The sequence below is a fragment of the Pseudomonas sp. SBT1-2 genome (assembly GCF_028640875.1).
GTDB classification, from domain to species: Bacteria; Pseudomonadota; Gammaproteobacteria; order Pseudomonadales; family Pseudomonadaceae; genus Aquipseudomonas; species Aquipseudomonas chlororaphis_I.
Genome location: NZ_JAQZAA010000057.1, coordinates 1 through 48,848, shown reverse-complemented (window position 1 = coordinate 48,848; position 48,848 = coordinate 1). Strand labels below are relative to the sequence as shown.

General features: G+C 65.3%; 38 protein-coding genes and 3 pseudogenes. 22 read left to right on the top strand and 19 right to left on the bottom strand.

The window, feature by feature from the left end:
• Positions 1-431: 431 nt before the first annotated feature.
• The 4 genes from acnB (at position 432) to PVZ78_RS07500 (ending at position 6,028) form a co-directional block, all read left to right on the top strand.
• Positions 432-3,032 carry a bifunctional aconitate hydratase 2/2-methylisocitrate dehydratase gene (acnB, locus tag PVZ78_RS07515; RefSeq protein ID WP_009048519.1) on the top strand — a complete coding sequence of 867 codons (2,601 nt, stop codon included), beginning with the start codon at positions 432-434 and terminating at the stop codon, positions 3,030-3,032.
• 358 nt (positions 3,033-3,390) lie between these two features.
• Positions 3,391-4,272, top strand: a complete 882-nt coding sequence (locus tag PVZ78_RS07510; protein ID WP_053268811.1) for an alpha/beta fold hydrolase — start codon at positions 3,391-3,393, stop codon at positions 4,270-4,272.
• Positions 4,273-4,612: 340 nt separating this feature from the next.
• Positions 4,613-5,338 carry an autoinducer binding domain-containing protein gene (locus PVZ78_RS07505; RefSeq protein WP_016701827.1) on the top strand — a complete coding sequence of 242 codons (726 nt, stop codon included), beginning with the start codon at positions 4,613-4,615 and terminating at the stop codon, positions 5,336-5,338.
• Positions 5,339-5,368: 30 nt separating this feature from the next.
• Positions 5,369-6,028, top strand: coding sequence for an acyl-homoserine-lactone synthase (locus PVZ78_RS07500; RefSeq protein ID WP_273828513.1), 660 nt, complete (start codon positions 5,369-5,371; stop codon positions 6,026-6,028).
• On the opposite strand, the gene PVZ78_RS07495 is transcribed toward PVZ78_RS07500, so the two are convergent.
• From PVZ78_RS07495 to PVZ78_RS07475, 5 genes are all read right to left on the bottom strand, one after another.
• The gene (locus PVZ78_RS07495) at positions 6,010-7,290 is read right to left on the bottom strand and encodes a serine/threonine transporter (RefSeq protein WP_009048515.1); all 1,281 of its coding nucleotides are present in this window, start codon (positions 7,288-7,290) and stop codon (positions 6,010-6,012) included. The two genes, PVZ78_RS07500 and PVZ78_RS07495, sit on opposite strands and share 19 nt — an antisense overlap.
• Positions 7,291-7,619: 329 nt before the next feature.
• Complete coding sequence (locus PVZ78_RS07490; protein WP_023968999.1) at positions 7,620-7,847, bottom strand: formate dehydrogenase subunit delta; 228 nt, start codon at positions 7,845-7,847, stop codon at positions 7,620-7,622.
• Positions 7,844-10,720 carry a formate dehydrogenase subunit alpha gene (fdhF, locus tag PVZ78_RS07485; protein ID WP_038579749.1) on the bottom strand — a complete coding sequence of 959 codons (2,877 nt, stop codon included), beginning with the start codon at positions 10,718-10,720 and terminating at the stop codon, positions 7,844-7,846. The genes PVZ78_RS07490 and fdhF overlap by 4 nt, the downstream gene beginning before the upstream one ends.
• On the bottom strand, positions 10,717-12,276 hold the full coding sequence (locus PVZ78_RS07480; RefSeq protein ID WP_124313331.1) for a formate dehydrogenase beta subunit: 1,560 nt from the start codon (positions 12,274-12,276) through the stop codon (positions 10,717-10,719). Before PVZ78_RS07480 ends, fdhF begins: the two co-directional genes overlap by 4 nt.
• Positions 12,270-12,752, bottom strand: coding sequence for a formate dehydrogenase subunit gamma (locus PVZ78_RS07475; RefSeq protein ID WP_009048511.1), 483 nt, complete (start codon positions 12,750-12,752; stop codon positions 12,270-12,272). Before PVZ78_RS07475 ends, PVZ78_RS07480 begins: the two co-directional genes overlap by 7 nt.
• A gap of 622 nt (positions 12,753-13,374) precedes the next feature.
• Here PVZ78_RS07475 and PVZ78_RS07470 point away from each other — a divergent pair.
• The 6 genes and pseudogenes from PVZ78_RS07470 to PVZ78_RS07445 all read left to right on the top strand — a co-directional run.
• On the top strand, positions 13,375-13,914 hold the full coding sequence (locus PVZ78_RS07470; RefSeq protein ID WP_273828512.1) for a cysteine hydrolase family protein: 540 nt from the start codon (positions 13,375-13,377) through the stop codon (positions 13,912-13,914).
• 328 nt (positions 13,915-14,242) lie between these two features.
• Positions 14,243-15,193 (top strand): 2-hydroxyacid dehydrogenase, encoded by a 951-nt coding sequence (locus PVZ78_RS07465; RefSeq protein WP_124344969.1) that lies wholly within the window; start codon positions 14,243-14,245, stop codon positions 15,191-15,193.
• Positions 15,194-15,464: 271 nt separating this feature from the next.
• Positions 15,465-16,532, top strand: a complete 1,068-nt coding sequence (locus tag PVZ78_RS07460; RefSeq protein WP_273828511.1) for a phosphotransferase family protein — start codon at positions 15,465-15,467, stop codon at positions 16,530-16,532.
• A 35-nt stretch (positions 16,533-16,567) separates the two neighbouring features.
• Positions 16,568-17,335 carry an SDR family oxidoreductase gene (locus PVZ78_RS07455; protein ID WP_009048507.1) on the top strand — a complete coding sequence of 256 codons (768 nt, stop codon included), beginning with the start codon at positions 16,568-16,570 and terminating at the stop codon, positions 17,333-17,335.
• 501 nt (positions 17,336-17,836) lie between these two features.
• A complete protein-coding gene (locus PVZ78_RS07450) occupies positions 17,837-21,568 on the top strand; it encodes an autotransporter domain-containing protein (protein ID WP_273828510.1) in 3,732 nt (1,243 codons plus the stop codon).
• A 310-nt stretch (positions 21,569-21,878) separates the two neighbouring features.
• Positions 21,879-22,040: pseudogene (locus tag PVZ78_RS07445) on the top strand (hypothetical protein); the annotation flags it as partial.
• 10 nt (positions 22,041-22,050) lie between these two features.
• Here the strand turns inward: PVZ78_RS07445 and PVZ78_RS07440 are convergent.
• The gene (locus tag PVZ78_RS07440; RefSeq protein WP_273828509.1) at positions 22,051-22,812 is read right to left on the bottom strand and encodes an alpha/beta hydrolase; all 762 of its coding nucleotides are present in this window, start codon (positions 22,810-22,812) and stop codon (positions 22,051-22,053) included.
• Between the two features lie 412 nt (positions 22,813-23,224).
• Here PVZ78_RS07440 and PVZ78_RS07435 point away from each other — a divergent pair, with 412 nt between their 5' ends.
• The 3 genes and pseudogenes from PVZ78_RS07435 to PVZ78_RS07430 all read left to right on the top strand — a co-directional run bounded on the left by PVZ78_RS07435 (position 23,225) and on the right by PVZ78_RS07430 (position 26,235).
• Complete coding sequence (locus PVZ78_RS07435; protein ID WP_273828508.1) at positions 23,225-24,820, top strand: serine/threonine-protein kinase; 1,596 nt, start codon at positions 23,225-23,227, stop codon at positions 24,818-24,820.
• A gap of 110 nt (positions 24,821-24,930) precedes the next feature.
• Positions 24,931-25,029, top strand: a pseudogene (locus PVZ78_RS31755) (IS1595 family transposase); the annotation flags it as partial.
• A gap of 90 nt (positions 25,030-25,119) precedes the next feature.
• On the top strand, positions 25,120-26,235 hold the full coding sequence (locus PVZ78_RS07430) for a Gfo/Idh/MocA family protein (RefSeq protein WP_110175146.1): 1,116 nt from the start codon (positions 25,120-25,122) through the stop codon (positions 26,233-26,235).
• A 109-nt stretch (positions 26,236-26,344) separates the two neighbouring features.
• On the opposite strand, the gene PVZ78_RS07425 is transcribed toward PVZ78_RS07430, so the two are convergent.
• From PVZ78_RS07425 to PVZ78_RS07375, 11 genes are all read right to left on the bottom strand, one after another.
• Positions 26,345-27,778: an FAD/NAD(P)-binding protein gene (locus PVZ78_RS07425; protein WP_273828507.1), complete on the bottom strand. Its 1,434-nt coding sequence runs from the start codon at positions 27,776-27,778 to the stop codon at positions 26,345-26,347.
• 14 nt (positions 27,779-27,792) lie between these two features.
• Positions 27,793-28,560: an ABC transporter ATP-binding protein gene (locus PVZ78_RS07420; RefSeq protein ID WP_009048500.1), complete on the bottom strand. Its 768-nt coding sequence runs from the start codon at positions 28,558-28,560 to the stop codon at positions 27,793-27,795.
• 3 nt (positions 28,561-28,563) lie between these two features.
• On the bottom strand, positions 28,564-29,904 hold the full coding sequence (locus tag PVZ78_RS07415) for an ABC transporter substrate-binding protein (protein WP_273828506.1): 1,341 nt from the start codon (positions 29,902-29,904) through the stop codon (positions 28,564-28,566).
• Positions 29,905-29,930: 26 nt separating this feature from the next.
• Positions 29,931-30,980: a branched-chain amino acid ABC transporter permease gene (locus PVZ78_RS07410; protein WP_053268799.1), complete on the bottom strand. Its 1,050-nt coding sequence runs from the start codon at positions 30,978-30,980 to the stop codon at positions 29,931-29,933.
• A gap of 4 nt (positions 30,981-30,984) precedes the next feature.
• On the bottom strand, positions 30,985-31,866 hold the full coding sequence (locus PVZ78_RS07405; protein ID WP_028682686.1) for a branched-chain amino acid ABC transporter permease: 882 nt from the start codon (positions 31,864-31,866) through the stop codon (positions 30,985-30,987).
• Positions 31,866-32,642, bottom strand: a complete 777-nt coding sequence (locus tag PVZ78_RS07400; RefSeq protein WP_016701808.1) for an ABC transporter ATP-binding protein — start codon at positions 32,640-32,642, stop codon at positions 31,866-31,868. Before PVZ78_RS07400 ends, PVZ78_RS07405 begins: the two co-directional genes overlap by 1 nt.
• The gene (locus PVZ78_RS07395; RefSeq protein ID WP_016701807.1) at positions 32,639-33,628 is read right to left on the bottom strand and encodes an AMP-binding protein; all 990 of its coding nucleotides are present in this window, start codon (positions 33,626-33,628) and stop codon (positions 32,639-32,641) included. The genes PVZ78_RS07400 and PVZ78_RS07395 overlap by 4 nt, the downstream gene beginning before the upstream one ends.
• A 167-nt stretch (positions 33,629-33,795) precedes the next feature.
• Positions 33,796-35,214: an LLM class flavin-dependent oxidoreductase gene (locus tag PVZ78_RS07390; protein ID WP_273828505.1), complete on the bottom strand. Its 1,419-nt coding sequence runs from the start codon at positions 35,212-35,214 to the stop codon at positions 33,796-33,798.
• Positions 35,214-35,690, bottom strand: a complete 477-nt coding sequence (locus tag PVZ78_RS07385; protein ID WP_028682683.1) for an acyl-CoA dehydrogenase — start codon at positions 35,688-35,690, stop codon at positions 35,214-35,216. Before PVZ78_RS07385 ends, PVZ78_RS07390 begins: the two co-directional genes overlap by 1 nt.
• A gap of 10 nt (positions 35,691-35,700) precedes the next feature.
• On the bottom strand, positions 35,701-36,903 hold the full coding sequence (locus tag PVZ78_RS07380) for an SfnB family sulfur acquisition oxidoreductase (protein ID WP_273828504.1): 1,203 nt from the start codon (positions 36,901-36,903) through the stop codon (positions 35,701-35,703).
• A 172-nt stretch (positions 36,904-37,075) separates the two neighbouring features.
• Positions 37,076-37,639, bottom strand: a complete 564-nt coding sequence (locus PVZ78_RS07375) for a helix-turn-helix domain-containing protein (protein WP_009048491.1) — start codon at positions 37,637-37,639, stop codon at positions 37,076-37,078.
• Between the two features lie 15 nt (positions 37,640-37,654).
• Here PVZ78_RS07375 and PVZ78_RS07370 point away from each other — a divergent pair.
• Positions 37,655-38,672, top strand: a pseudogene (locus PVZ78_RS07370) (DMT family transporter).
• 1 nt (position 38,673) lies between these two features.
• On the opposite strand, the gene PVZ78_RS07365 reads toward PVZ78_RS07370, so the two are convergent.
• On the bottom strand, positions 38,674-39,117 hold the full coding sequence (locus PVZ78_RS07365; protein WP_103331374.1) for a hypothetical protein: 444 nt from the start codon (positions 39,115-39,117) through the stop codon (positions 38,674-38,676).
• A 245-nt stretch (positions 39,118-39,362) separates the two neighbouring features.
• On the opposite strand from PVZ78_RS07365, the gene PVZ78_RS07360 reads away from it, so the two are divergent.
• Genes PVZ78_RS07360 through PVZ78_RS07335 form a run of 6 tightly spaced genes read left to right on the top strand, consistent with a single transcriptional unit; the run spans position 39,363 to position 45,432 of the window.
• Positions 39,363-42,281: a monovalent cation/H+ antiporter subunit A gene (locus tag PVZ78_RS07360; protein ID WP_124299140.1), complete on the top strand. Its 2,919-nt coding sequence runs from the start codon at positions 39,363-39,365 to the stop codon at positions 42,279-42,281.
• Complete coding sequence (locus PVZ78_RS07355) at positions 42,281-42,625, top strand: Na+/H+ antiporter subunit C (protein ID WP_003202835.1); 345 nt, start codon at positions 42,281-42,283, stop codon at positions 42,623-42,625. The genes PVZ78_RS07360 and PVZ78_RS07355 overlap by 1 nt, the downstream gene beginning before the upstream one ends.
• Positions 42,622-44,307 carry a monovalent cation/H+ antiporter subunit D gene (locus tag PVZ78_RS07350; RefSeq protein WP_038631795.1) on the top strand — a complete coding sequence of 562 codons (1,686 nt, stop codon included), beginning with the start codon at positions 42,622-42,624 and terminating at the stop codon, positions 44,305-44,307. Before PVZ78_RS07355 ends, PVZ78_RS07350 begins: the two co-directional genes overlap by 4 nt.
• A complete protein-coding gene (locus tag PVZ78_RS07345; protein WP_273828503.1) occupies positions 44,304-44,792 on the top strand; it encodes a Na+/H+ antiporter subunit E in 489 nt (162 codons plus the stop codon). Before PVZ78_RS07350 ends, PVZ78_RS07345 begins: the two co-directional genes overlap by 4 nt.
• Positions 44,789-45,067: a K+/H+ antiporter subunit F gene (locus PVZ78_RS07340; RefSeq protein WP_009048485.1), complete on the top strand. Its 279-nt coding sequence runs from the start codon at positions 44,789-44,791 to the stop codon at positions 45,065-45,067. The genes PVZ78_RS07345 and PVZ78_RS07340 overlap by 4 nt, the downstream gene beginning before the upstream one ends.
• Positions 45,064-45,432: a Na+/H+ antiporter subunit G gene (locus PVZ78_RS07335; RefSeq protein WP_273828502.1), complete on the top strand. Its 369-nt coding sequence runs from the start codon at positions 45,064-45,066 to the stop codon at positions 45,430-45,432. The genes PVZ78_RS07340 and PVZ78_RS07335 overlap by 4 nt, the downstream gene beginning before the upstream one ends.
• 136 nt (positions 45,433-45,568) lie before the next feature.
• Here PVZ78_RS07335 and PVZ78_RS07330 read toward each other — a convergent pair whose 3' ends face one another.
• Positions 45,569-46,006 carry a DUF3995 domain-containing protein gene (locus PVZ78_RS07330; protein ID WP_009048483.1) on the bottom strand — a complete coding sequence of 146 codons (438 nt, stop codon included), beginning with the start codon at positions 46,004-46,006 and terminating at the stop codon, positions 45,569-45,571.
• Between the two features lie 97 nt (positions 46,007-46,103).
• Between PVZ78_RS07330 and PVZ78_RS07325 the strand changes: the two genes are divergently transcribed.
• Positions 46,104-46,493, top strand: coding sequence for a DUF2946 domain-containing protein (locus PVZ78_RS07325; protein WP_028682677.1), 390 nt, complete (start codon positions 46,104-46,106; stop codon positions 46,491-46,493).
• 201 nt (positions 46,494-46,694) lie between these two features.
• Positions 46,695-48,830: a TonB-dependent receptor gene (locus tag PVZ78_RS07320; protein ID WP_273828501.1), complete on the top strand. Its 2,136-nt coding sequence runs from the start codon at positions 46,695-46,697 to the stop codon at positions 48,828-48,830.
• The last annotated feature ends 18 nt before the right edge of the window (positions 48,831-48,848 follow it).

Genomic DNA, 48,848 nt, shown 5'->3' with positions numbered 1-48,848 from the left:
AGGCTGCGTTGCAGGATTTGCCAAGGGAACAACCATTGGCGGCATCCCGCGCCTTGCCTCGCGCACGTTGGCCCAGCAACGCGACTCGCCACCAAAGTCCAATAGACCCTGTCTTACCTTTAAATTTTTTTTGCCGTAGAATCAGCCAGCCTTTTTAGGCGCCAATGTCCGTTAGAAGCTGTTTTCAAAGCGTCACGAGCACAGTCGTTCCTTCAGAGCGGTGTTGGCGATGGGTCTTTCCAGCGGGGAAAGCCCAGCGCCAACCCTCATCAGCTCCCGTTCTGCAGGCGTAAAACTTTGAAAGCAGCTTCTGTAAGGAATTGTCGGTAATTCTGGCTAAGCGACCCAAAACGTCACGCAGCGCATGAGTACGGCAATTTCGGGATGAGCGTCCCGGACACCCATTTGGGACCACTGATGAGGGTAATACTGTGCTTGAAGCCTACCGCAAACATATCGAAGAGCGTGCAGCCCTGGGTATCGTTCCCCAGCCGCTAAACGCCGAACAAACTGCAGGCCTGGTCGAGCTGCTGAAGAATCCCCCCGCTGGCGAAGAAGCCTTCCTCGTTGACCTGATCACCAATCGCGTTCCGCCAGGAGTCGACGAAGCCGCCTATGTAAAGGCCGGTTTCCTCTCCGCGCTGGCCAAAGGCGAAGCCAAATCCCCTCTGCTGGACAAGAAGCGCGCCGTTGAACTGCTGGGTACCATGCAGGGCGGCTACAACATCGTGACCCTGGTCGAGCTGCTGGACGACGCCGAGCTGGCGCCGGTCGCGGCCGCACAGCTCAAGCACACCCTGCTGATGTTCGATGCCTTCCACGACGTCGCGGAAAAAGCCAAGAACGGCAACGTTCACGCCCAAGCCGTACTGCAATCCTGGGCCGACGGCGAGTGGTTCAAGAACCGCCCGGTACTGGCCGACAAGATCAGCCTGCGCGTGTTCAAGGTGACTGGCGAAACCAACACCGACGACCTGTCCCCTGCCCCGGACGCCTGGTCCCGTCCTGACATCCCGCTGCACGCCCTGGCCATGCTGAAAATGGCCCGTGACGGCATCGTTCCGGACCAGCAAGGCGCCATCGGCCCGATGAAACAGATCGAGCAGATGCGCAACGACGGCTTCCCGATCGCCTACGTCGGCGACGTGGTCGGTACCGGTTCGTCCCGTAAATCGGCAACCAACTCCGTACTGTGGTTCTTCGGCGACGACGTTCCTTACGTGCCGAACAAGCGCGCGGGCGGCTTCTGCTTCGGCAGCAAGATCGCACCGATCTTCTACAACACCATGGAAGACGCCGGCGCCCTGCCGATCGAATTCGATGTGTCGAAGATGAACATGGGCGACGTGATCGACCTGTACCCGCACGCCGGTAAAGTCACCAAGCACAACAGCGACGAAGTCCTGGCCACCTTCGAAATGAAGACCCCGGTCCTGCTCGACGAAGTCCGTGCCGGCGGTCGTATCCCGCTGATCATCGGCCGTGGCCTTACCGAGAAGGCGCGCACCGAACTGGGCCTGCCACCTTCGGACCTGTTCAAGAAGCCGGAAGCTCCGGCCGAAAGCACCAAGGGCTTCACCCTGGCGCAGAAAATGGTCGGCAAGGCGTGCGGCGTCAAAGGCGTGCGTCCAGGCACCTACTGCGAACCGAAGATGACCACCGTCGGCTCCCAGGACACCACTGGCCCGATGACCCGTGACGAACTGAAGGACCTGGCTTGCCTGGGCTTCTCCACCGACCTGGTGATGCAGTCGTTCTGCCACACCGCGGCTTATCCGAAGCCGATCGACGTCACCACCCACCACACCCTGCCTGACTTCATCATGACCCGTGGCGGCGTGTCCCTGCGTCCGGGCGACGGCATCATCCACAGCTGGCTGAACCGCATGCTGCTGCCGGACACCGTCGGCACCGGTGGCGACTCCCACACCCGTTTCCCGATCGGCATCTCGTTCCCGGCCGGTTCCGGCCTGGTGGCCTTCGCCGCCGCCACTGGCGTCATGCCGCTGGACATGCCGGAATCGATCCTGGTCCGCTTCAAGGGCAAGCTGCAGCCTGGCGTCACCCTGCGTGACCTGGTCCACGCCATCCCTTACTACGCGATCCAGAAAGGCCTGCTGACCGTCGAGAAGAAAGGCAAGAAGAACGCCTTCTCCGGCCGCATCCTGGAGATCGAAGGTCTGGAAACCCTGACCGTCGAGCAAGCCTTCGAACTGTCCGACGCCTCGGCCGAACGTTCGGCTGCCGGTTGCACCATCAAGCTGTCCAAAGAGTCGATCGCCGAATACCTGCAGTCGAACATCACCCTGCTGCGCTGGATGATCGGCGAAGGCTACGGCGATGCCCGTACCCTGGAGCGTCGCGCTCAAGCCATGGAAGCCTGGCTGGCCAACCCTGAGCTGCTGGAAGCCGACAAGGACGCCGAATACGCCGAAGTCATCGAGATCGACCTGGCCGACGTCAAGGAGCCTGTGCTCTGCGCGCCGAACGACCCGGACGACGCTCGCCTGCTCTCCAGCGTGGCTGGCGAGAAGATCGACGAAGTGTTCATCGGTTCCTGCATGACCAACATCGGTCACTTCCGCGCTGCCGGCAAACTTCTGGATCAGGTCAAGGGCCAGCTGCCAACCCGCCTGTGGCTGTCGCCGCCGACCAAGATGGACGCTCACCAGCTGACCGAGGAAGGCTACTACGGCATCTACGGCAAGGCTGGCGCGCGCATGGAAATGCCGGGCTGCTCGCTGTGCATGGGTAACCAGGCACGTGTAGAGCCGAACTCCACCGTGGTTTCGACTTCGACCCGTAACTTCCCGAACCGTCTGGGTGACGGCGCGAACGTCTACCTGGCTTCGGCCGAGCTGGCGTCCGTTGCGTCCATCCTGGGTCGCCTGCCGACCGTCGAGGAATACATGGAATACGCCGGCAAGATCGACAGCATGGCAGCGGACGTGTACCGCTACCTGAGCTTCGACCAGATCGCCGAGTTCCGTGAGGCTGCTGCGAACGCCAAGATTCCGGTGGTTCAAGCCTAAGGCTGCAAGGCAATGAAGAACGCCGCGTATCCCACGACGATACGCGGCGTTTTTTTTATCCCGGCGATCGCCTCGCTAGTCGCTCTGGCAGCAGAACGCCAGGCGTCTTTGCCTACCAGATCTGGTAGTTGTTAGCCCTCCCCGCCCTTGCTAAAAATCACGCCACTGCCAACGGCACCCGACGCTCGCCCGAACGTCGAACGCTGCCCGCTTGCCACGGCCTTGGGATGACAGCTGTCAACCCGCGCCGATCGCTCAAAGCGCTCACACGACTATAAAAACATCCCGCGCACGACAGCTGGATCTCAGCTGCCGCGGACTCTTTCGCCCCGTCAAAAGCAACAAATGGAGGTGTGCTATGTGGCGTAACCATTGTGTGATCGAGAAAGCGTTCAACGACTACTGTGTGCATGTCGAACAATTGGGCAACGACCCGCAGCGCAAGACGGTGTTGCTGGTCAACGGCGCCATGGCCACCACCACCGCCTTCGCCCGCACCAGCCGCTGCCTGGCCGAGCATTTCAATGTGGTGATGTTCGACCTGCCATTCTCCGGCAACTCGCGGCCACATAACCCGGACCAGCGCCTGGTGACCAAGGACGACGAAGTGGCGATCCTGCTGGCGCTGATCGAGCGTTTCAAGGTCAACCATGTGGTGTCCACCTCCTGGGGCGGCCTGTCGACCCTGCTGGCCCTGACCCACAACCCGGGCACCGTGGAAAGCTCGGTGGTGATGTCCTTCACCCCCCTCCTCAACCCGCCGATGCTCGATTACATAAGCGGCGCCCAGGCCTTGCTGGAACGGCAGGACAGCGGCGGGATCGGCCACCTGCTCAACGACACCCTGGGCAAGCACCTGCCACCGCGCCTGAAGGCCGCCAACCAGCTGCACATGGCCACCCTGGTGGACGCCGAGCGGCACCAGGTGCGCTTTCATATCGAACAGGCGCTCAGGCTCAACCAGGGCACCTTCGTCCAGCGCCTGGCAGCGATCGACAGCCATGTGCACTTCATCAATGGCGCGTGGGACGAATACACCCCGGCGCAGGACGCCCGGCAGTTCCGCCGTTATGTGCGCGATTGCAGCTTTGCGGTGGTCGAGGGCAGCGGGCACTTTCTCGACCTGGAATCGAGAACCGCCGCCGACGGCGTACATCGCGCCCTGCTCGCCCAGTTGCTGCCGAGCGCCCGCGAGCCGGCCACCGCTGTGGAACCCATCACCCGCCTGCGCTCTGCCTGAAACTGCCCCATCCCCCTGGCCGGAGACAGCCAGAACACTCAAGGAAAAGAGTTATGTGCATGATCGCCAGCGGTTTTGCCGGGGACGTCTTTTGCCCTTATCGGCCTGGCCAGCGCCTTTACGGCACGCGGCCACAGCGCGACATATTGACGCAGGCCAGCCTTGGCCATGAGCCCCCTTGCAGAGTGCCACCGTCCGAATTGCCGGCCCCGCGCCCGGGCGGCCCGATGAAGGACGCCGGATCAGGGCAGTTGCGGGGTTTTCTATGAACTTCATGAATATTGACAGCGTATTGCCCTGGACTAGATTCCCTGACGTGCAAGGAATCAAGGCAAACGCCATGGAGAAACGACAGGATTTCATGCACTGGTGGAACGACCTGCGCATGGAGATGCTCAAGCAACAGGAGAGCGCACAGGTATTCGCGCTGCTGGAACGGGAAGTCCGGTCCCTGGGGTTTGATTTCTACGCTTACGGAGTCAGGCATTCGATCCCCTTCACCCGCCCGAAAATCGATATCTATGGCTCCTATCCGCAAGCCTGGATAGAGCGTTACCAGCAACAGAACTACGCCGCGATCGACCCGACGATCCTCAACGGCCTGCGCTCCACGGAAATGGTGGTCTGGAGCGACGCCTTGTTCGGCAAAGGCTCGGTACTGTGGGGCGAGGCCCGGGAATGGGGTTTGCGGGTGGGCGCCACCTTGCCCATCCACACGCCCGACAGCGCCCTGAGCGTGTTGTCGGTGGCCCGCGAATGCACGGCGATCAGCGCCGTGGAACTGGGCGAAATCCGCCTGCGCCTGCGCTGCATCATCGAACTGGCGACCACGCGCCTCGGCGAACTCGGGCACCCCAGCAGCCAGGTCGAACAGCTGGAGCTGAGCGCGCGCGAGCGGGAAATCCTGCAATGGACGGCCGACGGCAAGAGTTCCGGGGAGATTGCCCTGATCCTGGGCATCTCGGTGAATACCGTGAACTTCCACCTCAAGGTCATCCAGAAGAAATTCGGCGCAGCCAACAAGACCCTGGCCGCCGCCTATGCCGCCGTCCTGGGGCTGATCTGATGCTTCATTCGACGATAAGGATATCGACCCATGATCACTGTGGTTTCACGGCATGAAAGCCAGCTTTCACCGACACTGCGCGACGACCTCGGCCGCTATCGCCATGCGGTCTTCATCAAGCAATTGGGTTGGCGACTACCCGCCTGCACCCGCGAGTGCGGGCACGAGGTCGATCAGTTCGACCATGCCGACACCCGCTACACCCTGGCGCTGGACAGCGAGGAAAAGATCCACGGCTGCGCCCGCTTGCTGCCGACCACCCAGCCCTATCTGCTGGCGGACGTGTTCGGTTTTCTCTGCGACCGGCCCTTGCCGCGGCAGCACGACACCTGGGAAATCTCGCGTTTCGCCGCCTCGGCCCTGGAAAACGGCAAGCTGCCGATGCGGGTGTTCTGGCACACCCTGCACACCGCCTGGACCCTGGGCGCGAACTCGGTGGTGGCGGTCACCACGCCGGCGCTGGAGCGTTACTTCCTGCGCCATGGCGTGGTGCTGAGCCGGCTCGGCCAGCCGCAACGGGTCAACCGCGACCACTTGCTGGCCCTGGACTTTGCGGCCTACCAGAAAAACGGCCGCGCCGCGCTTTACACGCAGTCAGCGGCCCTGGCTTCGCTGAATCAGGCATTTCTGCGCGGCAACCCACCGCCAACGCGCGGTGGGCCGCCGGCGGGTCAGGCGCTCAGGGAGTAGACCAGCGCGGTGATTGCCACCAGGCCGACCAGGGTGACGAACACGTTGGAGGCCTGGCCGCGGTAGCGGGCCATGGCCGGCACCTTGCGGATGGCGTACATCGGCATCAGGAACAGGATGGCCGCGATGATCGGGCCGCCCAGGGTCTCGATCATCCCGAGGATGCTCGGGTTGAGCGTGGCGACTATCCAGCACACCACCAGCATGAAGGCCGCGGTCATGCGGTCCAGGGCCTTGGCGCCCGGGCGGCGGCCGCTTTTCACGATCAGCCCCTTGAGGCCTTCGCTGGCGCCGATGTAATGGCCCAGGAACGACTTGGCGATGGCCACGAACGCGATCAGCGGCGCGGCGAAAGCGATGGTCGGGTTGCTGAAGTGGTTGGCCAGGTACGACAGGATCGACAGGTTCTGCGCCTTGGCTTCGGCCAGTTGGGCCGGCGACAGGGTCAGCACGCAACTGAAGACGAAGAATAGCACCATCGCCACCATCAGCAGGTGCGCGCGGGAGAGGATCTGCGAGCTGCGCTCTTCGGCGTGTGCGCCATAACGACGCTTCTGGTCCACGGCAAAGGCCGAGATGATCGGCGAATGGTTGAACGAGAACACCATGACCGGGATCGCCAGCCACAGGGTGTGCAGGAACGCCGAAGGTTCAGGCAGGGTGCTGGCGGTGCTGAGGATGCCGCCGTTCCAGTGCGGAACCAGGAACACCGCGAGGAACAGCAAGGCGACGATGAACGGGTAGACCATCAGGCTCATGGCCTTGACGATCACCTGCTCGCCGCAGCGCACCACGGCCAGCAGGCCGAGGATCAGCACCAGCGACAGCACGGCGCGCGGCGGCGGCATGATGTGCAGCTGGTGCTCCATGAAACTGCCCACGGTGTTGGTCAGGGCCACGCTGTAGATCAGCAGGATCGGGAAGATGGCGAAGAAGTACAGCAAGGTGATCAGGGCGCCGGCCTTGATCCCGAAATGCTCTTCCACCACTTCGGTGATGTCCGCGCCGTCACGCCCGGAGAGCACGAAGCGGGTCAGGCCACGGTGGGCGAAGAAGGTCATCGGGAACGCCAGCAGCGCCAGGATCAGCAGCGGCCAGAAGCCGCCCAGGCCGGCGTTGATCGGTAAGAACAGGGTCCCTGCGCCGATGGCGGTGCCGAACAGGCCCAGCATCCAGGTAGTGTCTTGGCGATTCCAGCTCGCGAGGGTCGCTGGGGCTGCCGCTTCAAAGCGTTGATCAACGCTGTTGGCCTGATCATTCATCCGGTGGGATCTCCACATTCCGGTCATTTGCCACTCGGCCAGGACGCGTCGGAATACCCGACAGACAGAGCCCTCGCCGAAACAGGGGCGCGATTGTCCGGGATTACTCGGCAGAAGCAAAGACTTAGCTGAGGAACGGTTTGCCGGTGCAGATGTCTGGAGCGCGGTTTTGCGGGGTCAGGCGCAGCCTTTCATTGATCGGCGGCAAGCGCTGGATTCAGGTCCAGGCCTGGCCTTCGTACTGAACGCAGAAGCCAGGGCAAGGCCCTGGCTTCTGGTTGGTTGCAACAAGGCGGTCCGGTTCAAGGTTTGCCCGCCATAGGCAGACGCTAGGTCTGCCCTTGCGTTTCCTCTTCCTTCAACGCCGCCTGCACCAGGGGGTGCAGCGCCGCGCCGGGGTGTGTCACCTCCCAGGCGGCCAACTCTCTGCGCATGGCCGGCGTCCAGAAGCTTTTCAGGTGCTGGCGCACGCTGCGCACTGCCTGGGCCTTGTCCGGTTCGCTGGCGAAGAACTGGGCAATCTGGTTGGCCATCTTGATCAGGCTTTCGCTGCTCATCGGCGTACCTCGGCTTTCTCGGCATGACGACGTTCCCGCAGCAGGCGCCCCTGTTCATCGCTGAACGCCTGATAACGCTTCTGCCATTCGGAAGGCTGGTTGACCCGCACCACCTCCACCGCCGTCACCTTGTATTCCGGGCAGTTGGTGGCCCAGTCGGAGTTGTCGGTGGTGATCACGTTGGCGCCCGATTCCGGGAAGTGGAAGGTGGTGTAGACCACCCCCGGCGCCACCCGCTCGCTGACCTTGGCGCGCAGCACCGTCTGCCCGGCGCGGCTGCCGATGCCGACCCAGTCGCCATCGACGATGCCGCGGTTCTCGGCGTCGGTCGGGTGGATTTCCAGGCGGTCCTCCTCGTGCCAGGCCACGTTGTCGGTGCGCCGGGTCTGGGCGCCGACGTTGTACTGGCTGAGGATGCGCCCGGTGGTCAGCAGCAACGGGTAGCGACTGTTGACCTTCTCCTCGGTGGGCACGTAGCCGGTGAGCATGAAGCGGCCCTTGCCGCGCACGAACTCATCGATGTGCATGGTCGGCGTGCCGTCCGGCGCGGCATCGTTGCACGGCCATTGCAGGCTGCCGTGACGGTCCAGCTCGGCGTAGCTGACACGGTGGAAAGTCGGGGTCAGGCGTGCGATCTCATCCATGATCTCCGATGGATGGCTGTACTGCATCTTGTAGCCCAGGGCGTCGGCCAGGGCGATGGTGGCCTCCCAGTCGGCCTTGCCGGCCAGCGGTTCCATGACCTTGCGCACCCGCGAGATGCGGCGCTCGGCGTTGGTGAAGGTGCCGTCCTTCTCGAGGAAGGAGCTGCCCGGCAGGAACACATGGGCGAACTTGGCCGTCTCGTTGAGGAAGATGTCCTGCACCACCACGCACTCCATGGCCGTCAGGGCGGCGGTCACGTGCTGGGTGTTGGGGTCGCTCTGGGCGATGTCCTCGCCCTGGCAGTAGAGCGCCTTGAAGGTGCCGTCCAGGGCCGCCTCGAACATGTTGGGGATGCGCAGGCCCGGGTCGGGTTGCAGGGTCACGTTCCAGGCCTGTTCGAACTCGGCGCGCACCGCCTCGTTGGAAATATGCCGATAGCCAGGCAGCTCATGGGGGAAGGAACCCATGTCGCAGGAGCCCTGGACGTTGTTCTGCCCGCGCAGCGGGTTGACCCCGACACCCTCGCGGCCGATGTTGCCGGTGACCATCGCCAGGTTGGCGATGCCCATCACCGAGGTGCTGCCCTGGCTGTGCTCGGTGACGCCCAGGCCGTAGTAGATGGCCGCGTTGCCACCGGTGGCGTACAGCCGCGCGGCCTCGCGGATCTGTTTGGCCGGCACCCCGCAAATCGGCCCCAGGACCTCGGGGGAATTCTCCGCCAGGCTGACGAAATCGCGCCAGCGGGCGAAGTCCGCCGCTTCGCAGCGCTGATCGACGAAAGGCTGGTTGACCAGGCCCTCGGTGACGATCACATGGGCCAATGCATTGAGCATGGCCACGTTGGTGCCCGGACGCAGCTGCAAATGCAGGTCGGCACGGGCATGGGGCGAATCCACCAGGTCGATGCGCCGCGGGTCGATGACGATCAGCCGCGCGCCCTGGCGCAGGCGGCGCTTGAGCTGGGAGCCGAATACCGGGTGCGCGTCGGTAGGGTTGGCGCCCATCACCAGGATGACGTCGGCCTGCATCACCGAGTCGAAACTCTGGGTGCCGGCGGACTCGCCCAGCGTCTGCTTGAGGCCGTAGCCGGTGGGCGAATGGCAGACCCGGGCGCAGGTGTCGACGTTGTTGTTGCCGAAGGCGGTGCGCACCAGCTTCTGCACCAGGTACGTCTCTTCGTTGGTGCAACGGCTGGAGGTGATGCCGCCGATGGAGTCGCGTCCGTATTTCAGCTGGATGCGGCGCAACTCGCTGGCCGCGTAGGTGACCGCCTCTTCCCAGCTGACCTCTTGCCACGGATCGCTGATGTGCTTGCGGATCATCGGCTTGGTGATGCGGTCCGGGTGGGTGGCGTAGCCCCAGGCAAAGCGCCCTTTGACGCAGGAATGGCCGTGGTTGGCCTGGCCGTTCTTGTCCGGGACCATGCGCACCAGTTGCTCGCCTTTCATTTCGGCGCGGAAGGAGCAGCCCACGCCGCAGTAGGCGCAGGTGGTGATGACGCTGCGCTCGGGCTGGCCGATTTCCACCACGCTCTTTTCCATCAGGGTCGCGGTCGGGCAGGCCTGCACGCAGGCGCCGCAGGACACGCACTCGGAGTCGAGGAAGTTGTCGCCGCCGGCCGCCGCCACCCGCGAATCGAAGCCGCGCCCGCTGATCGTCAGGGCGAAGGTGCCCTGGGTTTCCTCGCAGGCGCGCACGCAACGGTTGCAGACGATGCACTTGCTCGGGTCGTAGTCGAAATAGGGGTTGGAGACGTCCTTCTGTTCGTCCAGGTGGTTGGCGCCCTCGTAGCCGTAGCGCACTTCCCGCAGGCCCACCTGCCCCGCCACCGTCTGCAACTCGCAGTTGCCGTTGGCCGAGCACGTCAGGCAGTCCAGCGGGTGGTCGGAGATGTACAGCTCCATCACGTTGCGCCGCAGGCTGGCGAGTTTGGAGGTCTGGGTGTGGACGACCATGCCCTCGGTCACCGGCGTGGTGCAGGAGGCCGGATAGCCGCGCATGCCCTCGATCTCCACCAGGCACATGCGGCAGGAGCCGAAGGCTTCCAGGCTGTCGGTGGCGCAGAGTTTGGGGATGGTGGTGCCGAGCAGTGCCGCGGCGCGCATCACCGAAGTGCCGGAAGCCACGCTGATCTCGCGGCCGTCGATGGTCAGGCTGACCTGCACCGCGCTTTCGCGGGCCGGGGTGCCGAGGTCGATATCGCTGGTTGGGTCGAAGATATTGATCATTGGTCGGCCTCCGTGGTCGCCAGACCGAAGTCGGCGGGAAAGTGCTTGAGGGCGCTGGCGACAGGGTAGGAAGTCATCCCGCCCAGGGCACAGAGCGAGCCGTATTGCAGGGTGTCGCAGAGGTCTTGCAGCAGCAGCGCCTGTTCCTCGCGGGCCGCGGCGTCGGTGCTGGCGATCAAGCGGTCCACCACCTCCACCCCGCGGGTCGAGCCGATCCGGCACGGCGTGCACTTGCCGCAGGATTCCTCGGCGCAGAACTGCAAGGCGAAACGGGCCATCTGGGCCATGTCCAGGCTGTCGTCGGCGACCACTACGCCACCGTGGCCGAGCATCGCGCCCATGGCGGTGAACGCCTCATAGTCCAGCGGTGTATCGAACTGCGCGGGGGGCACCCAGGCCCCCAGCGGCCCACCCACTTGCGCCGCCTTCAATGGCCGGCCGCTGGCGGTACCGCCGCCATAACCTTCCACCAGCTCGCGCAGGCTCAGGCCGAAGGCGCGTTCGACCAGGCCCGCCTGGCGGACGTTGCCGGCCAGTTGGAACGGCATGGTGCCCAGGGAACGTCCCATGCCGAAGTCGCGATAGAACTGCGCGCCCTTCTCCAGGATGATCGGGACCGAGGCCAGGGTCAGCACGTTGTGCACCAGCGTTGGCAAGCCGAACAGGCCTTGCAGGGCCGGCAGCGGCGGTTTGGCGCGAACCGTGCCGCGCTTGCCTTCGAGGGACTCCAGCAGCGCCGTTTCCTCACCGCAGATGTAGGCGCCGGCCCCCACCCGCACGTCCAGCTCGAAGGGGCGGCCACTACCGCCCACGTTCGCCCCCAGGTAACCGGCCTCGCGGGCGATGCGCAGGGCCTCGTTCAGGGTGCCGATGGCGTCCGGGTATTCCGAGCGCACGTAGATATAGCCCTGGCTGGCGCCCACGGCGATGCCGGCGATGATCATGCCTTCGATCAGCAGGAAGGGGTCGCCCTCCATCAACATGCGGTCGGCGAAGGTGCCGGAGTCGCCTTCATCGGCGTTACAGACCACATATTTCTGGGCACCCACGGCTTCGCGCACGGTGCGCCACTTGATACCCGCCGGAAAGGCCGCGCCACCCCGGCCGCGCAGGCCGGAGTCGAGTACGCTGGCGACCACCTCAGCGCCCGCCATCTGGATGGCCCGGGCCAGGCCGCGGAAACCGCCCTGGGCGCGGTAATCGTCCAGGGACAGCGGCTGGGTGATGCCGGCCCGAGCGAACAGCAGGCGCTGCTGGCTCTTCAGATAGGGGATCTCTTCCACCGGCCCCAGGGCCAAGGGATGGCTGACAGGATCTGCCGCCAGGGCGTCGAGCAGGCTCGGTACGTCCTCCGCGGTCAGGGGGCCGAAACCCAGGCGGCCGTCGGCGCTGTCCACTTCCAGCAGCGGCTCCAGCCAATAGAGGCCACGGGAGCTGGTGCGGCACAGCTCCAAGGGCAGTTGTCGACGTTCGGCCTCACGCACCAGCGCCACGGCCACCTTGTCCGCGCCCACGGCACGGGCCACCGAATCACGGGGGATATAGAGCTTCAGCATGCGCCATCCTCCAGGCAGCCACTGACCAGCTGGCGCAGGCGCTCGGGGGTGATCCGGGCGTGCAGCTCGCCGTCCAGTTCCAGGGCCGGCGAACAGGCGCAGGCCCCCAGGCAATAGACGGGACGCAGGTTGATACTGCCGTCGGCGGTGGTGCCATGGTCGTCCAGCAACAGTTGTTCGCGCAGCTGCGCAGCCAGGTGTTCGGCGCCCCGGCTCTGGCAGGACTCGGCCCGGCACAGGCGCAGGGTATGGCGCGCGGGCGGTGTGGTACGGAAATCGTGGTAGAAGCTGATCACGCCGTGCACTTCAGCCAGGCTGAGGTTGAGGGCATGGGCGATCTCGGGGATGGCGGTGTCGGGGATGTACCCACAACCGTCCTGGATGGCGTGGAGAATGGGCAGCAAGGCACCGGGAGTGTCCTTTTCGCGCTCCAATACGCTGTGAATCAAAGGCAGGTGAAGCGTGTCATCAGACATAAACGTACCTCGGCATCTCGAACGCCACCGCCGCATAGCGGCAGCCGTCCGGAGTCTTCGGCTGCAGCGCCCGACCACGTCACGGAGGCGTGGATCCTCGGTCGCCATTCTTGCTCTCCGGCCAAGTGTCTTGGCGCACCGGGTCCGGGGCATCCTGGAAGCTTGCCCATCACCATAGCCCGGCGATTGCACCCAGGCGACCCATCGTGTCCTGAAAGCGACCTGCTGGTCAGGAGCACTGACCCGCATCCGCTCAAGACACTCAAGCAAGCTCAGCGTAGCCCACGGAGCCCTTCGATTACCCGCCCGCCCGGCTCGCTGATGCAGCGCTGCAAAACGCGACAACAAGCTTTCGGCGCCTTCGCCCGACGGCTGAAAACCGCCAATGTCCGGACACTCAAACCAGCATCCCCTCGGATTGACAGTGCGCGAACCCTGGCCCCATGATCGGCGCCATGAATCCTTTCCCGCGCCGCCTCACCCGCACTACCACCACGACCGCTTCCGGCGGGTCGTGTGGTCGCTGCATGAGCTGACAACAGCGCAGTCGAACCCAAGGCCCCGCCAGCAATGGACGGGGCCTTTTGTTTCTCCGTCCAGCTGGCTCACAAGGAGAAACACCATGCCGTCACCCCAGGCCCAGCGCCCCGCCCTGCTGATCGTCGACATGCAGGTCGGCCTGTTTCACGGGCCAGAGCAGCCCTTCAAGGGGCAGCGCGTGCTCGACAACATCAACCAGTTGATCCACCGCGCCCGGCAGGCCGGCGCGCCGGTGATCGCCGTGCGCCATACCGGCCCGCAAGGTTCGCCCATCGCCGCCGGCAGCGCGCCGTGGCAACTGCTGCCGCAATTGCAGCTCGAAGCCAGCGACCTGCGGCTGGACAAAACCCGCCCCAATTGTTTTGTCGGCACCGGGCTGGCCGAACAGCTGCGGGCCGAGCAGATCGATGAACTGGTGATCGTCGGCATGAAAACCCAGTACTGCATCGACGCCACCTGCCGCGCCGCCCTGGACCTAGGGTTCGCCGCCGTGCTGGTGGAGGATGCCCACACCTGCATGGACACCCCGGCGCTGTCGGCCCGGGCGATCATCGAGCACCACAACGCGACCCTGGACGGCGCCTTTGTCCGGCGAGTGAAAACTGCTGATATTCGCTTCTGAGCATTCACCCTGAAGGAGTGGTGCCCTCCAGTCCGTTATCGCGGGCAAGCCTCGCTCCTACAGAAGCCATGTCAGGCGCGAGACCGTGATCGCCGCTGCTTCTGTAGGAGCCAAGCTTGCTGGCGATAAGGCACTCGAGAGCGGCGACATTCTCCAGGCCGCAGACGCGGGAAAAACCCGCGACGGCACCTTGCCAAAGCGCCCTGTAATCCGCAATCTTGAGCCTTTGAGTGGTTTATCACGGTACAGCAGCTCCAGGAGCTGTACGCCGGTTGTCGTCGATGTGCCGTACGCCGTCCGTCCCTCTTCAGTCCTTCAGGAGACACGCATGCCCGCCACCGTTCTGGTCCTCGTCGAAACCATCAATGACTACCTGTGGATCCTGGAAAACCAGGGCTTCCACCTGATCCTCGCGCCGACGCCCAGCGAACGGGCGGCCGCCATCAAGGCCCATGCCGGGCAGATCAACGCCGTGCTCACCCGTGGCCCGCTGGGCCTGACCGCCGAAGAAATCGCCGCCCTGCCGCACCTGGAAATCATCTGTGTGATCGGCGCTGGCTACGAGCAGGTCGACCTGCAAGCGGCGAGCAACCACGGGATCGCGGTGAGCAACGGCGCCGGGGTCAACGCCTCGTCGGTGGCCGACCACGCCATGGCCCTGCTGCTGTCCCTGGTGCGTGACATTCCCCGCGCCGATGCCGCCGTGCGACGCGGCGAATGGCCGAAAGTCATGCGCCCTTCCCTGGCCGGCAAGCGCCTGGGTGTCCTCGGCCTTGGCGCCGTCGGCCTGGCCATCGCCAAGCGCTGCGCCAATGGCTTCGACATGAGCGTCAGCTACCACAACCGGCAGATCCGCAGCGACGTGCCCTACAGTTTCTGCCCGACCCCGACCGAACTGGCGCGGCATTCGGACTTCCTGATAGTCGCCACGCCCGGCGGCCTGGGCACTCGCCAGCTGATCGACAAAGCCGTGCTGCAGGCCCTGGGCCCGGAGGGGTTCCTGGTGAACATCGCCCGCGCCAGCGTGGTCAATACCGCCGACCTGCTGCAGGCCCTGGAGCAACGCAGCATCGCCGGCGCGGCCCTGGACGTGTTCGACGACGAGCCGCGGGTGCCGGATGCCTTGAAGACCCTGAACAATGTGGTGCTGACGCCGCACGTCGCCGGGCTGTCGCCGGAAGCGACCCAGGCCACGGTGGAGCTGGTGGGTAAGAACCTCGTCGCCCATTTCAGCGGCCAGCCGCTGTTGACGCCTATCGCCCTGCCTGCGCCGAACTGAACCAGGCGCTACGAAAAACGCCCGCCGCGCTGTGCAGGTCTTGCCGCAGCGCAGCAACCGGCTGTCGATGCGCGAGCCCGGTCGGAATGCTCATTCAGGCCCCGCGATCTGGACTAGAGTGAAGCCGGGCACATTCAAACGCTTGTATCAAAAGCAATGATTGTCCGGCAACACGCTCACCTATAAAGCCCTTCGGCGATTGTGGCGCTCAGGTGGGCGCATTAGATTAGTCAATAATCTCTGGCCTCCAGAATAAGCAGAAGGGATAAGCATGGCGCTTACTGACCAGTCCACCCGTACTCGCTCCGGCGAGGAACTCGATGCCAACCTGATCGATCCGTACCTCAAGGCACATATTCCGGGCCTGACCGGCACCCCGCAGATCAGCCAGTTTCCGGGCGGCGCTTCGAACCTGACCTACCTGCTGGAATACCCGGAGCAGGAATTCGTCCTGCGCCGCCCGCCCTTTGGCCACAAGGCCAAGTCGGCCCACGACATGGGCCGCGAATACCGCATCCTCAACCAGCTCAAGGACGGCTTTCCGTATTGCCCGAAAGCCTATGTGCACTGCACCGACGAATCGGTGATCGGCGCCGAGTTCTATGTGATGGAGCGGGTCAAGGGCATCATCCTGCGCTCCGACCTGCCGCCGGAGCTGGGTTTCGACGCGGCCAGGACCGAAACCCTGTGCAAGAGCTTCATCGACAAGTTCGTCGATCTGCACCGCGTCGACTACAAGGCCTGCGGCCTGAGCGACCTGGGCAAGCCCGAAGGTTATGTGCAACGCCAGATCAAGGGCTGGAGCGACCGCTACGAGAAAGCCCTGACCCCCGACGCGCCCAAGTGGGAAGCGGTCAAGGCCTGGCTCAACGACAAGATGCCGGCCGATCACCCGACCTCCAGCATCGTGCACAACGACTACCGCTTCGACAACGTGATCCTCGACCCGGCCAACCCGATGCAGATCATCGGCGTGCTGGACTGGGAGCTGACCACCCTGGGCGACCCGCTGATGGACCTGGGCAACACCCTGGCCTACTGGATCGAAGCCAGCGACCCGGCGCCGGTGCAACTGATGCGCCGCCAGCCGAGCAACGCCCCGGGCATGCTGACCCGCCAGCAGTTCGTCGACTATTACGCCGAGCGCGCCGGCATCCAGATCGGCAATTTCGACTTCTACTACACCTACGGCCTGTTCCGCCTGGCCGGCATCGTGCAGCAGATCTACTACCGCTTCTTCCATGGCCAGACCCAGGACAAACGCTTCGCGCAGTTCATCCACATGAACAAGCTGCTGGAGCAGATGAGCCTGCAGGTCATCCAAAAATCCAGCCTCTGATCGTCCCGGCGCCAGGCACACAATAAGGAAAAACCATGTCCAAGACTCAGTTGTTCGACCTCGACGGCAAGATCGCTTTCGTCTCCGGCGCCAGCCGCGGCATCGGTGAAGCCATCGCCAAGCTGCTGGCCCAGCAAGGCGCCCATGTGATCGTCTCGAGCCGCAAGCTCGAAGGCTGCCAGCATGTGGCCGACGCCATCATCGCCGCCGGCGGCAAGGCCACCGCCATCGCCTGCCATATCGGCGAGATGGAGCAGATCAGCCAGGTGTTCGCCGGCATCCGCGAACAGTTCGGGCGCCTGGACATCCTGGTCAACAACGCCGCCACCAACCCGCAGTTCTGCAACGTGCTGGACACCGACCTCGGCGCCTTCCAGAAGACCGTCGACGTCAACATCCGCGGCTACTTCTTCATGTCGGTGGAAGCCGGCAAGCTGATGCGCGACAACGGCGGCGGCAGCATCATCAACGTGGCCTCGATCAACGGCGTGTCCCCCGGCATCTTCCAGGGCATCTACTCGGTGACCAAGGCGGCGGTGATCAACATGACCAAGGTCTTCGCCAAGGAATGCGCGCAGTTCGGCATCCGCTGCAATGCCCTGCTGCCGGGCCTGACCGACACCAAGTTCGCCTCGGCGCTGGTGAAGAACGACGCCATCCTCAAGACCGCCCTGGCGCAGATCCCCCTCAAGCGCGTGGCCGACCCGAGCGAAATGGCCGGCGCCGTGCTCTACCTGGCCAGCGACGCCTCGAGCTACACCACGGGCGTATCGCTGAACGTGGACGGCGGTTTCCTGTCCTGAGCGATCCTCGCCGTACAACAAAGGCAGCCTGCGGGCTGCCTTTTTAGTGCCCGGCACCCACACCTCGCCCCAACCTTTCTCAAACAGAAAACCAAACCTGTCACAGTTCTGGTATCAAGTTCGTAGCACTCTATAAATATTTTGTTACAAGCTCATTTGTCATGCTATAACCCTCTCGCAGTTAGTTTTCTGCAACACCACTCATGTGAAGAACCATTGTTTGAAAACAGCGGAGGCCGATGTGCGCCTTAAAGAAAAACAACTTGAGGATCAACAACTGACAACTCGTTGATTGTCGACTTTCTAATATGTACCACCTAGTGAGTATCAAGCGAACAGTAACGATAACCGGGACTGAATTCCCTATTGCTCAATAAAAACAATAAGCACACCAGGCGCTTCTAAACAGCACCTTTGTTTCGGCCCATCATTTAAACCCTGCCTATTACAAGAGATCGAAACATCAGTTTCGACCAAGGACATATCTCAAGGAAAAGGAACATGGACGTAGCAGGTATCGATTCAGGCAAACGCAGCAACCGTTTAAAACCGGCTTCCCTGAGCCCTGTCGCAATGGCCATCGCCTTGTGGCTGGGTCAGGGCCAGATGGCTCTGGCAGATAATCCGCCCACCGGCTCGCCCTATACACCCCAGGTATTGGAGGCTGCGTTCAGGAACGCCGCTGCGTCATTCGCGCCGGGCAGCGCCGTGTATACCAACTTGCGTTTTGGTGTAGGCAATACCCTGGACCAGGCAGCCAAAGAGTTTGCCGCGCAATCGACAAAGTTCGACTCGTTGCTCCAGCAGAACTACGAGTTGCAGGCGGAAAACCTGTCGATCAGTGCAATGCTCGGCGATACGAGCAAGCCACTTGATTACAACAACAATCTGGATCGCTATAAAAGCCGCCTGTTCAGCAACTCTGGCCGTTATACCCAGAACATATTCGACTTCGCCCAAGCGATTATTGCCAACCTGCCGGCGGCCCAACCTTATACCTATATAGAGCCGGGTGTGGCCACGAACCTGCATAAACAACTCAATACCGGACAGTCATGGTCCGCCGCGACCGGCAACTGGAGCAATAACGCGCAAACCTGGAAGACTCCGGAAGCCCAGGTCAACTCCGGCCTGGACCGGACCAACGCCTATTACGCCTATGCCCTGGGTATCACCGGGAAAGGGGTAAACGTCGGCGTGCTGGACTCGGGCATCCTCAGTGAACATTCGGAATTCCAGGGCAAGAACGCCGCAGGCGAAAATCGTGTGCAGGCGGTCACCTCGACCGGCGAATACTACGCAACCCATCCGCGCTATCGGCTGGAGGTGCCGGCCGGCGAGTTCCACAAAGGTGAGCACTTCAGTATTCCGGGTGAGTACGACCCGAGCTTCAACGACGGCCACGGCACGGAAATGTCCGGAGTACTGGCGGCCAGTCGCAATGGTACCGGCATGCACGGTATCGCCTTCGACGCCAATCTGTTCGTGGCCAACACCGGCGGCAGCGATAACGACCGTTATCAAGGCTCCAACGACCTCGACTACAACGCCTTCATGGCCAGCTACGACGCGCTGGCGGCGAAAAAAGTGTCGATCGTCAACCAGAGCTGGGGGCAGAACTCGCGTAATGACGTAGAGAACCACTTCGGCACGGTCGGCGACAGCCCGCAGGCTATCCTCAGGGACATGACCGCCGCCTACCGGCCGTTCTGGGACAAGGCCCACGCGGGCCAGAAGACCTGGATGGATGCCATGGCCGACGCCGGCCGGCAGTACTCGTTCATCCAGATCATCTCTGCCGGCAACGACAGCCATGGCGCCAACCCGGACACCAACGCCAACCTCCCCTATTTCAAGCCGGACCTGGAATCCAAGTGGCTGTCCATCACCGGTTATGACGAGAGCGGCGCCCAGGTCTACAACCGCTGCGGCACCTCCAAGTGGTGGTGCGTCATGGGGGTTTCCGGCATTCCGTCCGCAGGACCGGAAGGCGAGATCATCCCCAACGCCAACGGCACCTCGGCGGCCGCCCCCAGCGTTTCCGGCGCCCTGGCCCTGGTGATCCAGCGCTTTCCCTACATGACCGCGAGCCAGGCCCGCGATGTCTTGCTGACCACCTCCACCCTGCAAACCCCGGACGGCCCGGACACCCCGGTCGGCGACCGGACGGGCGGACGCACCTACGACAACCTGCAACCGGTGCACGACGCCGCTCCCGGCACCCCGCAGGTGCCAGGCGTGGTCAACGGCTGGGGCCTGCCCAACCTGAAAAAGGCCATGCAGGGCCCGGGACAGTTCGTCGGCGCACTGGCCGTGGCGCTGCCCGCCGGCACCCGCGATATCTGGGCCAACGACATCTCCGACGAAGCGATCCGTGTCCGACGCAGTGAAGACGCTGCCGAACAGGCCACCTGGAGCGCTATCAAGCAGCAAAAAGGTTGGGTCAACGGTCTGCCGGCCGGGGCCTCGGCGGACGATCAATTCCAGTACGAGATCGGCATGGCCCGGGAACGGGCAACGCTGACCCGCGGCCTGGACCCGCTGACCGGCCAGACCTATGTCGGCAGCCTGACAAAGTCCGGGGATGGGGAACTGGTACTCGACGGTCAGAGCCGCTATTCGGGCAGTACCTGGGTCCGTGGCGGCAAGCTCTCGGTGGACGGCAGCTTGACCTCCAGCGTGACGGTCGATGGCAGCGCCGTGGGCACCGTCGATGCCAATAACCAGGTGGTCACCCGTATCGGCGGCACCCTGGCGGGTAATGGCAGCATCGGCACCCTGCTGGTGAACAACGGCGGTACCGTGGCCCCCGGCCATTCGGTCGGCACCCTGCACACCGGCGACGTCACGTTCAACCCGGGCTCGGTGTACGCGGTGGAAATCGCCGCCAACGGGCAGACCGACACTATCCAGAGCACGGGCGTGGCGACTCTCAACGGCGGACAGGTCACCCTCTCCATGGAAAACAGCCCCAACCTGCTGTCTGCGGCCCAGGCCAGCAGCTACCTGGGCCAGCAGTTCAACATCCTCAGCGCCAGCCAGGGAATCAACGGCCAGTTCGCTGCCGTCGTCCCCAGCTTCTTGTTCCTCGACACCCGCCTGGACTACCAGCCGAACCAGCTGAACCTGGGCATCTACCGCAACCAGACCGCGTTCGCCAGCGTAGCCTTGACCCGTAACGAGCGTGCCGTCGCCAGCGCCATCGACACATTGAGCGCAGGTAATCCGGTGTACGAGAGCATCCTGGCCTCCGACTCGGCGGAACTGGCGCGACAAGCCTTCAACCAGCTCGATGGCCAGGTGCACGCCGACATCGCCGCTGCGCAGATCGCTGACAGCCGTTACCTGCGTGACGCAGTCAACGGCCGCCTGCAACAGGCTCAGGCCCTGGATATCGATAGGGATATCCAGGCCAGCAGCAATGGTGGCTGGGTGCAATTGCTCGGCGGCCACAGGCAAGTCGACGCCGATCACAACGCCACGCGCTACAGCACTTCCACCACCGGCGTCCTGCTCGGCCTGGACACCGACGTCGGCGATGGCTGGCGCGTCGGGGCGGCAACCGGCTACACCCGAACCGATCTGAACGGAGCCTCCAGGACTTCCGCCGACAGCGACAACTATCACCTGTCGATCTATGGCGGCAAACGTTTCGACAGCATCGCCCTGCGCCTCGGCGGAGCCACCACCTGGCACCGCTTCGACACTTCCCGTGACGTGACGTACGGCAACCAGTCGAGCCATGAAAAAGCCAACTACAACGCGCGTACCGATCAGGTGTTCGGCGAAATCGGCTACACCCGGTGGGCGGCTTTCGAGCCTTTCGCCAACCTCAGCTACATCAACTTCCAGAACGACTCGTTCAAGGAACGCGGCGGTGCGGCAGCCTTGCATGGCAGCAAGCAAAGCCAGGACGCCACGCTCTCGACCCTTGGCCTGCGAGGTCATACGCAATTGCCGGTGAGCGCCACCCGCTCGGTGACCTTGCGTGGCGAGCTGGGCTGGGAACACCAGTACGGCGACCTGGATCGTGAAACCTCATTGAAATTTGCCGGCAGTGCGACGGCCTTTGCGGTGAACGGCGTGCCGGTGTCTCGCGATGGCGCGGTGGTCAAGGCCGCTGCGGAAATGGCCATGAGCAAAGACACCCTGGTGTCGCTGAACTACACCGGGCTGGTGTCCGGCCATGGCGGTGGCAGCGCGGTCAACCTGGGGTTCACCTTCCAGTTCTGACCCTGCTCGGGTGATCGGCCCATGGGTGCAATGACTGTTCATTGCACCCTTTTTATTGGCGATGTCTCAATAGCCTGTTGCAAGAACCAGTTTGAAAGGTAGGCATCCACCCAGGAGGTCTACCGATCATGGATACGCAGCCTTTCACCACTGGCTGGCTCAATTGAGCCAACTCAACACCCGGCAGAGAACCACTCAACCAAGCCCTGCAGAGTTCGCGGCCGTCAGCAGCGCTGGATGGCTTGCCGGCCTTGCAGCTCTGCCCGCATTGCCAAGCCAAAGCTGAGCGTCTTGGGGATGGTCGCGGGGCCTGCTCGACCAGCGCGTGCCGCGCCAGGACGAAGCCGGCAAGCTCAGCCAGCACTCGCAGCTCGGCGAGCTGGCCGAAGGCGCCGCCAAGCGCGTGCTGTCGGCGCAGATCCGCCTGTCGATCCGCCAGGTGGCCATGGACAGGCGCGAGGAGCCGGCATAAGCCGGCGCGCTCACAGCCCGCTGCGGAGCAGTTCCAGGAACCGCGGGCTCGCGTCTATCGAATTATGCCCCGCGTCCGGGACGACCTCGAGCCTGGCCACGCCGGGGGCGAAATGCGCATAGAGCGTCTCGGTGCTCGAACGCGGGATGACTTCGTCGTGTTCGGCGGCGATCAGCAAAGTCGGCACGGCGATGCGCGGTGCGTATTTCCAGGATTCGAACTTGTCCCGCAGCAGCCACCTCACCGGAAGAAAGGGAAACTGGCTGGCGGCGAACTCCTGCAGGCTGTGGAACGGCGTGATCAGCACCAGGCGCGATGCCGGACGCTGGCTGGCCAGGCGCACGGCGACAGCCGCGCCGAGGCTGCGCCCGGCCACCACGATACGCGGGTGGGCGGCCTGCACCTTGTCGAACAAGGCCATGGCATCGCCCGCGATGGCCGCCTCGGAGGGCGATCCGGAACTGCCGCCATAGCCTCGGTAGTGCAGCAGGTAGAGTGCATGCTCGGGAAAGGCCCGGGCAAACTCCGGCAGGTTGAGGGACACGTCCTCGGCGTTGCCGCCGAAGTAGAGCAACGCGTTCGGGCCGTCGTGGGGCCTCACGGAAACCAGCACCTCGGCGTCGGCGACCGGCAGCCTGAGCAGCGTGGCGGGGCTGGCGATGGCGCGGGGCTGGGGGAAGTAGATGAGCGAACGCTGCAACCCCCACGCCGCGACGCAGAGCGCCAGGTACAAGGCGCCGAGCAACGCCAGGAGCGAAACCATTCGTGACATGTGGCTCACCTCCGTGGGCTACGAAGCGCCGCTGAACGACCGCCGGCGGTCGCTTGCAGCGCCCCAGGATAGGCTCATATGCCGGCATTGCGCACTCGACCCGGCGCCCGGGGGCTTGCCCAGCCAGGCGCAGCGCGAAACGCCAGGACGGCGGCAGACGGCGAGCCGGGAACTATCGGAAAAGTTCCCCGCTCTTATCAATTAGAGCCCCAACGGGTGACATTCGGCCCGACAGGCCGGGGTTCTGCCCAGCCAGGCGCAGCGCGAAACGCCAGGACGGCAGCAGACGGCGAGCCAGGAACTACCGGAAAAGTTCCCCGCTCTTAATTCATTAGAGACCTGATCCGACGGGTGACATCCGGCCCGACAGTATCGGTGATACCTCAATCAGCGGCTGCGTACGGATTCTTTCATGGACGAACGATTACCCGAGATACCCGGCTACTGCGTGCATAGCCGGCTTGGCCAAGGCGGGATGGCCGAAGTCTACCTGGCAACCCAGGAGTCGCTGCACCGCAAGGTGGCGGTGAAGGTGCTGCTCAACGCCAATGACGAGGCGTTCAGCAAGCGCTTCATCCGCGAGGGGCATATCGTCGCCTCGTTGCACCACCCCACGATCATCACCATCCACGACATCAACAGACTGGCCGATGGCCGCTACTACCTGGCCATGGAGTTCGTCGGCGGCGGCGACCTGGCCCGGCACAAGGGCGAGGTGTTCGAGCCGACGCGCGCCCTGGATATCGTCCGGCAGATCGCCACCGGCCTGGCCGTGGTGCATGAGCAGGGCCTGATCCACCGCGATATCAAGCCGGCGAACATCCTCTTTCGCAGCGACGGCACGGTGGTGATCACCGATTTCGGCATCGCCAAGGCGCTGGAGATGGACAGCGAGCTCACCGGGCTCGGGATCGCGGTCGGCAGCCCGGCCTACAGCAGCCCGGAACAGACGCAGTGCCAGCCGCTGGATATCCGCACCGACATCTACAGCCTGGGCGTGATCTTCCTGGAGATGCTCATCGGCACCAATCCGTTCCGCGGCGCCAGCTATACCCAGACCGTGATGAACCACGTGCAGATGCCGGCGCCGAGCTTGCCGGCGCATATCAGCCCGTACAAGGCGGTACTCGAGCGGATGCTGGCGAAGGACCCCAACCAGCGCTTCGCCGACTGCCGGGCGCTGCTGCAGGCACTCGATGAGCTGGACCAGCCAGAGCAACCGGACGAACCGGACGAGCCCAGCGAGGTGGCGCTGGAATCTACCCGCTTCGCGCCGGCCCTGGTCGATCCTGCGCCGCCCCAGGCCCAGGCCGAGGCCGAGCCCGCCCGCCAGCGCAGCCCGAACAGGCGCCTGGCGCTGTGGGCACTCGGCGGCCTGCTGCTGCTCGGCGCTGCCAGCGGCACCGGCCTGTACCTGCAGCAGCGGTTCGAGATCGCCGAGCTGCTGGCACGTGGCGAACAGCGCCTGGCGGCGGGCCAGCTGGTCGAGCCGGCGCAAGACAATGCCGAGTATTTCTTCAACCAGGCCTTGCAGCTCGACGAAGCCAGCGCCCAGGCCCGGCAAGGACTGCAACGGGTAGCCGCGGCGCGGATCGCCGGCTACCGGCAACTGGCCGAGCAGCGCATCGCCGAAGAACACCTGCTGGAACCCGAGGATGACAGCGCGGTGTTCTATTACCGGCAGATGCTCGGCCTGGAGCCGGGGAACGCCAAGGCGCTGGCCGGGTTGAACCAGGTGGCACTGCTCTACGCCGAGATGAGCGAAAGCGCGTATGCCAAGGGCGATCGCGACCTGGCGCGGGCCTATATCAAGCATGGCCTGGAAGCCCGTCCGGACAGCCCCGAACTACTCGCACTCCAGGACCAGCATGAGCAGCGCAAACGCAGTGCCCAGGCGCCGCGCCCGTCCGCTGCGCGGCCTTCACCGCCGCCCTCGGCACCTCAATCGACCGGCGAGCGGGCGGAACAGCCGAATGCGGCCAAACGCCTGTGGAACAGGCTCTTTTGATGTGACCAGGGCATGCGGAGCCGAGGCCGAGACATAAAAAACTATGCCTCAATAGCCTGTTGCCAGAACACGTCTGAAAGGTAGGCATCCACCCAGGAGGTCTACCTTTCATGCATACGCAAGCCTTTCACCACTGGCTGGCTCAATTGAGCCCACTCAGCACCCAGCAGAGAACCACACTCAACCAAGCCCCGGCCGTCAGCGGCGCGCCACTGAAAATTTATTCCACAGATTGCAATTACCGAATTTTTATTCCATAAATAGCACTCCCTACAATAAGAATTCTGAAAGGTCCGGCTATGGGTGAACTTGGAATAGGCTTGATCGGCACCGGCTTCATGGGGCGGGCCCATGCGCTGGCGTTTCGTAATGTCAGTGCGGTATTCGAATTGCCGGTGCGCCTGCACCTGGCGGCGCTGGCCGATGCCGACAGCCAGCGCGCCGAACACTGCGCCGCGGCCTGGGGATTTGCCCGGGCCCACAGCGACTGGCAACGGCTGATCGACGACCCCAGGGTCGATCTGGTGGCGATCACCACGCCCAATCACCTGCACTTCCCCATGGCCATGGCCGCGCTGAAGGCCGGCAAGGCGGTGTACTGCGAAAAACCCCTGGCGGTCAGCGTCGAGCAGGCGCAGCAGATGCAGCAGGCGGCCCAAGCCGCCGGGGTGGTCACCCGGGTCGGCTACAACTATCAGCACAACCCGATGATCGTGCAGGCCAAGGCGCTGATCGACAGCGGCGAACTGGGGCAGATCGTCAACTTCCAGGGCGAGTTCAGCGAAGACTTCATGGCCGACCCGGCCTCGCCCTTCTCCTGGCGCTGCGAGCCACAACACGCCGGCGGCGCCCTGGCCGACCTGGGCAGCCATCTGCTGGCCATGGCGCGTTATCTGCTGGGTGAGGTCGAGGCGGTCTGCGCCGACAGCCAGACCGTGCACCACCAGCGCCCGGCCAGCGCCGGCAGCCAGGAACAGCGCCCGATCGCCGTGGACGACCAGGCCCACGCCCTGCTGCGTTTCGCCAGCGGCGCCCGCGGGACCTTCAGCAGCAGCTGGCTCAAGCACGGCTACAAGAACCACCTGAGTTTCGAGATCAGCGGCACCCGCGGCACCCTGGCCTTCGACCAGGAGCGCCTCAACGAACTGCGCCTGTACCGTATCGGCGATAGCGGCTTCCAGCGTCTGCTGGCCGGGCCCGCCCTGCCCGGCTACGCCGCCTTCAGCCCGGCCCCGGGGCATCAGCTGGGCTACAACGAGCTGAAGACCCTGGAGGTGCATGAACTGATCATGGCGCTTGGCGGCCAGGGGCAAGGCGGGACGGATTTCGCGGAAGCCTGGCAGGTGGAGCGGCTGGCGGCGGCGATCCGGGTCGCGGCGCGGGAGCAGCGTTGGGTGAGTGTCGAGCCCCTTTAAAACCCCACCGCCATGCCTGTAGGAGCGAGCTTGCTCGCGATAGAAACAACGCGGTGTGTCTGACCCAACGCTTCGCGAGCAAGCTCGCTCCTACAGGGGGTTGGCGTTGTTATGCCAATGCAACCAACCGCGCCGCCAACGCCTTGGCCTGGCTGGCCACATCGGTCACCGCGGTGCTTTCCCACCACATGCCGCGCAACGGCGGGCCCATGGCGAACAGCCGGCTGGCGACCTGCCCCTGGGCATCCACCACCGCGCCACCGGCGTCGGCCCGGATCCCCAGGGCCAGCGGTCCCGGCTGGATCAGGCCACGGGCCAGCAGTTGCTGCGGCAATGGCCGGGCCACCCGGCGCCAGTCGTATTCGATGCCGCTGGAGTTGATCAACGCATCCCCCACGACCCAGCTGGTTTGCGTCTCGCCGCGGCGACGGATGCCAATCGCCAGGCGCCCATTCGCCGAAGGCTCCAAGCCCTTGAACGAGGCGGCATGGATACGCAGCCGCCCTTCCCTGTGCAAACGCGCCACCAGCTCGGCGCTCAGCGGCGGCGAACGGTGGTGATGGCTTTCCCACCAGGGCCGCACATGGCGCACGAACTGCCGGCGCTGCCCATCCGTGGCCTGGCTCCACAAGCGCCCGATATGCGCGCGCACCGTGTCCAGCGGCGCCTGCCAGTCCACGCCGTCCGCCAGCGCCTGGCGGCACTGGCGACGCAGCTCGTGCAACAGCTGGCGCGGCGTGCGGATGCTCGGGTCCTCGGCGAGGAAATCGACCCAGGCCGGTGGCTGGCGCCGCACATGGGGCAACAGGCCGTGGCGCGAGAACACCTCGATCGGCCCGCGATGCCCGGCCTGCTCCAGGGACACCACGGCGTCGACCATGGTCAGCCCGGAGCCGATGATCAGCACGGTCGCCTGCGGGTCGAGCCGGCTCATGGCCGCGACATCCCAGGGGTCCAGCGCGGCGGCGTTGAGGCCGCTGGATTCGGTCTGCGGCGTACGCGCCGCCGGGAACATGCCGGTGGCCAGCACGGCAAAGGCGCCGCGTAGTCGCTGGCCGTCGTTGAGGGTCAGCCAGGCACCCTCGGTGTCGGCTTGCAAGTCCACCACCTCGGCGCGCACATGCGTCACCGTCGAGCCCTGCAAGGCGCCGATCGCCTGGGCTTCGGCCAGCCGTTGCTGGACATACAGGCCGAAGATCCCGCGAGGCGCAAACAGCTCGCTGACCGGCACCGACTGCCGGTCCGACTCGGGCCAGCCGCCGCCGGCGATGTAGTCGCTCAGCCACTGGGTCAGGTCGTCGGCGTTGTCCGGGTCGACGCTCATGCGCGCGGCGTTGCCGTTCAGGGTGTGGCCCAGCTCGACGGCGCTGTAGGCCTCGCCGCGCCCCAGCTCGCTGCGCGGCTCGATCACCCGCACCTGGCGCCGGCCCGGCAGGCGCAGCAGTTGGGCGGCGAGCAAGGCGCCGCTCAGGCCGCCGCCGACGATCAGTACATCGGCATCACGGGTGGCACCAGTCGCCCGTCCGTTGGGTGTTTGGCTCATGGGGTTCTCACGGGTCAGTGCCTGCCTAGGTAGAAGTCCTGCAGATCGCCTCGGGCCAGCAGTTCATCGGCCGTGCCGGACCAGGCCACGCGCCCGGTGTCGAGCACGTAGGCCCTGGAGGCGTACTTGAGCGCCACATTAATGTTTTGTTCGGCGATCAGGAAGCTCACCCGCGCCTCGCGATTGAGTTGCGCGACGATTTCGAAAATCTCCTGGACGATGATCGGCGCCAGGCCCATGGACGGCTCGTCCAGCAGCACCAGGCGCGGCCGGGTCATCAGCGCGCGGCCAAGGGCGACCATCTGCTGCTCGCCGCCCGAAGTCAGGCCGGCGCGGGTGCCGCGCTTGGTCTTCAGGCGCGGGAACCAGGCGTAGATGCGCTCCAGGTCGGCGGCCAGCTCCCGGCGGCTCAGGCCACGGACAAAACCGCCGCTGCGCAGGTTGTCCTCCACCGTCAGCTGCGGGAACACATGGCGCCCCTCCAGCACATGGACCATGCCCTGGCGCACCCGCTGGCTCGGGTCGACACCGGCGCTGTCCTGGCCGAGAAAGGCGATCGAGCCCCGGCTGACCTCGGCCCGCTCGGCGCGCAGCAGCCCGGAGATCGCCTTGAGGGTGGTGCTCTTGCCGGCACCGTTGGCCCCCAGCAAAGTGACTATGCCGCCCTCGGGCACGCCCAGGGAAACCCCGGCCACCGCGAGGATCGCCCCGTCGTAGATCACCTCGATATCGCGCACCTGCAACAGGTCGTCGGCCGTGGCGGCCGGAGCGGTCTGGCTCATGTGTCATTCATCCCCGGCGCAACTGCGTGGCGTGAGGTTCTTCTCCTTGGCGAACGCCGCCGACTTCTCGTCGATCAGCGGCCGCAGCAAGGCGCGGTCGGCGGCGATCCAGTCGCTGATCAGGGTCCAGTGGGCGCCGTCCCACTGCTGCACCCGCGCCGAACCGCCGCCCTCGTGATCGCGGCAGGACAGCTTGAGGTTCTGCATCAAACCCAGGTAACCCATGGCCTTGAGCCGGGCGTCGTCGATGTTCAGGTGCTCCAGGCCCCAGCGCCCTTCTTCGCCATTGAGCGGGCGCTTGCCGAACTTGCCCTGGGCGGTGCGGATCGCTTCGACCGCCACCGCAGCGTTCACCAGCCCGGAGTTGTAGTACACGCTGCCGAAATTCTTCAGGTCCTTGAGGTCGCTCTTGCCCTGGTCGAGGATGTGTTGCTTGAGACGTCGGTGGATCTCGAAATCGCTTCCCGCCGGATACGGCGTCAGCGCCAGATAGCCTTTGGCCGCGGCGCCGGCCGGCAATACGTCTTCGCTGGAGCTGGCCCAGATGTCGCCGATGATGTGGTCCACCGGGAAGCCGAAGCGCGCGGCGGTCTTCACCGCCACCGGGGTCGAGACGCCCCAGGTGCGCAGGAATACCCAGTCGGGGTTCTGCTGGCGCACCTGGCGCCACTGCGCCGACTGCTCGTTGCCCGGATCGGCCACCGGGATCTGGATGTTCTCGAAGCCGTATTTCTCCGCCAGCAGCTTCAGCGGGCCGAGGGTTTCCCGGCCATAGGCCGAGTCGTGGTAGACCGTGGCGATCTTCTTGCCCTTGAGCTTGTCGAAGCCGCCCTCGCGCTCGGCGATGTAGTTCACCAGGGTCGAGGCCTCGCTGTAGAAGGTCAGCATCACCGGAAAGTTATAGGGAAACACCGTGCCGTCGGTGGCCTCGGTACGGCCGTAGCCCAGGGTGATCAGCGGGATCTTGTCGACCTCGGCGCGCTCGCTCAGGGCATAGGCCGCCGGGGCGCCGTTGGGCTGATAGACCGCCACCGGCGCGCCGTCCAGGCCGTTCTTGAAGCGCTCGTAGCACTCGATGCCCTTCTCCGCCGTCCACTCGGTCTCGCACTCCAGCCAGACCAGCTTGACCCCGTTGATCCCGCCTTCCACCTGATTGATGTAGTTCAGGTAGTCGATCATGCCGGCCCACACCTGCACCCCGCTGGAGGCATAGGCACCGACCCGGTAGGTGGCCAGCGGGAAGAACTGCTGGTCCGCCACGGCCTGCGCCACAGGCACCGCACTGCCTAGGAGCGCCAGCGTCACCGCGACGCCGGCCAGGGAACGTTTCAAGGATGCACGCATATTTTCTCTCTACTCAGCAGTGGAATTCAGAAACGCAGCGGCCAGTGGCCCAGCCGTTGCCGGAGATTGCCCAGCAGGCGGATCAGGCCCTCCGGCTCCTTGATCAGGAACAGGATGATCAGCACGCCGAAGATGATTTTCTGCAGGTTCTGCAACTGCCCGGCATCCACCGCGCCGCCCGACAGCGCTTGCCCGGCGTGGCTGAGCAGGATCGGCAGCAGGCTGATAAAGGCCGCGCCGACGAAGTTGCCGGCCACGCTGCCCATGCCGCCGATAATGATGATGAACAGGATCTGGAACGAACGATTGATATCGAAGCTGCTGGCGCTGGCCGTGCCCAGGTAGGCGAACGCCCACAGGGCACCGGCGATGCCCAGGTAGAAGGAGCTGACGGCGAATGCCAGGCGCTTGTAGCGCGCCACCGGAATGCCGATCACCGCCGCCGCGGTGTCCATGTCGCGGATCGCCATCCAGTTGCGCCCGACCTGGCTGCGCACCAGATTCAGCGCCACCCAGGTCAACAGCAGCACGCAGGCCAGGGTCAGCAGGTAACGCCCGACCGGGGTATTGAGGTCGTGGCCGAACAGGCTCAGCCGGGGCGCCGAGATGGTCCCCGAGGAGCCGTAGTTGTAGAACCAGGGAAACTTGACGAACAGCCACTCCAGGAAGAACTGCGCCGCCAGGGTGGTGACCATCAGGTAGAAGCCCTTGATCCGCGAACTGGGCAGGCCGAACAGCCAGCCCACCGCCGCGCTGACCAGACCGCCGCCGAGCAAGGCCAGGGGCAGCCCCAGCTCCGGCAGGCGCAGCAGGAAGCCGTAGGTGGCGAAGGCGCCGACCGCCATGAAGCCGGCGGCGCCGACCGAGGTCTGGCCGGTGTAGCCGGTGAGCAGATTGAGGCCGAGCCCGGCCAGGGACAGCACCAGGAACGGAATCAAAATGGCGTTGAGCCAATAGTCGTTACCCACCAGGGGCACGCCGACGAAGGCCAGGAGCAACAGGCCGCCCAGGCCCCAGGGCAGGCGGCGCGGGACCAACAGCACAGGCGCGGTGGCCTGGGTCAAGGGAATGGACATGGATTCAGACTCGCTCGATGGCGCGCTCGCCGAACAGGCCGGCGGGACGGATATAAAGGAAGGCCAGGGCCAGCACATAGGCGAACCACGGGGTGATGCCGCCGCCGATCAGCGGGCCGATATAGACCTCGGCCAGGTTCTCGGCGGCGCCGACGATCAGCCCGCCGACAATCGCCCCGCCGATCGAGGTGAAGCCGCCGATGATCAGCACCGGCAAAGCCTTGAGCACCACCAGCGACAGCGAGAACTGCACGCCCTGGCGCGCCCCCCAGAGCAGCCCGGCCACCAGCCCGACGATGCCGGCCACGGCCCAGACGATCTGCCAGATGCGGTTGAGGTTGATGCCGATCGACAGCGCGGCCGTGGTGTCGTCGGCCACCGCGCGCAGCGACACGCCGATGCGGGTCTTGTTGAACAGCAGCGCCAGCACTGTCACCAGCACCACGGCGGTGGCCGCGGCGATCAGGTCGAACTGGCTGAGCATCAACGGCCCGAGCAACAGCGGCACGTCGTCGATGCCCAGGTCCAGCGCCCTGACCTGGGAGCCCATCAACCCCTGGGCCAGGCCCTCGATGATGAACGACAGGCCCAGGGTGGCCATGAACAGGGTGATCTGCGAACGATTGACCAGCGGCCGCAGCACCAGCCGCTCGATCAGCCAGGCGCCGGCGATCATCACCAGCACCGTCGCCAGCAGCGCCAGGACAAAGGGCACGCCCTGGTCGTGCAGGCTGACGAAGGTCAGCGCGGCGAACAGCAGCATCGCGCCCTGGGCGAAATTGAACACGCCGCTGGCCTTGTAGATCAGCACGAAGCCGATGGCCACCAGCGAATACAGGGTGCCGGCCAACAGGCCGCCCAGCAGGGTTTCGAAGAAAAAGCCCATCAGTGCACCACCCCCAGGTAGGCGGCGATCACCTCGGGGTCGGCCTGCACTTCGGCCGGGGTGCCGTCGCCGACCTTGCGCCCGTAGTCCAGCACCACCACATGGTCGGACAGCTCCATGACCACGCTCATATCGTGCTCGATCAGCACCACCGTGGTGCCGAGGTCGCGGTTGATATCGGCGATGAAGCGCGCCATGTCCTGCTTTTCCTCGGCGTTCATCCCGGCCATGGGCTCGTCCAGCAGCAACAGGCTGGGCCCGGCGATCAAGGCCCGGCCCAGCTCGACGCGCTTTTGCAGGCCGTAGGCCAGGTTGCCCACCGGCACCTCGCGCTGGGCCTGCAAGTCGAGGAATTCGAGAACGCCCTGGGCCAGCTGCCGGTGGGCCTCGGCCTCGCGCCGTGCCCGGGGCAGCCCCAGGGCCTGCTCGATAAAGCTGGCGCGGGTGTGCCGCGACAGGCCGCTGAGCAGGTTGTCGATCACGCTCATCTGCTTGAACAGCGCGTTGTTCTGGAAGGTGCGGCCAATGCCCCGGCGCGCAGCCTGCAAGGGGTCGATGCGCTGGAACGCCTCGCGGTCGAAGACAATCGAGCCGGCATCGAAGCGATAGACGCCATTGAGGATATTGAGCAAGGAACTCTTGCCGGCGCCGTTGGGCCCGATCAGCGCGCAGATCTCGCCGCGCGCGACCGCGAAGGACAGCTGGTTGATCGCCTTCACCCCCTTGAACGACAGGGAGATGGCATTGACTTGCAGGATGGGGTCGGCGGCGCTCATGCGATATTCCGTTTGAATTCGGCCAGCCATACCGGCGCTGAAGATTTCGAGGGCGTGCCGGGGGCCTGCCAGATGTAATCCAGGCGCTGGAAGCCCAGGAGCCGGCGCACCCGGTTCTTCAGCAGCCGTTGCAGGGGGCGGTGCGGCTGGGCAATGGCCCAGTCGCACAGGCGGCGGCGCCAACTGCCGGGGGGCGCCAGGCGGCTTTCGATATCGTCGGCCAGGCGTTGCAGGCAAGGGCCCGAGAGCAGCAGGCCGCTGGGAGCGACATCGCGGCGGTCGCGGCTGGCCGAACCGCGGCTTTCCGGAAAGGCCAGGCTATGGCCGCTGTGCAGCCACTGGTGCAGCAAGACCCTCAGGCCTTCCGGCCAGTGCGTGCCCTCCTCGCTCCACAGCTGCGCGGCATGGGCCGGATGCCGCCAGTGGTTCTGGCGCTGGGGCTTTTCCCGGCTGCCCAGCAGGTCGCTGAAAGCCAGCACCGGCTGGCGCGAACCCTCTGGCAGGCGCGGAACGGTCTGATGGGCGATCAACAATTGCGGGGCGATGCTGTTTTCGCCGGCCGCGACCCAGCGCAGCAGTTGCTGGCGCGAATGCACGAAGGCATGGCTGGGGCGCAAGTTCCACAGGGCCTGGCGCAGGGCTTGCGGATCGAGCTCGTCGCTCAGGGTCAGCACCTGGCCGCCCACCCGTTGCGCGGCCAGGGCCAGAAGCAGCAGGTTGGGCTCGAACAGCCCGCTCAACGCCAGTCGCGAGCCCTCGTCGAAACCCTGTTGCCGCAAGCCGTCGGCCAGGCGCTCGACATCGCGCGCGGCATCGATCCAACGCCAGTTGTACCAATGGCCGTGGCGCTTGTGACGCAACGCGCTGGCCAACGGGCTGACCTGCGCCCAGTGCTGCAACAGCTCCAGGGCCGCGGGCAGCAGCACGCTGTTTTCCGGTGTTCGCGCATCCGCCGGGGGCGAACGCTTGAGTTCATGCACGCTCATGGACTGACCTCGATTCCTTGGGCAAAAGCGTGCGGTGGTCCGCTGGCTGGTTTTTTGGTTTGCACTGCACCTGTAGCCGCTGCCGCAGGCTGCGATCGACCGGAACGGTCGCGGCGATTGCACTCACGCCGGAGGTCCTCCGGACCTATCGCAGCCTTCGGCAGCGGCTACAGAGACGGTACGCGGATGGAGGCCACCTGCTGCTCCTGGCGATGCAAGGCCGCCAGATCGCGATAAGCACTGCCCGGATGACTCTCCGGCAAGCGCGGCCCGGCGCCGAACAGCTTCTCGCGCAAGGTGCCGGGGGCGTATTCGGTCTTGTACACGTCGCGCTTCTGCAACTCGGGGACCAGCAGTTCGACGGCGTCGACGAAGGTTTCGTGGGTCAGCGCATAGGCCAGGTTGAAGCCGTCCACATCGGTGTCCTCGACCCACTCCTGGAGCAGGTCGGCCACGGTTTCCGGGCTGCCGACGAACAGCGGGCCGAAGCCGCCGATGCCGACCCAGTCCGCCAGCTCATGGGGCGTCCAGACCTTGTTCGGGTCGGCCGTAGAGAAGGCTTCCACCGCCGACTGGATGGCGTTGGTGTGCACATGCTTGAGCGGCTCATCGGGCTTGAACTGGCTGAAGTCGATGCCGGTCCAGCCGGAAATCAGCGCCATGGCGCCCTCGTAGCTGACCCAGGACTTGTACTCCTCGAACTTGGCCCTGGCCTTGGCGTCGGTCTCGCCGAGGATCACCGTCTGCAGGTTGAAGATCAGGATCTTCGCCGGATCGCGCCCGGCCTCGGCGGCGCGGCGACGGATATCGGCCACGGTCTTTTTCAGCAGCACCTTGGATGGCGCGGCGACAAACACGCACTCGGCCTGCTCGGCAGCGAACTGCTTGCCACGGCTCGACGCGCCGGCCTGGTAAAGCACCGGGGTACGTTGCGGCGAAGGCTCGCAGAGGTGGATGCCCGGCACCTGGAAGTGTTGGCCGAAGTGCTGGATCTCATGGATCTTGCTCGGGTCGCTGAAGATCCGCCGTTCCCGGTCGCGCAGCACCGCGCCCTCTTCCCAGCTGCCTTCCCAGAGCTTGTAGCAAACCTGCAGGTATTCCTCGGCGTAGTCGTAGCGGGCGTCGTGCTCGGTCTGGGCTTTCTGCCCGAGGTTCTTCGCCCCGCTTTCCAGGTAGGAGGTGACAATGTTCCAGCCGGCCCGGCCCTTGGTCAGGTGATCGAGGGTCGAAAGACGCCGGGCGAAGGGATAGGGATGCTCGAACGACAAGGAGGCGGTCAGGCCGAAGCCCAGGTGCTCGGTGACCAGGGCCATGGGCGGGATCAGTTGCAGCGGGTCGTTCACCGGCACCTGGGCCGCCTGGCGGATCGCCGCCTCGCCGTTGCCCTGGTAGACGTCATAGATGCCCAGCACATCGGCAATGAACAGGCCATCGAACTTGCCGCGCTCGAGGATCCGCGCCAGGTCGGTCCAGTATTCGAGGTCCTTGTACTGCCAGGAGCGGTCCCGGGGATGGGCCCACAGGCCCGGCGACTGATGGCCGACACAGTTCATGTCGAAGGCGTTGAGACGGATTTCACGGGGCATCAAACCGCACTCCTGAAACTGGGCGGCACCACGCCGTTGAGGCGGTAGTTGCCGATCAACGGGTATTTCCAGCGCAACGGCTCATCCAGCGCGGCGGGCAGCGGGCTGCGCTGGCCGGTCAACTCGAACTCGGCGTGGCTCACCGCGAGCAAGGCCTCGCGGCTGGCGATGGCCGCCTCGGCCTGGGCCACCCCGACCTCGGCGACATCCTGTTCCCTGGCGAGCAAGGCCTGCGCCCGCTCCTGCAAGGCGGCGGCGACTTCGATGCGGATCAGCAGGTCGCCAAAGCGGCTGATCACATAAGGGTCGTCGCTGGCCCTGGCCAGGCCGCTGCCGGGCCAGGGCCTGGCCTGTTCACGGACAAAGGTGAGGGTCGATTGCAGCAGTTCGCGGGCGCGACTCAGGTCGCCATGGCTTGGCTCATGCTCTGCATCGGAGTGTTTTTGCTGGGTGGTGGCTTGGCTCAATGCGTTCATGGGCGATTCCTCAGTTCCAGGCGTGGCGTGCCGGCTTGACGCCGTTGAGCAGGAAGTTGCCGATCAGGTGGTATTTCCAGCGCGCCGGGTCATGCAGGGTGTGGGTCCGCGCGTTGCGCCAGTAGCGGTCGAGGTTGTACTTGCCGAGCACCGAGCGGGTGCCGGCCAGCTCGAACAGCTTGCTGCTGGCGAGCAAGGCGCTTTCCGTCGACAGCACCTTGGCTTGCGCCACCACCACCGATGCGTGGGCCACGGTGTCTTCGTTGGGCTCGCGCAAGGCCTGGTCGATGGCCAGGCCGGCTTTTTCCAGGATCGCTTCGCTGCCGTGGACCCGCCATTCCAGGTCGCCGATGGCAGCGATGGTAAACGGGTCCTGCCAGCCATGGTCCTGGCCGCTGTCGATCCAGGGCCGCGACTGGCGGGCGTGGCGCTTGGCTTCTTCCAGGGCGCCGACTGCCAGGCCGGTGTCCACCGCCGCCTGGATAATCTGCGAGATCGGCCCGTCGGCGGTGGGCTCGTCGAACGCGCGATGGGCCGGGATCACCGCGCTCAGCGGCACCTGCACCGCCTCGAGGGTGACGCCGCCGCTGGCGGTGGTGCGCTGGCCGAAACCGTCCCAGCTGTCGATCACCGTCAGGCCGGGGTTATCCCGTTCGATAAAAGCGATGAACGCCTTGTTCTCTTCGTCGACCGCCACCGCCGGCACGATATGGGCGAACAAGGCACCGGTGCAGTAGAACTTCTCGCCGTCGATCCGCGCGCCGTCGGCGTTGAAGCGGATGCGGGTCTCGAAGGCGCCGGCATGCTTGCTGCCGGCTTCGGAGAACGCGTTGCCGAAGCGATAACCCTGCAGCACCTTGGCGAAGTAGTAGCGCTTCTGCGCTTCGCTGGCGGTTTGCAACAGGATGTCGAGCACGCCCAGGTGGTTCTGCGGCAGCTGGCCGAGGGACGAGTCGGCGGCGGAAATGATCTTGATCACCTCCGCCACCGTCACGTAGGACACCCCGGCGCCCCCGTAGGCCTTGGGAATGGTGATGCCCCACAGGCCGCTGGCGGAGAACTCGTCGAGCTCGGCGAACGGCAGGCGCCGCTCGCGATCGCGCACGCTGGCCTCGACGGCGAAACGTTCGGCCAGGGTCCGGGCGACGGCGATTGCCTCGGCATCGGAGCGGATGATGTGGGCGGTTCGGGTGGGTTGAGCAGTGGCTGTCATGGCCGACTCCAGGTCCTGTCGAATGCGGAAGATCCGTTCTGACCGGGAGATTGCAGGAGTCGTGCCGAAGCCTATAAATCTTATAAATCAGTAAGTTGAATCGAACTCATAAGAAACAGAATCAACTTAAAACAGGCAAAATGTTCAAGCACTGTTGCCCAGGCAACAGTGCTCAGATCACCACGTTGCGCACGAAACGCACCGCCACCGCCCCATCGTTGCGATAGGCATGCGGCAGGTTGCTGGCGAACATGAAGAACTCACCGCTGTCCAGGCGCCGCTCCTGCTCGCCCAGGACCAGGGTCAGGCAGCCTTCGCAGACATACAGCTGCTCGCTCCAGCCTTCGGCGTCCGGCTCCGACAGGTATTGCTCGCCCGGCTCCAGGCGCCACTCCCACAGCTCCACCTCACGACAGGCGTTGGCCTTGGCCAGCAGCACCGCCTTGCTCCCGGGAATCAGCCCGGCCCAGGCCAGTTCGTTGATGCGGCTCGGGTCGCGGGCGTCGGGGGCCTGGATCAGGTCGCTGAAGGCCACGTCCAGGGCTTCGGCCACCCGGTCCAGGGTGCTGAGGCTGACATTCTTCTCACCGGCCTCGATGGCCACCAGCATCCGTCGGCTGACCCCGGACCTTTCCGCCAGGGCGCTCTGGCTCAGCTCGGCGGCGTGGCGCAGGCGCCGGACGTTGTGACTGACATGTTGCAGCACGGATGCGCGCTGCCCAGGATCTTTGTGCACTATATTGCTCACTGTATGGATTTGCGCAGTATACTGCCCAACTTCGCGGCGCATTGTGCGGCCGCCCCGGGTAGCGCGCAAGGGCATGACGTCGGTGAACTCCTCCAAACCTTCCTCCTTCTTCCTCAAACTGAGCAAAGCCGAGTGCGTGCTGGTGCTGATCACCATGGTCTGGGGCGGGACCTTTCTCACCGTGCAGCACGCCATGACCGTCAGCGGCCCGATGTTCTTCGTCGGCCTGCGGTTCGCCGCGGCGGCCTGCATCGTCGGGCTGTTCTCCCTGCGCAGCCTGCGCGGGCTGACCCTGTTCGAACTCAAGGCCGGGGTCTTCATCGGCACCGCCATCATGCTCGGCTACGGCCTGCAGACCGTGGGCCTGCAAAGCATTCCCAGCAGCCAGTCGGCCTTTATCACCGCGCTGTACGTGCCCTTCGTGCCGCTGCTGCAATGGCTGTTCATGGGCAAGCGCCCGGGGCTGATGCCGAGCATCGGCATCATGCTGGCCTTCACCGGCCTGATGCTGCTCTCAGGGCCGAGCGGCGCCGCGCTGGACTTCAGCCCGGGCGAAATCGCCACCCTGATCAGCACCGTGGCCATCGCCGCGGAAATCATCCTGATCAGCACCTACGCCGGCCAGGTCGATGTGCGCCGGGTCACCGTAGTACAACTGGCTGCCACCTCGGTGCTGTCGTTCCTGATGGTGGTGCCGACCCAGGAAGCCATCCCGGACTTTTCCTGGCTGCTGCTGGCCAGCGCCCTGGGCCTGGGCGCCGCCAGCGCGGCGATCCAGGTGGCGATGAACTGGGCGCAGAAAAGCGTCTCGCCGACCCGCGCCACCCTGATCTACGCCGGCGAACCGGTGTGGGCCGGGCTGGTCGGGCGCATCGCCGGCGAACGCCTGCCGGCCCTGGCCCTGCTGGGCGGCGCGCTGATCGTCGCGGCGGTGATCGTCAGCGAGTTGAAGACCAAGGGCAAGAGTAGCGAGGTGGTCGAGGCGGATCGGCTGGATGAGACGGCGGATTCGCAACGCTGAGTCAGCGCGGCAACGACTCGACAATGGCCGCCAGTTCCTGCCGGGACAGCTGGCCGGCCTTTACGGCAGCAACAATGTCTTCTCGCGTCATGGTTTGAGCCGGGGCCTGCTCGGCATCGACATTCCATAACCACAAGGGGCTGATCCGCTCCTGCCCCGGCCAGAAGGCCTTGGGCAAGGCTTCCTGAGCGATGACGCCCTTGTGATAGAAGTACGCCAGGTAGCGGCTATGGCCCTCGGCAAAGCCGGTGTCGTAATAGAGCACCGTGCCGGCGGGCAAGGCCGCCGCCGCTGGCCCTTCGATCGACAAGGGCTCCAGGGTCTTGAAGCGGCTCATGCCGGCAGTGGGCCCGGCCAGGGTCAGCCACAGCCAGACAATCCAGCCGCCGAAGGCCATCAGCAGCAGGCTGGCGAGGGTTTTGCGGGTAAAGGTTCCGAGGGTCATAAAGGGCCTGTCTGCTTCCGTTCAAGCGGGTCCGTTGCCAAGGGGCGCGACCATAGCACCGCGCGCAGCGTTTTGTTGTCATTCATGCTGGGCAAACTGCCATGACTTTGGTGCCGGCTGGCTTTTCGTTCCCTGTCTTGAACGCCGTTCGAAGGGGTTTTGTAGGATCCTGCCACAGCTTCAAGGTTGGTGATCACAGAGTCGGCACGTATGATGCATCACAATTTCCCGCAGATTAGAAGCCTATGTCCCTGATAGTTCTACTGCTTCTGCCTTTTATCGGCAGCTGTCTGGCGGCCCTGCTGCCGCACAACGCGCGTAACACCGAGTCCCTGCTGGCAGGCCTGGTCGCCTTGGCCGGTACCGTGGCGGTGGCCTCGATGTACCCGCAGATCGCCCATGGCGGCGTGATCCGTGAAGAATTCAACTGGCTGCCCAGCCTCGGCCTGAACTTCGTCCTGCGCATGGACGGCTTCGCCTGGCTGTTCTCCATGCTGGTGCTGGCCATCGGCACCCTGGTGTCGCTCTACGCGCGCTACTACATGTCGCCGGAAGACCCGGTGCCGCGCTTCTTCGCGTTTTTCCTGGCCTTCATGGGCGCCATGCTCGGCCTGGTGATTTCCGGCAACCTGATCCAGATCGTGTTCTTCTGGGAACTGACCAGCCTGTTCTCCTTCCTGTTGATCGGCTACTGGCACCACCGCTCCGATGCCCGGCGCGGCGCCTACATGGCGCTGATGGTCACCGGCGCGGGGGGCTTGTGCCTGCTGGCGGGGGTCATGCTGCTCGGCCATGTGGTCGGCAGCTACGACCTGGACCAGGTCCTGGCTGCCGGAGATCTCATCCGAGCCCACGCCCTCTACCCCATCCTCCTGCCCCTGATCCTGATCGGCGCCCTCAGCAAAAGCGCACAGTTCCCCTTCCACTTCTGGCTGCCCCACGCCATGGCCGCGCCGACACCGGTCTCGGCCTACCTGCACTCGGCGACCATGGTCAAGGCCGGGGTCTTCCTCCTTGCCCGCCTCTGGCCGTCGCTGTCCGGCAGCGAAGAATGGTTCTGGATCGTCGGCGGCGCCGGTGCCGCGACCCTGGTGCTGGGCGCCTACTGCGCGATGTTCCAGAACGACCTCAAGGGCCTGCTGGCCTACTCGACCATCAGCCACCTGGGCCTGATCACCCTGCTGCTGGGCCTGAACAGCCCGCTGGCCGCGGTGGCCGCGGTGTTCCATATCCTCAACCACGCCACCTTCAAGGCCTCGCTGTTCATGGCCGCCGGCATCATCGACCACGAAAGCGGCACCCGCGATATCCGCAAGCTCAACGGCCTGATCAAGCTGATGCCGTTCACCGCGACCCTGGCCATGGTCGCCAGCGCCTCCATGGCCGGCGTGCCGCTGCTCAACGGCTTCCTGTCGAAAGAGATGTTCTTCGCCGAGACGGTGTTCATCAATTCCACCGCCTGGGTCGAGGCCGCCCTGCCGGTGATCGCCACCATCGCCGGGACCTTCAGCGTCGCCTACTCCCTGCGCTTCACCGTGGATGTGTTCTTCGGCAAACCGGCCGAAGACCTGCCGCACACGCCCCACGAGCCACCGCGCTGGATGCGCGCGCCGGTGGAGCTGCTGGTGTTCACCTGCCTGCTGGTGGGGATCTTCCCGGCGCAGATGGTCGGCCCGCTGCTGGCCGCGGCCGCCCAGCCGGTGGTCGGCGGTACCCTGCCGGAGTACAGCCTGGCGATCTGGCACGGCCTGAATGCGCCGATCATCATGAGCCTGATCGCCATGTCCGGCGGCATCGTGCTCTACCTGCTGCTGCGTGCCCCGCTGGTGCGCGGCCACTTCGCCTACCCGCCGCTCGTTGGCCGCTTCAACGGCAAGCGCCTGTTCGAGCGCAGCCTGGTGAGCATGATGCGCCTGGCCCGGCGCCTGGAGCGGCGGATCAGCACCCAGCGCCTGCAGACCCAGCTGTTCCTGCTAGTGCTGGTGGCGGTGCTGGCCGGCCTGATCCCGATGCTCTACAGCAGCCTGAGCTGGGGCGACCGGCCGAAGATCCCGGGCTCCATCGTCTTCGTCACCCTCTGGCTGCTGGCCATCGCCTGCGCCCTGGGCGCCGCCTGGCAAGCCAAGTACCACCGCCTGGCGGCCCTGACCATGGTCAGCGTCTGCGGCCTGATGACCTGCGTGACCTTCGTCTGGTTCTCCGCGCCGGACCTGGCCCTGACCCAACTGGTGGTGGAAGTGGTGACCACGGTGCTGATCCTGCTCGGCCTGCGCTGGCTGCCACGGCGGATCGAAGACGTCTCGCCGCTGCCGAGCAGCGTGCCCAAGGCCCGTGCCCGCCGCCTGCGCGACCTGCTGCTGTCGATCGCCGTCGGCCTGGGCATGGCCGTGCTGTCCTACGCCATGCTGACCCGCCAGACCCCCAACGACATTTCCTCGTTCTACCTCAGCCGCGCCCTGCCGGAAGGCGGTGGCAGCAATGTGGTGAACGTGATGCTGGTGGACTTCCGCGGCTTCGACACCCTGGGCGAGATCACCGTGCTGGCGGCCGTGGCCCTGACCGTGTTCGCCCTGCTGCGGCGCTTCCGCCCACCGAAGGAAAGCATGCAGTTGCCGGCCCAGCAGCGCCTGCTGGCGCCCGACGTGGTCACCGACCTGGTCAACCCGCGCCAGGCCAGCGACACCGCCCTGGGCTTCATGATGGTGCCGGCGGTGCTGGTGCGCCTGCTGCTGCCGATCGCCCTGGTGGTGTCGTTCTACCTGTTCATGCGCGGCCACAACCTGCCGGGCGGCGGTTTCGTCGCCGGCCTGGTGATGTCGGTGGCGTTCATCCTGCAATACATGGTCGCCGGCACCCAGTGGGTCGAGGCCCAGATGAGCCTGCGACCGCTGCGCTGGATGGGCACCGGCCTGCTGTTCGCCACCCTGACCGGGCTCGGCGCCCTGGCGTTCGGCTACCCGTTCCTGACCACCCACACCCTGCACCTGGACCTGCCGCTGCTCGGTGATATCCATATCGCCAGCGCGCTGTTCTTCGACATCGGTGTGTATGCCGTGGTGGTCGGCTCGACCCTGCTGATCCTCACCGCGCTGGCGCACCAGTCGGTGCGGGCGCACAAGCCGAGCCCGTCCAAATCCCTTGCCAAGACAGGAGCCACTGCCTGATGGAAGAAGTCATTGCAATTGCCATTGGTGTGCTGGCGGCCTCCGGCGTCTGGCTGGTGCTGCGGCCACGGACCTTCCAGGTGGTGATGGGCCTGTGCCTGCTGTCCTACGGGGTCAACCTGTTCATCTTCAGCATGGGCAGCCTGTTCATCGGCAAGGAGCCGATCATCAAGGACGGCGTGCCCCAGGACCTGCTGCACTACACCGACCCGCTGCCCCAGGCGCTGGTGCTCACGGCGATCGTCATCAGCTTCGCCATGACCGCGCTGTTCCTGGTGGTGCTGCTGGCGTCCAGGGGCCTGACCGGCACCGACCATGTGGATGGCCGGGAGCCCAAGGAATGAGCCTGATGCCGCACCTGATCGTCGCGCCTATCCTGCTGCCGCTGCTGACCGCCGCGGTGATGCTGATGCTCGGCGAGAAACATCGCCCGCTCAAAGCCAAGATCAACCTGTTCTCCAGCATGCTCGGCCTGGGCATCTCCGTGCTGTTGCTGGTCTGGACCCAGCAGACCGGCGTGCCCGGCTCCGTCGGCGTGTACCTGCCGGGCAACTGGCAGGTGCCGTTCGGCATCGTGCTGGTGGTCGATCGCCTGTCGGCGCTGATGCTGGTACTCACCGGGATCATCGGCGTCAGCGCCCTGCTGTTCGCCATGGCCCGCTGGGACCGCGCCGGGGCCAGCTTCCACGCGCTGTTCCAGATCCAGCTGATGGGCCTGTACGGCGCCTTCCTGACCGCCGACCTGTTCAACCTGTTCGTGTTCTTCGAAGTGCTGCTGGCCGCCTCCTACGGCCTGATGCTCCACGGCTCCGGCCGCGCGCGGGTGTCCGCCGGCCTGCACTACGTGGCGATCAACCTGCTGGCCTCGTCGCTGTTCCTGATCGGCGCGGCGCTGATCTACGGCGTCACCGGCACCCTGAACATGGCCGACCTGGCGCTGAAGATCCCGCTGGTGCCGGAAGCCGACCGCGGCCTGCTGCACGCCGGCGCGGCGATCCTCGCCACCGCGTTCCTGGCCAAGGCCGGCATCTGGCCGCTGAACTTCTGGCTGGTGCCGGCCTATTCCGCGGCCAGCGCGCCGGTGGCGGCGATGTTCGCGATCATGACCAAGGTCGGCGTCTACACCCTGCTGCGCCTGTGGACCCTGCTGTTCTCCGGGCAGGCCGGGGCCTCGGCCTACTTCGGCGGCGACTGGCTGATCTACGGCGGCATGGCGACCATCGTCTGCGCGGCCCTGGCGATCCTCGCCGCGCAGCGCCTGGAACGCATGGCCAGCCTGAGCATCCTGGTCTCGGCCGGGATCCTCCTGGCAGCGATTGGCTTCGCCCAGCCCAGGCTGATCGCCGGCGCGCTGTTCTACCTGGTCAGCTCGACCCTGGCCCTGAGCGCGCTGTTCCTCCTGGCGGAGCTGATCGAGCGCTCGCGCTCGGCCAACGAAATCCCCCTGGACGACGAGGCCGAAGCCCTGCCCCGGCCTCAGGAGTCGCTGCAACCGCCACCGGGCACCAACCTCGACGACGAGCGCAAAGCCGTGGTCGGCCAGGTGATTCCCTGGACCATGGCCTTCCTCGGCCTGAGCTTCATTGCCTGCGCGCTGCTGATCATCGGCATGCCGCCGCTGTCGGGTTTCATCGGCAAGCTGAGCCTGATCGGCGCCCTGCTCAACCCCGCCGGGCTGGGCCAGGCCAGCGATGCGCCGCTGTCCGGCGCCGCCTGGGGCCTGCTGGCCTTGCTGATCCTCTCCGGCCTGGCGTCGCTGATCGCCTTTTCGCGCCTGGGCATCCAGCGCTTCTGGAGCCCGGAAGAACGGCCGTCGCCGCTGCTGCGGCGCTTCGAGTGCGTGCCGATCATCGCCCTGCTCGGGCTGTGCATGCTGCTGACCGTCAAGGCCGAGCCGCTGCTGCGCTTTACCCAGGCCGCCGCCGACAGCCTCAACGACCCGCAGCAATATGTGATGGCCGTGCTCGGCACCCGGGCGGTCCCCAGCCCCGAGGCCCAGGCGGCGTTGCAGGAGGTGCAGCCATGAAGCGCCTGTTCCCCGCGCCCTGGTTGTCCCTGGCGCTGTGGCTGCTGTGGCTGGTGCTGAACCTGTCCGTCAGCCCCGGCAACCTGCTGCTCGGCGCGCTCCTGGGCTTCTGCGCGCCGTTGATGATGCGGCCGTTGCGCCCGCTGCCGATCCGCATCCGCCGCCCCGCGACCATCCTGCGCCTGTTCCTGCTGGTCGGCCGCGATGTGCTGCTGTCGAACCTGGCCGTGGCCTGGGGCGTGCTCAACGCCGGACACCGCCCGCCGCGCTCGCGCTTCGTCAAGATCCCCCTGGACCTGCGCGACGCCAACGGCCTGGCCGCGCTCTCGACCATCACCACGGTGGTGCCGGGCACGGTGTGGTCCGAGCTGTCCCTGGACCGCAGCATCCTGCTGCTGCATGTGTTCGACCTGGACGACGAAGCGGCTTTCATCCAGCACTTCAAGACGACCTACGAGCGTCCGTTGATGGAGATCTTCGAATGAGTGCCCTGCTCACGAACGCGATCCTGCTCAGCCTGTTCCTGTTTTCCGTGGCCATGGTCCTGACCCTGGTCCGGCTGTTCAAGGGCCCCTCGGCCCAGGACCGGGTCCTGGCCCTGGACTACCTGTACATCCTGGCGATGCTGATGATGCTGGTGCTGGGCATCCGTTATGCCAGCGACACCTACTTCGAGGCGGCGCTGCTGATCGCCCTGTTCGGCTTCGTCGGCTCCTTCGCCCTGGCCAAATTCCTCCTGCGTGGCGAGGTGATCGAATGAATGCCGTCAGTGAACTGTCGTGGTGGATCGAGATACCGGTGGCGATCCTGCTGGTGCTCGGCAGCGCCTTCGCCCTGATCGGCGCCATCGGCATGCTGCGCATGAAGGACTACTTCCAGCGCATGCACCCACCGGCCCTGGCCTCGACCCTGGGCGCCTGGTGCGTGGCCCTGGCGTCGATCCTGTATTTCTCGGGGATGAACTCGGGGCCTGTGCTGCACGCCTGGCTGATTCCGATCCTGCTGTCGATCACCGTGCCGGTGACCACCCTGCTGCTGGCGCGGGCGGCGCTGTTCCGCAAGCGCATGGCCGGCGACGATGTGCCGGCGGAGGTCAGCAGCCGGCGTCGCGAAAGCGGCAGTTGAGGGATGCCCGCCACACGCGCCCTTTGTAGGAGCGAGCTTGCTCGCGATGAACGTCAACGATGACGCGGACCATCTGCGGGAATCCGTTGAACCGGCTTTTTTCGCGAGCAAGCTCGCTCCTACAAGAGGGAGGCACTCAGTTCCAGGCCACCACCAGCAACCCCGCCCCCAGCACCACGCACAGCGGCGAATAGAACAAGGTGTCCAGCCGGGCGAACCTGGACTCGCTGACTTCCTTGAAGAACCCCACCAGGTTCGAATCGCCAATGGCCCGGGCGAACATCAGCAAGGCCATCGCGCTGATCACCCATTGCAGCGCCGGGTGGCTCACCGTCGGCAGGTACAGGCCCACCCGCAGGCACACCAGCATCGCGATCAGCAGCAGGCCCACCGCCACCAGCAAGGTGGCGAACCCCGAGGGTTTGAACGCCGGCTCCAGCTCACCCGGCGTCCTGCCCGGCACCTGGGGGATCGCCGCCTCGCTACCGCGCTTGCCGCCGGCGGCCCAGTACAGGTGGATCAGGCTGATCAGCAGGAAGGCTCCCGCCATCCATTGCGCGATCAAAACATTCATATGCAAACGTCCATGGCAAAAAATGTTGCTGAAGAATGGACCCGCTCGCGCGTTTTTGTAAGTACGTTCGTCGCCTGCGATGGTAAAGTGCCGCCCCATGAAATTCGCCCGAACCGATCGCTCGCTCATTGCCTGGATGCTCTATTGCTGCGTCCTGTTCAATGTATTCGCCTGCAGCATCGGCCACGGGCAAATGGTCGGCCAGCAGCTCAACGGGATCGGCGGCCAGTTCTGTACGGTGGACCCGCGCACCCAGGCGCCGGCCTCCTCCAACCCGGTCGACGAATCGCTGCCGACCCTGTCCAAGGCCTTCGGTTGCCCGCTGTGCTCCACCGGCGGCATGGGCCCGGCGTTCAACTCCAGCCTGACCCTGGCGATCCTGCCGCAGCACCACAGCCCGCCGCTGGCGCCCCGCGCCACCGCTGACATTCCCACCCGCTTCACCTGGCCCGCGGCCCACCCGCGCGCGCCGCCCGCCTTCTCCTGAGTCTTCTGCCCCTGTCATCAGCCCGCCCCGTGCCAATGCACGGCGTCAGGGTCTGTCCGGAAAGTCACTGTGCGCTAAGCGCCTTCGCGCTATGCAGGCCATGCTGTGTTAAAAGCAGGCTCGCCTGACCTTCGCTCGCCGACTTTTCGTACGGACCCTGAACCCCGGGCTGCTTCCTAGCCAAGAATTCAGGATCTACCGATGAAACACATTCCCCTGCTGGCCAGCCTGTGCGGCTGCCTGTCCGTCAGCGCCTGGGCGCAATCCAGCGTCGACCTGGCACCGATCACCATCGACGGCGACCAGCCCGTCGAACCCGGCCTGGCCCTCGACCAGTCCAGCGGCATGGCCTCGCGCCTGGGCCTGAGCGTCCGTGAGACCCCGGCCTCGGTAGCGGTGGCCAACCGCAACGATATCGAGCGGCGCGGCGCGCAGAACTTCCAGGACGCCGCCAACAGCCTGCCCGGGGTCAATGCCAGCGCCCCGCCGGGGTTCGGCGGCTTCGTCTCCTACCGGGGTTTCAGCAACAGCCAGATCACCCAGATGTTCAACGGCATCAACGTGTCCAGCGGCCTGGCACGGCCGGTGGATTCGTGGATCTATGACCGGGTCGAACTGCTCGGCGGCCCCTCCTCGCTGGTCAACGGCGCCGGCTCCGTGGGCGGTTCGCTGAACTACGTGACCAAGCTGGCCGACCGCCAGGAGCGGGCCATCGAGGGCCGGGTCAGCTACGGCAGCTACGACACCACGCAAACCGCCTTCGGCCTCAACCACGCCCTCAGCCAGGCCGGTGACGAGGTGCAGCACTACGCCCGCCTCGACGTCAGCCACAACACCAGCAACGGCTACATCGACCGCCAGGAGCGCGATGCCTGGAGCCTGGCGTTTTCCCTGCTCAGCGACCTGACGCCGGACCTGTCCCACACCCTGGCCGTGGAGTACCAGGACGAACACGAGGACAGCCCGTACTGGGGCACCCCGGTGCTCAACCCCAAGGCCGGCGAGCTGAAGATCGACAAGCACAACCGCTTCAACAACTACAACGTCGAGGACGGCCGCTACGAGCAGCGCACGATCTGGGTGCGCTCGATCCTCGACTACCGGATCAACGACAGCACCAGCCTGCGCAACACCCTCTATCACCTGGACAGCCAGCGCGATTACCGCAACCTGGAGACCTACCAGTACAACGCCGACAACAGCGCGGTGAACCGCTCCACGGCCTATCAGGTGCGGCACCAGGGCGAGCAGAACGGCAACCAGTTCGAGCTGCGCCACGACACCTCGATCTTCGGCCTGGACAGCACCTGGTCCGGCGGTTTCGAGTACAAGGTCAACCGCACCACCAACTCGCCGCTGAACGTCAAGGCGGCCAACAGCGTCGACCCGAACAACTACCAGCCGGGGCATTTCTACGACCTGCCGGGCACCCGCCAGGGCTTTGTCGCCGACAAGACCAACGAGGTCACCACCCAGGCGCTGTTCGTCGAGAATCGCCTGGCCCTGACCGACCGGCTGGCGCTGCTCACCGGCCTGCGCTACGACGACATCGACCTGGACGTGACCAACCATCGCCAGGTGACCGCGAGCAATCCACGACACCTCAAGCGCCGTTGGGAACCGGTCACCGGCCGGGTCGGCCTGAGCTATCAGTTTCTCCCGAGTGCCAATGTCTATGTGCAGTACAGCACCGCCGCCGAGCAGCCCAACAACAGCACCCAGGCCTTCGATGTCTCCACGGGCAAGCAATGGGAAGTGGGCAGCAAGTTCGATTACCTGGATGGCCGCGGCTCGGCGACCCTGGCGGCCTACCGCATCGAGCGCAAGGACTTCGCGGTGACCGACCCGCTGGACCCGACCCTGAGCATCCCGGTGGGCCAGCAGACCTCCAAGGGCATCGAGGTGGCCAGCTCGCTGCGGGTCACCCCGAAGCTGCTGCTCGAGGGCAACTTCGCCTGGGTCGATGCGCAGTACGACGAGTTCACCGAGAAGAACGCCGCGGGCGTGGTGGTGTCACGCAAGGGCAATACCCCAACCAACGTGCCGGACCGGGTCGGCAACCTGTGGCTGACCTATGACCTGGCGCCGCAGTGGCAGACCGGGGTCGATGTGCGTTATGTGGCCTCGGTGTACGCCGACACGGCCAACACCCTGACCGTGCCCTCCTACACCCTGTACGGCACCTTCCTCACCTACAAGCTCGACAACCACACCTCAATCACCGGGCGGGTGCGCAACCTGACCGACGAGGTCTACGCCAGGTTCGCCCATGTCTCGCCGGCTTACTACCTGGGTACGCCACGGACCTTCGAACTGGCGGTGCAGAGCCGCTTCTAAAAACATCGCGGGCAAGCC

Coding starts and splice junctions, on each gene's coding strand:
- PVZ78_RS07510 (WP_053268811.1), top strand. CDS start 3,391: ATGTGGCGTAACCATTGTGTGATCGAGAAAGCGTTCAACGACTACTGT.
- PVZ78_RS07505 (WP_016701827.1), top strand. CDS start 4,613: ATGGAGAAACGACAGGATTTCATGCACTGGTGGAACGACCTGCGCATG.
- PVZ78_RS07500 (WP_273828513.1), top strand. CDS start 5,369: ATGATCACTGTGGTTTCACGGCATGAAAGCCAGCTTTCACCGACACTG.
- PVZ78_RS07495 (WP_009048515.1), bottom strand. CDS start 7,290: ATGAATGATCAGGCCAACAGCGTTGATCAACGCTTTGAAGCGGCAGCC.
- PVZ78_RS07490 (WP_023968999.1), bottom strand. CDS start 7,847: ATGAGCAGCGAAAGCCTGATCAAGATGGCCAACCAGATTGCCCAGTTC.
- fdhF (WP_038579749.1), bottom strand. CDS start 10,720: ATGATCAATATCTTCGACCCAACCAGCGATATCGACCTCGGCACCCCG.
- PVZ78_RS07480 (WP_124313331.1), bottom strand. CDS start 12,276: ATGCTGAAGCTCTATATCCCCCGTGATTCGGTGGCCCGTGCCGTGGGC.
- PVZ78_RS07475 (WP_009048511.1), bottom strand. CDS start 12,752: ATGTCTGATGACACGCTTCACCTGCCTTTGATTCACAGCGTATTGGAG.
- PVZ78_RS07470 (WP_273828512.1), top strand. CDS start 13,375: ATGCCGTCACCCCAGGCCCAGCGCCCCGCCCTGCTGATCGTCGACATG.
- PVZ78_RS07465 (WP_124344969.1), top strand. CDS start 14,243: ATGCCCGCCACCGTTCTGGTCCTCGTCGAAACCATCAATGACTACCTG.
- PVZ78_RS07460 (WP_273828511.1), top strand. CDS start 15,465: ATGGCGCTTACTGACCAGTCCACCCGTACTCGCTCCGGCGAGGAACTC.
- PVZ78_RS07455 (WP_009048507.1), top strand. CDS start 16,568: ATGTCCAAGACTCAGTTGTTCGACCTCGACGGCAAGATCGCTTTCGTC.
- PVZ78_RS07450 (WP_273828510.1), top strand. CDS start 17,837: ATGGACGTAGCAGGTATCGATTCAGGCAAACGCAGCAACCGTTTAAAA.
- PVZ78_RS07440 (WP_273828509.1), bottom strand. CDS start 22,812: ATGTCACGAATGGTTTCGCTCCTGGCGTTGCTCGGCGCCTTGTACCTG.
- PVZ78_RS07435 (WP_273828508.1), top strand. CDS start 23,225: ATGGACGAACGATTACCCGAGATACCCGGCTACTGCGTGCATAGCCGG.
- PVZ78_RS07430 (WP_110175146.1), top strand. CDS start 25,120: ATGGGTGAACTTGGAATAGGCTTGATCGGCACCGGCTTCATGGGGCGG.
- PVZ78_RS07425 (WP_273828507.1), bottom strand. CDS start 27,778: ATGAGCCAAACACCCAACGGACGGGCGACTGGTGCCACCCGTGATGCC.
- PVZ78_RS07420 (WP_009048500.1), bottom strand. CDS start 28,560: ATGAGCCAGACCGCTCCGGCCGCCACGGCCGACGACCTGTTGCAGGTG.
- PVZ78_RS07415 (WP_273828506.1), bottom strand. CDS start 29,904: ATGCGTGCATCCTTGAAACGTTCCCTGGCCGGCGTCGCGGTGACGCTG.
- PVZ78_RS07410 (WP_053268799.1), bottom strand. CDS start 30,980: ATGTCCATTCCCTTGACCCAGGCCACCGCGCCTGTGCTGTTGGTCCCG.
- PVZ78_RS07405 (WP_028682686.1), bottom strand. CDS start 31,866: ATGGGCTTTTTCTTCGAAACCCTGCTGGGCGGCCTGTTGGCCGGCACC.
- PVZ78_RS07400 (WP_016701808.1), bottom strand. CDS start 32,642: ATGAGCGCCGCCGACCCCATCCTGCAAGTCAATGCCATCTCCCTGTCG.
- PVZ78_RS07395 (WP_016701807.1), bottom strand. CDS start 33,628: ATGAGCGTGCATGAACTCAAGCGTTCGCCCCCGGCGGATGCGCGAACA.
- PVZ78_RS07390 (WP_273828505.1), bottom strand. CDS start 35,214: ATGCCCCGTGAAATCCGTCTCAACGCCTTCGACATGAACTGTGTCGGC.
- PVZ78_RS07385 (WP_028682683.1), bottom strand. CDS start 35,690: ATGAACGCATTGAGCCAAGCCACCACCCAGCAAAAACACTCCGATGCA.
- PVZ78_RS07380 (WP_273828504.1), bottom strand. CDS start 36,903: ATGACAGCCACTGCTCAACCCACCCGAACCGCCCACATCATCCGCTCC.
- PVZ78_RS07365 (WP_103331374.1), bottom strand. CDS start 39,117: ATGACCCTCGGAACCTTTACCCGCAAAACCCTCGCCAGCCTGCTGCTG.
- PVZ78_RS07360 (WP_124299140.1), top strand. CDS start 39,363: ATGTCCCTGATAGTTCTACTGCTTCTGCCTTTTATCGGCAGCTGTCTG.
- PVZ78_RS07355 (WP_003202835.1), top strand. CDS start 42,281: ATGGAAGAAGTCATTGCAATTGCCATTGGTGTGCTGGCGGCCTCCGGC.
- PVZ78_RS07350 (WP_038631795.1), top strand. CDS start 42,622: ATGAGCCTGATGCCGCACCTGATCGTCGCGCCTATCCTGCTGCCGCTG.
- PVZ78_RS07345 (WP_273828503.1), top strand. CDS start 44,304: ATGAAGCGCCTGTTCCCCGCGCCCTGGTTGTCCCTGGCGCTGTGGCTG.
- PVZ78_RS07340 (WP_009048485.1), top strand. CDS start 44,789: ATGAGTGCCCTGCTCACGAACGCGATCCTGCTCAGCCTGTTCCTGTTT.
- PVZ78_RS07335 (WP_273828502.1), top strand. CDS start 45,064: ATGAATGCCGTCAGTGAACTGTCGTGGTGGATCGAGATACCGGTGGCG.
- PVZ78_RS07330 (WP_009048483.1), bottom strand. CDS start 46,006: ATGAATGTTTTGATCGCGCAATGGATGGCGGGAGCCTTCCTGCTGATC.
- PVZ78_RS07325 (WP_028682677.1), top strand. CDS start 46,104: ATGAAATTCGCCCGAACCGATCGCTCGCTCATTGCCTGGATGCTCTAT.
- PVZ78_RS07320 (WP_273828501.1), top strand. CDS start 46,695: ATGAAACACATTCCCCTGCTGGCCAGCCTGTGCGGCTGCCTGTCCGTC.